Source organism: Georgenia sp. Marseille-Q6866 (assembly GCF_965111665.1).
The window spans coordinates 1-45353 of the sequence record NZ_CBCOOR010000027.1 but is presented as its reverse complement, the minus strand read 5'-3'; the positions used below and the strand labels follow the sequence as shown (position 1 = coordinate 45353).

39 protein-coding genes and 2 pseudogenes are annotated in these 45353 nt (G+C 72.0%); 13 read left to right on the top strand and 28 right to left on the bottom strand.

The genetic code is table 11. The features are described from left to right. Positions 1-480 precede the first annotated feature (480 nt). The 4 genes from glpK to ACWPXV_RS16375 form a co-directional block, all read right to left on the bottom strand. Entirely contained in the window at positions 481-1995 is a 1515-nt protein-coding gene (glpK, locus tag ACWPXV_RS16390; protein WP_454086220.1) for a glycerol kinase GlpK, read from the bottom strand. 45 nt (positions 1996-2040) lie between these two features. After that, positions 2041-2790 carry an MIP/aquaporin family protein gene (locus ACWPXV_RS16385; protein ID WP_454086219.1) on the bottom strand — a complete coding sequence of 250 codons (750 nt, stop codon included), beginning with the start codon at positions 2788-2790 and terminating at the stop codon, positions 2041-2043. Between the two features lie 62 nt (positions 2791-2852). Further along, entirely contained in the window at positions 2853-4583 is a 1731-nt protein-coding gene (locus tag ACWPXV_RS16380; protein WP_454086218.1) for an FAD-dependent oxidoreductase, read from the bottom strand. 143 nt (positions 4584-4726) lie between these two features. Continuing rightward, positions 4727-5806 (bottom strand): DUF418 domain-containing protein, encoded by a 1080-nt coding sequence (locus ACWPXV_RS16375; protein WP_454086217.1) that lies wholly within the window; start codon positions 5804-5806, stop codon positions 4727-4729. Between the two features lie 365 nt (positions 5807-6171). Between ACWPXV_RS16375 and ACWPXV_RS16370 the strand changes: the two genes are divergently transcribed. The 3 genes from ACWPXV_RS16370 to ACWPXV_RS16360 all read left to right on the top strand — a co-directional run bounded on the left by ACWPXV_RS16370 (position 6172) and on the right by ACWPXV_RS16360 (position 9868). After that, positions 6172-7530: a hypothetical protein gene (locus ACWPXV_RS16370; RefSeq protein ID WP_454086216.1), complete on the top strand. Its 1359-nt coding sequence runs from the start codon at positions 6172-6174 to the stop codon at positions 7528-7530. 172 nt (positions 7531-7702) lie between these two features. Beyond that, a complete protein-coding gene (aztD, locus tag ACWPXV_RS16365; RefSeq protein ID WP_454086215.1) occupies positions 7703-9031 on the top strand; it encodes a zinc metallochaperone AztD in 1329 nt (442 codons plus the stop codon). Positions 9032-9097: 66 nt separating this feature from the next. Then, entirely contained in the window at positions 9098-9868 is a 771-nt protein-coding gene (locus tag ACWPXV_RS16360; RefSeq protein ID WP_454086214.1) for a fumarylacetoacetate hydrolase family protein, read from the top strand. A gap of 33 nt (positions 9869-9901) precedes the next feature. Here the strand turns inward: ACWPXV_RS16360 and glsA are convergent, their stop codons facing one another. Then, on the bottom strand, positions 9902-10933 hold the full coding sequence (glsA, locus tag ACWPXV_RS16355; RefSeq protein ID WP_454086213.1) for a glutaminase A: 1032 nt from the start codon (positions 10931-10933) through the stop codon (positions 9902-9904). 75 nt (positions 10934-11008) lie between these two features. On the opposite strand from glsA, the gene ACWPXV_RS16350 reads away from it, so the two are divergent. After that, complete coding sequence (locus ACWPXV_RS16350; protein WP_454086212.1) at positions 11009-11434, top strand: HIT family protein; 426 nt, start codon at positions 11009-11011, stop codon at positions 11432-11434. Between the two features lie 4 nt (positions 11435-11438). Here the strand turns inward: ACWPXV_RS16350 and ACWPXV_RS16345 are convergent, their stop codons facing one another. The 9 genes from ACWPXV_RS16345 to ACWPXV_RS16305 all read right to left on the bottom strand — a co-directional run bounded on the left by ACWPXV_RS16345 (position 11439) and on the right by ACWPXV_RS16305 (position 21480). Beyond that, a complete protein-coding gene (locus ACWPXV_RS16345) occupies positions 11439-12170 on the bottom strand; it encodes a hypothetical protein (RefSeq protein WP_454086211.1) in 732 nt (243 codons plus the stop codon). A 91-nt stretch (positions 12171-12261) separates the two neighbouring features. Then, complete coding sequence (locus tag ACWPXV_RS16340; protein WP_454086210.1) at positions 12262-12843, bottom strand: DUF1349 domain-containing protein; 582 nt, start codon at positions 12841-12843, stop codon at positions 12262-12264. A gap of 43 nt (positions 12844-12886) precedes the next feature. Further along, entirely contained in the window at positions 12887-13354 is a 468-nt protein-coding gene (locus tag ACWPXV_RS16335) for a GNAT family N-acetyltransferase (RefSeq protein WP_454086209.1), read from the bottom strand. Positions 13355-13531: 177 nt separating this feature from the next. Beyond that, positions 13532-14584: a CNNM domain-containing protein gene (locus ACWPXV_RS16330; protein ID WP_454086208.1), complete on the bottom strand. Its 1053-nt coding sequence runs from the start codon at positions 14582-14584 to the stop codon at positions 13532-13534. Continuing rightward, a complete protein-coding gene (locus tag ACWPXV_RS16325; protein WP_454086207.1) occupies positions 14581-15960 on the bottom strand; it encodes a hemolysin family protein in 1380 nt (459 codons plus the stop codon). The genes ACWPXV_RS16330 and ACWPXV_RS16325 overlap by 4 nt, the downstream gene beginning before the upstream one ends. Positions 15961-16128: 168 nt before the next feature. After that, the gene (locus tag ACWPXV_RS16320; RefSeq protein WP_454086206.1) at positions 16129-16986 is read right to left on the bottom strand and encodes an ABC transporter permease; all 858 of its coding nucleotides are present in this window, start codon (positions 16984-16986) and stop codon (positions 16129-16131) included. Then, the gene (locus ACWPXV_RS16315; RefSeq protein ID WP_454086205.1) at positions 16976-17935 is read right to left on the bottom strand and encodes an ABC transporter ATP-binding protein; all 960 of its coding nucleotides are present in this window, start codon (positions 17933-17935) and stop codon (positions 16976-16978) included. The genes ACWPXV_RS16320 and ACWPXV_RS16315 overlap by 11 nt, the downstream gene beginning before the upstream one ends. Then, positions 17932-19041, bottom strand: a complete 1110-nt coding sequence (locus ACWPXV_RS16310; RefSeq protein WP_454086204.1) for a LolA family protein — start codon at positions 19039-19041, stop codon at positions 17932-17934. Before ACWPXV_RS16310 ends, ACWPXV_RS16315 begins: the two co-directional genes overlap by 4 nt. Positions 19042-19215: 174 nt before the next feature. Continuing rightward, positions 19216-21480: a hypothetical protein gene (locus ACWPXV_RS16305; protein WP_454086203.1), complete on the bottom strand. Its 2265-nt coding sequence runs from the start codon at positions 21478-21480 to the stop codon at positions 19216-19218. Between the two features lie 226 nt (positions 21481-21706). On the opposite strand from ACWPXV_RS16305, the gene arfA reads away from it, so the two are divergent. Next, positions 21707-23200, top strand: coding sequence for an arabinosylfuranosidase ArfA (gene arfA / locus ACWPXV_RS16300; protein WP_454086202.1), 1494 nt, complete (start codon positions 21707-21709; stop codon positions 23198-23200). Between the two features lie 40 nt (positions 23201-23240). Then, positions 23241-24242, top strand: a complete 1002-nt coding sequence (locus ACWPXV_RS16295) for a LacI family DNA-binding transcriptional regulator (protein ID WP_454086201.1) — start codon at positions 23241-23243, stop codon at positions 24240-24242. 473 nt (positions 24243-24715) lie between these two features. Here the strand turns inward: ACWPXV_RS16295 and ACWPXV_RS16290 are convergent. From ACWPXV_RS16290 to ACWPXV_RS16280, 3 genes and pseudogenes are all read right to left on the bottom strand, one after another. After that, positions 24716-26668: pseudogene (locus tag ACWPXV_RS16290) on the bottom strand (OmpL47-type beta-barrel domain-containing protein); the annotation flags it as partial. Positions 26669-26750: 82 nt separating this feature from the next. After that, positions 26751-30650 (bottom strand): ThuA domain-containing protein, encoded by a 3900-nt coding sequence (locus tag ACWPXV_RS16285; protein ID WP_454086200.1) that lies wholly within the window; start codon positions 30648-30650, stop codon positions 26751-26753. 144 nt (positions 30651-30794) lie between these two features. Continuing rightward, positions 30795-31850 carry a multicopper oxidase domain-containing protein gene (locus ACWPXV_RS16280; RefSeq protein WP_454086199.1) on the bottom strand — a complete coding sequence of 352 codons (1056 nt, stop codon included), beginning with the start codon at positions 31848-31850 and terminating at the stop codon, positions 30795-30797. A gap of 548 nt (positions 31851-32398) precedes the next feature. Here ACWPXV_RS16280 and ACWPXV_RS16275 point away from each other — a divergent pair. Next, positions 32399-33370, top strand: a complete 972-nt coding sequence (locus ACWPXV_RS16275; protein ID WP_454086198.1) for a hypothetical protein — start codon at positions 32399-32401, stop codon at positions 33368-33370. A 230-nt stretch (positions 33371-33600) separates the two neighbouring features. Here ACWPXV_RS16275 and ACWPXV_RS16270 read toward each other — a convergent pair whose 3' ends face one another. After that, complete coding sequence (locus ACWPXV_RS16270) at positions 33601-35130, bottom strand: DUF222 domain-containing protein (protein ID WP_454086197.1); 1530 nt, start codon at positions 35128-35130, stop codon at positions 33601-33603. A gap of 109 nt (positions 35131-35239) precedes the next feature. Between ACWPXV_RS16270 and ACWPXV_RS16265 the strand changes: the two genes are divergently transcribed. After that, a complete protein-coding gene (locus ACWPXV_RS16265; RefSeq protein WP_454086196.1) occupies positions 35240-35836 on the top strand; it encodes a class I SAM-dependent methyltransferase in 597 nt (198 codons plus the stop codon). A gap of 9 nt (positions 35837-35845) precedes the next feature. Here ACWPXV_RS16265 and ACWPXV_RS16260 read toward each other — a convergent pair whose 3' ends face one another. Together ACWPXV_RS16260 and ACWPXV_RS16255 are read right to left on the bottom strand one after the other, a co-directional pair. Beyond that, entirely contained in the window at positions 35846-36205 is a 360-nt protein-coding gene (locus tag ACWPXV_RS16260; RefSeq protein WP_454086195.1) for a nuclear transport factor 2 family protein, read from the bottom strand. Then, positions 36202-37221, bottom strand: coding sequence for an LLM class flavin-dependent oxidoreductase (locus ACWPXV_RS16255; RefSeq protein ID WP_454086194.1), 1020 nt, complete (start codon positions 37219-37221; stop codon positions 36202-36204). Before ACWPXV_RS16255 ends, ACWPXV_RS16260 begins: the two co-directional genes overlap by 4 nt. A 168-nt stretch (positions 37222-37389) precedes the next feature. Here ACWPXV_RS16255 and ACWPXV_RS16250 point away from each other — a divergent pair, with 168 nt between their 5' ends. The 3 genes from ACWPXV_RS16250 (at position 37390) to ACWPXV_RS16240 (ending at position 38721) form a co-directional block, all read left to right on the top strand. After that, positions 37390-37893: a hypothetical protein gene (locus tag ACWPXV_RS16250; RefSeq protein WP_454086193.1), complete on the top strand. Its 504-nt coding sequence runs from the start codon at positions 37390-37392 to the stop codon at positions 37891-37893. Then, positions 37890-38042, top strand: a complete 153-nt coding sequence (locus ACWPXV_RS16245; protein ID WP_454086192.1) for a hypothetical protein — start codon at positions 37890-37892, stop codon at positions 38040-38042. Before ACWPXV_RS16250 ends, ACWPXV_RS16245 begins: the two co-directional genes overlap by 4 nt. 103 nt (positions 38043-38145) lie before the next feature. Beyond that, positions 38146-38721: a hemerythrin domain-containing protein gene (locus tag ACWPXV_RS16240; RefSeq protein ID WP_454086191.1), complete on the top strand. Its 576-nt coding sequence runs from the start codon at positions 38146-38148 to the stop codon at positions 38719-38721. Between the two features lie 191 nt (positions 38722-38912). Here the strand turns inward: ACWPXV_RS16240 and ACWPXV_RS16235 are convergent, their stop codons facing one another. Continuing rightward, positions 38913-39461: a hypothetical protein gene (locus tag ACWPXV_RS16235; protein ID WP_454086190.1), complete on the bottom strand. Its 549-nt coding sequence runs from the start codon at positions 39459-39461 to the stop codon at positions 38913-38915. Positions 39462-39637: 176 nt separating this feature from the next. Here ACWPXV_RS16235 and ACWPXV_RS16230 point away from each other — a divergent pair, with 176 nt between their 5' ends. After that, positions 39638-40282 carry a dihydrofolate reductase family protein gene (locus ACWPXV_RS16230; protein ID WP_454086189.1) on the top strand — a complete coding sequence of 215 codons (645 nt, stop codon included), beginning with the start codon at positions 39638-39640 and terminating at the stop codon, positions 40280-40282. A 332-nt stretch (positions 40283-40614) separates the two neighbouring features. Here ACWPXV_RS16230 and ACWPXV_RS16225 read toward each other — a convergent pair whose 3' ends face one another. From ACWPXV_RS16225 to arsM, 4 genes are all read right to left on the bottom strand, one after another. Then, positions 40615-41376, bottom strand: coding sequence for a hypothetical protein (locus ACWPXV_RS16225; RefSeq protein WP_454086188.1), 762 nt, complete (start codon positions 41374-41376; stop codon positions 40615-40617). Between the two features lie 111 nt (positions 41377-41487). Then, positions 41488-41727: a hypothetical protein gene (locus ACWPXV_RS16220; protein ID WP_454086187.1), complete on the bottom strand. Its 240-nt coding sequence runs from the start codon at positions 41725-41727 to the stop codon at positions 41488-41490. 259 nt (positions 41728-41986) lie between these two features. Further along, positions 41987-42409, bottom strand: a complete 423-nt coding sequence (locus ACWPXV_RS16215; RefSeq protein WP_454086186.1) for an arsenate reductase ArsC — start codon at positions 42407-42409, stop codon at positions 41987-41989. 16 nt (positions 42410-42425) lie between these two features. Beyond that, complete coding sequence (gene arsM, locus ACWPXV_RS16210) at positions 42426-43205, bottom strand: arsenite methyltransferase (protein WP_454086185.1); 780 nt, start codon at positions 43203-43205, stop codon at positions 42426-42428. Positions 43206-43270: 65 nt separating this feature from the next. Here arsM and ACWPXV_RS16205 point away from each other — a divergent pair, with 65 nt between their 5' ends. Beyond that, positions 43271-43627, top strand: a complete 357-nt coding sequence (locus tag ACWPXV_RS16205; protein WP_454086184.1) for an ArsR/SmtB family transcription factor — start codon at positions 43271-43273, stop codon at positions 43625-43627. Positions 43628-43711: 84 nt separating this feature from the next. Here the strand turns inward: ACWPXV_RS16205 and ACWPXV_RS16200 are convergent, their stop codons facing one another. The 3 genes and pseudogenes from ACWPXV_RS16200 to ACWPXV_RS16190 form a co-directional block, all read right to left on the bottom strand. Continuing rightward, the gene (locus tag ACWPXV_RS16200; RefSeq protein WP_454086183.1) at positions 43712-44122 is read right to left on the bottom strand and encodes an STAS domain-containing protein; all 411 of its coding nucleotides are present in this window, start codon (positions 44120-44122) and stop codon (positions 43712-43714) included. A gap of 247 nt (positions 44123-44369) precedes the next feature. Further along, positions 44370-45047, bottom strand: coding sequence for a hypothetical protein (locus ACWPXV_RS16195; RefSeq protein WP_454086182.1), 678 nt, complete (start codon positions 45045-45047; stop codon positions 44370-44372). A gap of 71 nt (positions 45048-45118) precedes the next feature. Continuing rightward, positions 45119-45353: pseudogene (locus ACWPXV_RS16190) on the bottom strand (hypothetical protein); the annotation flags it as partial.

Below are 45353 nucleotides of genomic sequence, written 5' to 3'. Positions count from 1 at the left end.
CTCCAGGACTGGGGACGCGGCAGTGCCGCAGCGGTGGCGAGGGTGAGCTCCGGCGTGCTCCTCGGGGCCGGGCGTGCGACGGCACGGCCGGGGAGGAGAGGGAGGTCAGCGCCGCAGAGGGCGCGGGAAGGCGGAGGCGGGCTCAGCGGCCCGCGGGGTCAACGCCTCAGGCAGGACAACAACACATGCACGCCGCGGCGCGCTGACACATGCACAGGGCGGTGCTCGGCGCGAGATGCGGCCTGACACTCGTGTGCACGGTCATGGTGGTCCTCCCCAGCTCGCGGCGGACGCCGCGATCGTTCGGGCACGGCGTGCGTGCCCCCGACGTCTGCGACGCTACGTCATGACGCTTGAATGTCCAACCACTCTTCGGCGCCCGTCCCACCCGCTGGGACAGCGCCACCCTCCACCGCCGAGAGCCGGATTCCTCGGGGGAGAAATCCGGCTCTCGACGCGGTTGGGGGACCGGGGAGTGGGTCAGTCCACGTCCTCGTCGACCCAGTCGAAGGTCTTCGTCACGGCCTTCTTCCAGCTGCGGTAGAGGCGCTCGCGCTCGGCGTCGTCCATCGACGGCGTCCAGCGCTTGTCCTCGCCCCAGTTGTCGACGACGTCCTGCTCGCCCTCCCAGAAGCCGACGGCGATGCCGGCGGCGTAGGCGGCACCGAGGGCGGTGGTCTCGGTGACCTTCGGGCGGACGACGTCCACGCCGAGGATGTCGGCCTGGAACTGCATGAGCTGCTCGTTGGCGACCATGCCGCCGTCGACCTTGAGCTCCTTGAGGTCGACGCCGGAGTCGGCGTTCATCGCGTCGACGACCTCGCGAGACTGGTAGGCGGTGGCCTCCAGGACGGCCCGCGCGATGTGGCCCTTGTTGACGTACCGGGTCAGGCCCACGAGCGCACCGCGGGCGTCCGAGCGCCAGTACGGGGCGAAGAGCCCGGAGAACGCCGGGACGAAGTACGCCCCGCCGTTGTCGTCCACCGACGCGGCCAGCTTCTCGATCTCCGGCGCGCTCTTGATGATCCCGAGGTTGTCGCGCAGCCACTGGACGAGGGAGCCGGTGACGGCGATCGAGCCCTCGAGGCAGTACACCTGCGGCTGCTCACCGATCTTGTAGCCCACCGTCGTCAGCAGCCCGTTCTCGCTGTGGACGAGCTCGGTGCCGGTGTTGAGGAGGAGGAAGTTGCCGGTGCCGTAGGTGTTCTTCGCGCTGCCGACCTCGAAGGCCGCCTGCCCGAAGGTCGCGGCCTGCTGGTCACCGAGGATGCCGGAGATCGGCACGCCCGGCACGAAGCCGCCCTCGCGGCCCTTGCCGTAGACCTCGGAGGAGGAGCGGATCTCCGGGAGCATCGACATCGGGATGCCCATGTCGGCCGCGATGTCCTCGTTCCACGTGAGCGAGTCGATGTTCATGAGCATCGTGCGCGAGGCGTTGGTGACGTCGGTGACGTGGACACCGCCGTCGGGCCCGCCGGTCATGTTCCACAGCACCCAGGAGTCGGTGGTGCCGAAGAGCAGGTCGCCGGCCTCCGCCTTCTCGCGTGCGCCGTCGACGTTGTCGAGGATCCACTTGACCTTCGGGCCGGCGAAGTACGTGGCGAGGGGCAGGCCCACGGTCTTCTTGTACTTCTCCGGGCCCTCGTCCCCGGCGAGCTCGTCGACGATCTTCTGGGTGCGGGTGTCCTGCCAGACGATCGCGTTGTAGACGGGCTTGCCCGTGCTCTTCTCCCACACGACGGTGGTCTCACGCTGGTTGGTGATGCCGACGGCGGCGAGGTTGCGGTGGGTGAGGTCGCCTCGCGACAGCGCGATGCTCACGACCTCGCGGACGTTGCGCCAGATCTCGACGGCGTCGTGCTCCACCCAGCCGGCACGCGGGAAGATCTGCTCGTGCTCCAGCTGCCCGGTGGAGTGGATGGTGCCCGCGTGGTCGAAGACGATCGCGCGGGTGCTGGTCGTGCCCTGGTCGATGGCGAGGACGTAGTCAGCCATGTCGTTCCTTTCACGTCGCTGTGGACGGTTCGTTGGCCTTGAGGGTCAGAGGAGCTGGACGGCGGCGAAGCCACCGAGGGCGCCGCCGACGAGCGGGCCGAGGATCGGCACCCACGAGTAGCCCCAGTCGCTGCTGCCCTTGCCGCGGATCGGCAGGAGCGCGTGGGCGATGCGCGGGCCGAGGTCACGGGCGGGGTTGATGGCGTACCCGGTGGGGCCACCGAGGCTGTTACCGATACCGACGACGAGCAGCGCCACCGCGAGCGGCCCCAGTCCCGACGGGGTCTTGCCGAAGGCGACGATGACGAAGAGCAGGACGAAGGTGCCGACGACCTCGGTGACGAAGTTGGCGCCGTAGCTGCGGATCTCCGGGCCGGTGGCGAAGACCGCGAGCTTGGTGGCCCCCGGCGCCTCCTCGTCGAAGTGCCGCTTGTACGCGACGTACATGATGACGGCGCCCAGGATGGCTCCGATCATCTGGGCGAGGAAGTACACCAGCGCGTTGCCGAGCGTGTTGTCGATGGGCTCGAGGCCCAGGTCCTCGTTGCCGGCGAAGAAGGGCTGGTCACCGGCGAGCAGGCCGACCGTCACGGCCGGGTTGATGTGCGCGCCGGTGGAGTAGGCGACGTACACACCGGCGAAGACCGCGAGCCCCCAGCCGAAGTTGATGAGCAGCCAGCCGCCGCCGTTGCCCTTGGTCTTGGGCAGGATCGCGTTGGCGACGACGCCACAACCCAGCAGGGTCAGCATCGCCGTCCCCAGCACCTCGGGGAGGAAGATCAGGGAGAAGTCCACGTTGTCCTCTCTTTCACATGGAGTACCTGACGGCGCGGCGTTGCGACGCCAGGGGTCGGGGATCAGGCCAGGGGCACCATGGGCACGATGTCCTGGGCCTGCTGACGCGCACGCTCTCCGGCGTCGTCGTCGGGTGCCTCCGCCGCGGCCCGCTCGGCCTCGCAGCGCGCGGTGTAGGCGTCGATCTCCGCCTGCCGCCGCTCGTCGTTCCAGCCGAGGATCGGCGCGATGACGTCGACGATCTCCGGCACGGCGGCGAGGCCGCTGTCGCGCACCTCGTAGACGAGGCGGGTACGGCGGACCATGACGTCCTCGAGGTGGAGGACGGCCTCGCGCTCGGCCGCGTAGGCGACCTCGGCGCGCAGGTAGGCGGGGGCGTGCTCGAGGGGACGGCCCAGGTCGGGCTGCTCCTCGACCATCGTCACGAGCTCCTCGAGCATGGAACCGTAGCGGTGCAGGAGGTGGTCGACCATCGCGTGGGACCAGCCGAAGCGGGTGGCGTGCCGCTGGGCGCGTCGTCGCACGGCCTGCAGGCCGACGGCGCCGAGGAGGGGGATGCGCTCGGTGATCGAGGGCAGGCGCTTGGCCTCCTCGCCGAGGGCGAAGTCGACGGCGTCCTTGGCCATCACCCGGTAGGTGGTGAGCTTGCCGCCGGCGATGACGGTGAGGCCGGGGGCGGGGGAGGCGACGGTGTGCTCGCGGGAGACCTTCGCCGACGACGTGCCCTCCTTGGTTCCGGGCTGCAGCAGCGGCCGCAGGCCCGCGTAGGTGCCGATGACGTCCTCAGGGGTGAGGGGCGTCTTGAGGACGGCGTTGGCGTGCTCGATGACGTAGTCGATGTCCGCCTTGGTGGCGACGGGGTGGCGCAGGTCGTGCTCGTAGGGGGTGTCGGTCGTGCCGATGATCCAGTAGCGCGACCACGGGATGATGAACAGGACGCTCTTCTCGGTCTGGAGGATCAGGCCGACGTCCCCGCGGATCCGCTCGCGCGGCACGACGATGTGGATGCCCTTGGAGGCGAGCACGTGCAGGCCGCCGTCGGTGCCGGAGAGCGACTCGGTCTCCTCGGTCCACACACCGGTGGCGTTGACGACGTGGCGGGCCCTGACGTCGAGGACCTCACCGGTCTCCAGGTCCTTGACCTGGGCGCCGGCGACCCGGCCGGAGCCGTCCTTGTGGAGGCCCACGACCTGGGTGCGGTTGGCGGCCAGTGCGCCGTAGGCGGCGGCGGTCCGCACGAGGGTGGTGACGAGCCGGGAGTCGTCGACGCTCGCGTCCCAGTACTGGACGGCGCCCACGGCGGCGTCGTGGCGCAGGTCGGGGAAGAGCTGCTCCATCCGCGAGCGGCTGCGGTGGCGGTGGAGCGGCATCGCGCGCTTCCCGGGGGCGATGCCGGCGAGCGTGTCGTAGAGCGCGATGCCGGCGCCGACGTAGGCGCGCTCCCAGACGCGGTGCTCGAGCGGGTAGAGGAAGGGCACCCGCTTCACCAGGTGCGGGGCGAGGTGCTTGATGAGGAGGTCGCGCTCGGTGAGGGCCTCGTGGACGAGGCTGAAGTCGAGCATCTGGAGGTAGCGCAGCCCGCCGTGGACGAGCTTGCTCGACCAGCTCGAGGTGCCCGAGGACCAGTCCTGGGCCTCGACGATGCCGGTCCGCAGGCCGCGCGTGGCGGCGTCCAGGGCGATGCCCGCGCCGGTCACCCCGCCGCCGATGACGAGCACGTCCAGCGGTTCGTCCCCGCTCATCTCGGCCAGGGCCGAGAGCCGTGTGTCCGCGGTCAAGGTGCTCGATGCCACAGGGGGTCCCTTCGATCGTGCGTCGGCGTTCCCGTCATGCTCCACGGCCCGCGGGAGGCACGCAAGCGAGCCTTCGGCGGGTTGTGCCGTACGTCACTCTAGGCCCTTCGGGGCGGCGCCTCGATGAGATTCGTGCCGTTTCCTCAGGCGTGCGCCGTGGCCACGGGCGGCTCGTAGCGCCCCACGGTGAGGCGCCGCATGACCCACTCGAGGGGCCCGCGCCCCACGAACCGCATCCACAGGGTGCAGACGACCAGGGTGACGACGACGAACCACGCGAGGACGGCGTTGGACTCGGTGAACCAGACGACCTCGTTGCCGAGGATCGCGATCGCGACGATGTGGACGGAGTAGGCCGACAGCGCCATCGCCCCGGTCGCGGCCAGCGGCTGGAGGAGCAGGCGCGCCACCTTCGCGACGGACGGCAGGGCGGTGACGGCGAGGAGGACGGCGAGGACGGCGAGGGTGACGCCGGCGTTGCCGATGAGCTCGAGGGTGGCGTCGGAGTGCGGGTCGGAGCGGATGAGCTGGGCGGCGAGCTCGGAGTCCGGGACGACGGTCTGCTGCAGGTAGGAGCCCCCGCCGTAGCCGACGAGCGCGAGACCGACGCCGGTGACGCCGAGGAACCCCTGGACGGTGGGGGAGCGCAGGTCCAGCCGGCCCACGCACAGGCCGAGGAGCATGTAGGCGATCCACACGAGCGCCGGGTAGTAGCCGGTGAGGACGAGGCCGAGGAGGTAGCTCTCCTCGAGCGTCGTCTCGACCGGCGCGGGCCCGTCGGCGCGGGCGGACAGGAGCAGCGCGAGGAGCGTCGGGCCGACGACGGCCGCGACGGCGGCGAGCACCCCCACCAGCCAGGGCCGCAGCCCGATGAAGGGCGCGACGAGGAGGAAGGTCACCGCGTAGGACGGCAGGATCACCGCCACCGGCGTGCCGAGCAGCTCGAGGAGCAGGCCGATGACGAGGACGACGCCGGCGCGCGTGGCGATGCGCAGCCACCCGTGGGGGAGGGCCGGACCGCGCGGCACCGGGCGCCCGCCGGGGAACAGGGCGATCGACACCCCGGCGAGGACCGCGAACATCGCCGACGGCCGTCCGTCCGCGACGACGAACCACGACGGCGAGTGCAGGCCGTCGGGTCCCGAGTGGCCCAGGTGGGCGACGAACATCCCGATGACGGCCAGCCCGCGGGCGATGTCGACCCCGACGATCCGTTGATTCACGCGCCCAGCGTAGGGCGCCCACCCCGCCCTTGTCGCCGACAGCGCAGTTGCTGCCGACAGCCGGCCCACCTCCCGCCGCCAACTGGATCCCGCCCACCCCTGTCGCCGACAGCTGGATCCCGCCCGCCCCCTTGTCGCCGACAGTGCAGTTGTTACCGACAGCCGGACCTTCACCCCTCTTGTCGACGGCAGCTGGTCGGCGACAAGGGTGTGTGCGGGATCCGTCCGTAACAACTGCACTGTCGGCGACAGCGTGGATCCCGCCCACCACCCTTGGGCCGGCCTAGCTCCCGATCACCCGAGGCGTCCGACGGGCCTGCGCCGTTCCACCGCCGGCGTGGTCCGCTCGCTGCTACCGTCCGCGCATGAGGTCACCGGCGCCGTCGCCGGGGACGATCGGCCTCGGTGTGCTCGTCGTGGGCGTCGTCCTCGCACTGCTCCCTGGCTGGCTCCTGCCGGGGCGGTGGTTCGGGCCCGACGCCGACACCGGCCCGGCGACCCTCCCCACGCGCTTCGCGGACTACTCCTACCTCACCGGCAGCGTCTCAGCCTCGCCGCCCGGCCGCGCGATCGCCGTCTACCAGCACGGTTTCGGCGTCGAGTTCATGGACTTCCCCCAGGCCGTCGTCGCGGGGGCCGACGGCGGTGCCTACCGCCGTCTCGACGTCGCCGAAGGTCGCGGCGCCTCCCAGGACGACCCGGGCCCGATGCTCCTGTCCCCGGACGGCACCCGGGTGGCCGTGGGCCGGTGGCACGCGTCCCGGCCGGACGTCGCCGTCGTCGACCTCTCCACCGGGGACACGGACACGCTCGTCGTGCCCGGTGACGGCAGCGCGCTCCCGCTCGCCTGGTCGACCGACTCCACGCTGCTTGCCTACGTCGTGACCGACGGGCCGGCGGACCCCTACACCGGGTCGGCCCTCTCCGGTGAGCTCGGCCTGCTCGACGTCACGACGGGCGAGGCGCAGCCGCTGCCCGCCGACCTCGACGCGCGGCAGGTCGCCTTCTCCCCGGACGGCACCGAGCTGGCCGTCCACCGGATCGAGCCCGACGACGGCACGCTCAGCGGGCAGGACGGCATCCCGCGGATGGGAGGCGGGACCGTCGACATCGTCGGGCTCGACGGCACGCTGCGGCGGACCGTCCCGATGCCGGAGAACCACTACCTCGACGGCCCGAACTCCTGGTCCCCGAACGGTGCGCTCCTCGCGACCGCCCCGCAGTGGGTGCCGGACTGTGACCACCTCGAGGCGGGCGGGGAGGCGTGGGCGGACTGCTTCAACGCCTACGAGGGGCCCAGCGACGGCGTGGTCTTCCTCGACGCCTCCGGCCAGGACGGCGGCGTCCCGGCGCCGATCCCGGTGGACGACGTGGGCTGGGACGGCGTGCTCGGGTGGACGGCCGAGGGGGAGCCGCTCTTCCTCGACCGGCCCGAGGACCCGGAGTCGGCGGACACCGACCTGTACTGGCTCATCGCGGTCCCGCTCGACGGCGGCGAGCCGCGCCCGCTCAGTGCCGTCCCGGGCGGCGGGAACTACGGGGTTGGTGCCTTCCAGCTGGCCACCGGCCTGCTCCCCGGGGCGGAGGTCCGCGACGCCGACGCCACCGCGCGCGGGCTGTGGCCCACCGGCGCGCGCCTGGGGGCCGCGGTGGCCGGCTCCGCCGTCGCCGCGCTGGCCACCGGAGCGGTCGGCCGCTGGCGGCGGAGGGCGGCGTCCGTGTAGGGCACCCCGCTCTTGCGTCGCACGTCTCCGTCATCCGGCGCCCGTTCCCGCGCGCTCGGAGGAGTGGAAAGGGTGACGCATCCGTCGGCGGCTTGACGAGAACGATTCTCATTCTCTAGCGTGTGAGCCGCGCCTCCCACCTGTGCGCGCCCCGATCGAAGGAGACCTGCCCATGCCCCTCAGCTCGCGCCGCGCACTTCCCGCGCTCGGCCTGCTCGCGACCCTCGCCCTGGCGGCGTGCGGGTCCGGCGACGCCGCCCCCGCCGGCGACCCGACGACCACGCCAGCACCCGACGCGACGACGCCGGGCGGCGAGCCGGTCGAGGTGGCCACGCTCGACCCGCGCGTCGTCCTCACCTACGACGGTGGTGTCATGACGCTGGACACCGGCTCGGGGGAGATCCTCGACGATGCCGAGATGGAGGGCTTCCTGCGCCTCAACCCCGCCGGGGACGGCCGGCACGTCCTCGTCTCGACCACCGAGGGCTTCCACGCCTACGACACGGGCCTGGAGCTCCAGGGCCACGGCGACCACCATCACTACTACGCCTCGGCGCCGTCGCTCACCGACACCGTCCTCGACGCCGACACCCCGGGTCACGTCGTCACCCACGCCGGTCGCACTGCGCTCTTCGCCGACGGGACGGGCGAGGTGCAGATCGTCGACCCGCTCGCGCTCGTCGAGGGCGCGCCGCAGGCGGAGACGTGGACGGCACCGGACGCGCACCACGGCGTCGCCGTCCCGCTGGCCGACGGGGCGATGCTCGTCAGCGTGGGCACCGCGGACGGGCGGACGGCAGCCGCGCTGCTCGACGCCGACGGCGCGGAGCTCGCGACGGGTCCGTGCCCCGGCCTCCACGGCGAGGCGGTCGCCGCCGGCAGTGCCGTCGTCGTCGGCTGTGAGGACGGGCCGCTCGTCCTGCGCGACGGCGAGTTCCACAAGGTTCCGGTCGAGGACGAGTACGCCCGGTCCGGCAACCTCGCCGGCTCGAGCGAGTCCGCCGTCGTCCTCGGTGACTACAAGGTGGACGCCGACGCCGAGCTCGAGCGGCCCGAGCGGGTCGCGCTCATCGACACGCGCGCCGACAGCGTGCGCCTCGTCGACCTCGGCGCGAGCTACACCTTCCGCTCCCTCGCCCGCGGCCCGCACGGTGAGGCCCTCGTCCTCACCACCGACGGCACGCTGCGAGCCATCGACCCCGACAGCGGTGAGCAGATGGGCCAGGTGGCCGTCGTCGAGCCGTGGGAGGAGCCGACGGAGTGGCAGGAGCCGCGCCCCGCGATCGCGTCGGTCGACGGCGTCGCCTACGTCACCGAGCCGGCGGCGAGTGCGCTCCACGCCGTCGACCTCTCGACGGGGAAGGTCGTGCGCACCTACGACCTCCCGCACGTCCCCAACGAGCTCTCCGTCACCACCGGCTTCCCGCCGGCCGAGCCGGCGGCGCCCGCCGAGGCGGACGAGCACGAGCACCACGACGACGAGGACGGTCACGGCCACTGACCCACCTCGGGCGGGCCGCCGGTCGGTGACCCGGCGGCCCGCCGCGGCCCGGGTACCGTTGCCCCCATGCGCATCGCACGGTTCACCACGGGGGACAGCCCCCGCTACGGCATCCTCGAGGACGGCTCCACCGACCTGGTGGTGCTCAAGGGGGACCCGCTGTTCATGCCGGTCGCCACGACCGGTGAGCGCGTCGCGCTCGACGACGTCCGCCTCCTCTCGCCTGTCATCCCGCGCTCCAAGGTCGTCGGCGTGGGCCGCAACTACGCCGAGCACGCCGCGGAGATGGGCAACGAGGTCCCCGAGGAGCCGATCCTCTTCCTCAAGCCCAACACCTCCGTCACCGGACCGGACGACCCGATCGTCGTCCCCGGCTACGCGCAGGAGGTGGACCACGAGGCCGAGCTCGCCGTCGTCATCTCCCGGATGGCCAAGAACGTGAGCGCGGAGCAGGCGCTGGACTACGTCTTCGGGTACACCGTCGCCAACGACGTCACGGCCCGCGCCGCCCAGCGCGCGGACACGACGTGGACACGCGGCAAGGCCTTCGACACCTCCTGCCCCACCGGCCCGTTCCTCGCGATGGACCTCGACGTCTCCGACGTCGCGGTGCGCGCGTGGGTGGACGGGGAGCTGCGGCAGGACGGACGCACCTCCCAGATGGTCCGCGGCGTCCCCGAGCTCATCGCCTACGTCTCGACGATCTTCACCCTGCTCCCCGGCGACATCATCCTCACCGGCACGCCGGCCGGCGTCGGCCCGGTGCGCCCCGGACAGCGCGTGGAGGTCGAGGTCGAGGGCATCGGCCGCTTCGGCAACAACGTCGTCAAGCGGTAGGACGACGACGGCGGCCCCTCCCGGCCCGTCGGCTCACCCGGGGTGGACGCCCGAGGCGAAGAGGTTCAGGCCCAGGGTGCGCGACAGATGCGCCGCGGCGAGCTGGCCGCGCACGCTGGCGCCCGCCCGGTCCAGCCGCGGGGAGTAGGTACCCAGCGCCCCCTTGCCGGGGGCGACCGCGACGATCCCGCCGCCGATGCCCGACTTCGCGGGGATACCGATCTCGAAGAGCCACTCGCCCGACCGCTCGTACATGCCGGTCGCGGCGAGCACGGCGAGGGTGTCCCGGCAGACCTCGGCCGAGACGACCCGCTCCCGGGTCAGCGGGTTGACGCCGCCGTCGGCGAGGGTCGCGCCCATGACGGCGAGGTCGCGGGCGGTCACGCGCAGGGAGCACTGGCGCGTGTAGACGTCGAGGACCGCGAGGGAGTCGCCCTCGATGCGGCCGTAGCCCTCGAGCAGCTGCGCGATGCCGCGGTTGCGGTGGTTCGTCGCCGCCTCGGAGCGGTAGGCGACGTCGTCGAGCTCGAGGGGGCGGCCGGCGAACCGGGAGAGGCCGGCGTGGAGGAGACGCCACTTCTCCTCGGGGTTGTCGCCGGGCAGCAGCGCCGTCGTGGCCAGGGCCCCCGCGTTGACCATGGGGTTCATCGGGTGGCCGCCGTTGAGCTCGAGCGCCATCACCGAGTTGAACGGCAGGCCGGTGTTGTTCACGCCGACGCGCTCGCGGACGGTCTCGTGCCCGTAGGCCTCGCTGACGAGGGCGTAGACGAAGGCCTTGGAGATCGACTGCATGGTGAACTCGATGTCGGCGTCGCCGGCGGTGTGGACGGTGCCGTCGGTGACGGCGACGCAGATGCCGAAGTGCGCGGGGTCGGCCTCGGCGAGAACGGGCACGTAGTCGGCGACGACGCCGTCGTCGCGGGTGCGGTAGCGCTCGTGGACGTCGTCGACCAGCGACCGGATCCGTGCCCGGCCGGGCAGCGAGCCGGTCGAGACCTCCTGGGCCACGCCGGCGACGTCGGTCTCCACGGGCTCGCCGGTCGCGGGGGTGCGGTGTGCGCTCATCGACGACAGATACCAGATCCCGGCCGCGACCGCGCGTGCCGGGTGCACCCGTGTCGCCGGTGCCATCATCGGGGGATGGGCGAGGACCAGGGGTGCGTGTTCTGCCGGATCGTCGCGGGGACTGAGCCGGGGCAGACCGTCCTCGAGACCGAGGACGTCCTCGCCTTCCTTGACGTGCGCCCCGTCTTCAAGGGGCACGTCCTCGTCGTCCCGCGCACGCACGTCGTCACGCTGCCGGACCTGCCCGACGAGCTCGTGGGGCCGTTCTTCGCGCAGGTGCGCCGGGTGACCGCGGTGGTGCCCGGGGCGCTCGGCGCCCAGGGCACCTTCGTCGCGATGAACAACGTCGTCAGCCAGAGCGTCGCGCACCTGCACGCCCACGTCGTCCCGCGGACGAAGGGCGACGGGCTGCGCGGCTTCTTCTGGCCGCGGGCCCGCTACGCCGAGGGCGAGGCGGCCGAGTACGCCGCCCGGCTGCGGGACGCGCTGGGGCCTGGGTAGCTGCTCACGCGGGCTGAAGGAGGATCCAGCCCTCCTGCTCGCACCTGTCGCCCAGTGCGAGGCGGGCCGCCTCGTCGTCCGCGCTCTCCGGGGGGCGCTCCCCGTCCCACACGGTTTCCACCCGGTCGCTGAACGCTCGCACGCCCGGCTCGATCTCCGCCGGGGTATACGTCCGTGCGCGGCGGAGGGAGACGTCAATGATCAGCTCCAGGCCCTGGAGGTCCTGGTACTGGGAGATCCGGTGCAGCTCGACGCAGATTTCCGGCACCGTGGCGACGGGGTAGGGCACATCGGCGAGATCGATGTCCGCGCCGGCGCAGGCCGCGACCAGTTCAGACGGAACTTCCAGCTCAAGGGGGTCGACGAGACCCTCCATCGCCGCGACATCGTCGAGGTGCGCTCGGACGCTCTCCGCGACCATATCGACGTTGGGGATCAGCTCCTCCGGCACACCTTCCCGCGCCCCGTCGAGCGCCGGAAGCACCACCTCGGGGTCGGGGTTGAGCGCCTTGGCGCCCTGCACCGCCGCGTTGAGCTGCGTGCAGGACGAAGCAGAGAGGACCGCTCGGGTGGGCGTGGGCGTGGGCGACGGCTCCGGCGTGGGTGTCGACGTCGGCGTTCCCGGCGCGGCACGGGGTGTCTGTGCGGTGTCCGCAGGAGCATCGTCGGCCGTGTCGGCGCAGCCCGCGACGGCCAGAGCTGCGACCGCGAGCAGAGCCCCGAGGCGTCGTAGCATTCTCACCGAGCTCCTTCGTCGGTCCTGCGCGGCTGTGCCGAGAGTACCGCCGAGCGGCATCCTCCGGTGGCCACCGTCACCGGCGCGGGGCTCAGTGCAGCGCGGCATCCGCGTCGGTGCGGCGGTAGCCGGTGAACCGCACCGTGAGGCCTGCGTGCGTCGGGGCGGCGCAGTACAGGCCGGCCGTGACGTCGGCGCCCGGGTCGAGGTGCGCGACGCGCACGAGCCGGAACGGCTCCTCGTCGGCCCGGGCGCGGATCGTCACCGCGTCCCCGGACCGGCTGGCGCGGATCGTCACGCGGCGGCCGACCCACTCCGGCACCGGGGCGACCGACCAGTCGGAGCGGCCGTGGGTGACGACGGCACCGACCTGGGCGAGGCCGTCGGACTGCTCGACGCCCGTCTTGACCCACTCCTCGTCGCTGACGCGCAGGAACAGGCCCGCCTGGTCGAACTCGCCGTCGAAGTCGAGGAGGAAGTCCACCTCCACCGCCCCGGTGGCGCGCAGCGGCTCGAGCAGCGCATGCTCGGTGTCGTGGACGAAGCCGTAGGCGGTGTGCCGCCACGCGTCGCTGCCCTCGGCGGCGGTCACGTGCAGCGCATCGTCGACGACGACGGCGGAGACGGGCGGCGTCGTCCACGTCCCCTGGCTCAGGAGGTCGGCAAGGCTCATGACGGCACCGTAGCGCCCGGCCGGGGCGCGGTCGGGCGCGGTCTCAGGCGCCGATCTGGGGACGCAGCTCGCGCTCGTAGTAGAAGGCGCGCTGGCGCTGGCCGTCACCGGTGGCGAAGCCGTGGTGCTCGTAGAAGCGCTGGGTGTCGACGTCCTCCTCGTCGACGTTGATCTCGATGAGCGACACGCCCTGGGCGGTCGCATCGGCGATGAGACGCTCGATGATCGCCGTCCCGATGCCCTGGCCGCGCCGCTCGGGCACGACGTAGAGCTCGTCGAGGAGCAGCACCGGCCCGTCGTACCAGACGTTCGGCCGCGAGGTAAGGAGCGCGACGCCCACCGCGGGCTCACCGGCGAGCAGCGCCGTCGTCCGCCCCGCGGGGAGCAGCTCCTCGAGGCGCGCGGTGAGGACCGCGGCGCCGGGGGAGTGGCTGTCGTACTCGACGTTGAAGTCGTGCAGGAGCCGCGCCGCCACCGGCGCGTCGGAGACCTGAGCCCAACGGACGTCCATGGGAGAACGCTACGGAGGTGCCGGGGCTCCCGGCGACGGAATAACTCAGCTCTCGGCGAAGGGGGCGGGGGCGGCGAGGGAGGGCCGGGGCTCCCGGCGACGGAATAACTCAGCTCTCGGCGAGGAGGGGGAGGGGGCGGCGAGGGGGCACGATCCCTCCCGCCGAGAGCTGAGCTGTTACCGGCCGGCCGCGGACGGCGCCGCGGCGCCCTGGGCGGCGGAGGTGGTGCGCGGGAAGAGGTGAGCGAGGACGTCGGCGAGCGTCGCGACGGCGCTGCCCTGCTCGGCGGTCCGGACGACCGCGAGGTGGTTGGACGTCTCGCGCATCCGGGTGAGCGCCGTGTGCAGCGGCATGCTCGCCTCGAGCTCGAAGACGCGCTTGACGAGCGGCGCGACGGCCGCGTCGTCGTCGAGCAGGAGCGTGTCGCGCACGTGGACGACGCCGGTGGGCGCGAGCTCACCACGGGGGCGCACGAGGATCCGCAGGTGCCCGCTCTCCTGCGCCACGCGCTGCACGTCCCCGGCCGTCGCCGTCTCCGGCACGGTCACCGGCGCGGGGTGGCCGGCCACGAGGTCGGCCACGGTGAGGCGGCGCAGGTCCAGCGCGCCGGACAGCTGCGCGGAGTAGGCCACCTCCAGCGCCCCCACGCTCGCGGAGTGCTCGACGAGGTGGCGCAGATCGTCCGGGTTCTGGCCGGCGCCGACGGTCTCGACCGGCTCGACGCCGACCTTGCGCAGGCACCAGTTCGCCGCGCTGTTGAGCGCGACGAGGATGGGCCGGATCGGCACCATGAACGCCCGCATGGGCAGCGCAAGCATCGTCGCGGACTTCTCCGGGTGGGCGATGGCCCAGGACTTCGGCGCCATCTCCCCGACGACGAGGTGGAGGAAGGTGACGATGACGAGAGCGAGCACGAAGCCCGCGACGTCGGCCACCCAGTAGGGCGCCCCGAGGTCGCTGACGACCGGGGTGATCCAGTGGTGGACGGCCGGCTTGGTGATGGCGCCGAGCGCGAGCGTGCACACGGTGATGCCGAGCTGGGAGCCCGCGAGCAGGAGGGTGAGCTCGGTGGAGCTGCGCAGCGCCGCGCGGGCGGCGCGGCTGCTGGCCGCGGCGTCCTCGAGGCGGTGGCGCTTGGCGGCGAGGAGCGCGAACTCCACGGCGACGAAGAAGGCGCTGAGCGCGATGATGACGACGGTCGCGATCGCGACGACCCAGGGGTTGCTCATCGGTCGGTCTCCTCGTCGTCGTTCGCGGGCCGGTCGGCGAGGGTGACCCGCACGAGCGAGGGCACGTGCCGCTCGACGTCCAGGACCTCCACGTGCAGCTGCTTGTCCGGTGGGGGCTCGGGCAGGGCGAGGTGCGCCGGGTCCGGCGGGAGGTCGACGACGACGGCGGTGCCGACGTCGGGCAGCGAGCCGTGGACCTCGATGGCGAGGCCGGCGACGGTCTCGTAGTCCCCGCGGGGCAGGTCGTGGTCGATCGCGCGCTCCACCTCGTCGATGTGGACGTCACCGGCCATGGTCCAGGTGCCGTCCTCCTGCGGGGTGAGCACCGACGTCTCGGGGGAGTCGTGCTCGTCGGTGATCTCGCCGACGATCTCCTCGGCGAGGTCCTCGAGGGTGAGGACGCCGGTGAAGCTGCCGTACTCGTCGACGACGCAGGCCATGTTGTTGCGGCTGGCCGACAGCTCGCGCAGCGCGTCGGGCAGCGCCATCGCGGTCGGCAGGACCAGTGCGGGGCGCTGCAGCTCGGCGGCCGTCGCGTCGTCGGGAACCGTGCCGGTGAGCAGATCGACGAGGTGGACGACGCCGACGACGTCGTCCTCGTCGTCCAGCACCGGGTAGCGGGAGTGGCCGGTCGCCATGAGCGCGCGGACCTCAGCGACGGTCTGGTCGGCGCGGACGGCACCGACGCGGGCGCGGGGGATCATCGCGTGCTCGACGTCCTGGCGGGGGAAGTCGAGGATGCGGTCCAGGAGCACCGAGAGGTCGGCCGGGAGGTCACCGCTGGCGCGGGAGTCGGCGACGATGTGCTCGAGATCGCGGGCCGTCGCGGAGTGCTCGACGTCGTGGACCGGCTCGATGCGCAGCACGCGCAGCAGGGCGTTGGACGCGGCGTCGAAGACCTTGATGAGCCAGCCGAAGGCGGCGAGGTAGAGGTTCGTCGAGCGGGCCAGCCACAGGGCGACGGGCTCGGGCTTGGCGATGGCGAGGTTCTTGGGGAAGAGCTCGCCGAAGAGCATCTGGATGATGGTCGAGAGCAGCAGCGCGAGGACGGTGCCGACGGCGATGCCCACGCCGGTGGGGACGCCGACCCCGCCGAGCGCTTCACCCAGGGCCTGGCCGACGAGCGGCTCCGCGACGTAGCCGACGAGCAGCCCGGTCACGGTGATGCCGAGTTGCGCACCGGAGAGCATGAACGAGGTGCGGCGGGTGACCTTGAGGGCACGCTGCGCGCCCTCGTCACCGGACTCCGCGCGGGCGGCGAGCCGCGAGCGGTCGACCGCCATGTAGGCGAACTCCTGGGCCACGAAGTAACCGGTCACCGCGGTGATGGCGAGGATGACGACGATCCCCAGCAGGAGGGAGAGCACCCAGATCATCGGATGCACCTCCTGATGGCGGTGCGGATGGTCTGGGTGCTGGTACTACAGGATTCGTCCATGGTCCTTCGGAGGCTGGGGTCAGGTAGCCGCCATGCTAGGTGAGCACGGTGCACCAGGCTCAACGCGAGCGCAGGCTCACAGGTTCCCGGGCGCCGGCCCCGTCGCTCAGGACAGGACGTCCTTGGTGGTGAAGCGGCCGTAGGCGAGGGCGCCGAAGACGGCGACGTAGCCGAGCTGGAGCAGCGCGTTGTCGGCGAAGGAGCCCCAGTCGATCGGCTGGCGCAGGAGGTCGGCGAAGCCGAGCCAGTGCTCGCTGAGCAGCCACGGGTGCAGCCAGGCGAGCTGCTCGAGGGAGCCGAGCACCTGGACGACGATCGCGAGCACCGCCGTCGCGGCCATCGCCCCGACCGGCACGACGGTGAGCGTGGAGAGGAACAGGCCCACGGCCGCGAGCCCCAGGAGGGAGACCGTGACGTACAGGGCGACGAGCAGGGCGCGCACGAGCGCCTCCCACGCGCCGATCGTGTCCCCGGACAGGAGGGTCACCGGGCCGACCGGGAAGAGCAGGGCGCCGATGACCGAGCCGGCGACGACGATGCTCAGCGTCGCCGCGAGGCAGAAGGCCGCCGCCCCGGCGAACTTCACGAGGAGCAGCCGTCCGCGCTGGACGGGCGCGAGGAGGAGGTAGCGCAGGGTGCCGAGGCTCGCCTCCCCGGCCACGGTGTCCCCGGCGACGACGCCGACGGTGAGCGGCAAGAACAGCGGGATCGTCACGACGAGCCCGGTGATGGAGACGAACAGGCCGTTCTGGGTGACGCGGTCGAGGAAGGGCGGGCCCTGACCCGGGGCGGGCGGGTCGGAGGCGATGCGCACGACGACGGCGATGAGCACCGGGATCGCGGCGAGCGCGATGAGCATCGCCCACGTGCGGCGCCGCCCGAGCACGAGCCGGAGCTCGGAGGCGAGCAGGGAGCGGCCGTTGCCGCGGGTCTGCGGCTCGGCGGGTGCGGTGTCACTGGGCAACGTCGAAGCCCTCCCCGGTCAGCGCGACGAAGCGGTCCTCGAGGGTGTCCTGCTCGACCTCGAAGCCCCGCAGGCGGACGTCGGCCGCTACGAGCGCGGCGGCGAGGGCCTCGAGGAGCGGCGCCTCGTCGGGCAGCGCGGCGCGGACGGTGGCGGTGCCGTCGGCGCGCGCGACGCCGTCGTCGTCCTCGACGACGAGGCCCAGCCGCGCCAGCTCCGCGCGGGCGCGGGCGGGGTCAGGGGTGAGGACGCGTAGGCGGCTGCGGCCCAGGCCGCGCAGCTCGTCGAGGCTGCCCTGGGCGACGAGGCGCCCGGTGCGCATGACCGCGGCGTGCGTGCAGATCTGCTCGATCTCGGCGAGGAGGTGGCTGGAGACGACGACGGTCGTGCCGCCCTCGGCGAGCGAGCGGACGAGGCTGCGGACCTCGCGGGTGCCCTGCGGGTCCAGGCCGTTGGTCGGCTCGTCGAGGACGAGGAGGTCGCGCGGGCGCAGTAGCGCGGCGGCGATCCCGAGGCGCTGCTTCATGCCCAGCGAGTAGGCGCGCACCCGCTTGTCCCCGGCGTGGCTGAGCCCGACCCGCTCGAGGGCGCGGGCCACCCGCTCGGACCGGGTGGCGGGGGAGGCGTGGCGGTCCGCGGCGTCCAGGCGGCGCAGGTTCGCCTCCCCGGAGAGGAAGGGGTAGGCGGCCGGGCCCTCGACGAGCGCGCCGACGCGGGGGAGCACCGTTCCCAGGCTCCCGGGCATGTCGTGGCCGAGAACCTGGACGGTGCCGGCGCTCGCGGCGGCGAGGCCGAGGACGATGCGGATGGTCGTCGTCTTGCCGGAGCCGTTGGGCCCGAGGAAGCCGAAGACGCTGCCGCGGGGCACGGCGAGGTCGAGGTCGTCGACGGCGAGCTGGCGCCCGAAGCGCTTGGTGAGGCCGTGCGTCTCGACGGCGAGCTCGGTCACCGGCCCGCGAGGTCCAGCAGGTGCGCGGGCTCGACGGCGCCGGCGAGGACCCGGCCGTCGTCGGTGAGAAGGACCGAGAGGAGTGCGGTGGACAGGAGCCGGCCGCCGTCGACCTGCTCGGTGAGCTGGTCGAGCATCGGGTCGTCGGGCACCTCGACGTCCGGCACGACGACGACGGCTCCCCAGCCCTCGCCGAGCACCTCACCCGGCGGGGTGGCGCCGGTGGCGTGCTCCGGGGCGGCGTGGGTGCCGGCGTCGGCGGGCAGCTCGAGGACCTCCTCCTCGACGGTCGCGCCGGCGGGCGCGGCGAAGTCGAAGAGGTCGGCGTCCGGCTCGGAGAAGTCGATGTCGGTGTACTTCGCCTGGAGGGCGGGCTCGGCCTGGCCGCGGGCGGTGACGGTGACGCCGAGCGGGAAGCCGGTTTCGCCGTCGACGGCGATCGTCACCCCGCCCACGAGCGTCTCCTCCGCGCGGGGCGTGAGGGTGAGGGTGTAGGCGTCGCGGCCGGCGACGCGCTCGTGCTGGTCGACGCTGAGCTCGGTGCTCGGCTCGAGCGCCTCGACGGCGCTCGCGGCGAGCTCCTCGGGCGTGGGGAGCGTGCCGGTGGGCTGCGGGCGCTCGCCCTCGTGGCCCTCGGGCAGGACGAGGTGGGTGGCCGCGTTGGCCTCGGAGTCGTAGAACCACGCGTCGTCCTCGGTGACGACGACGTTGCGCTCGGCCAGCGTGTCGGTGTGCTGGAACCGGGCGCCCTGCTCGCCGACGAAGACCCGGCCGGAGTTGTCCCCGGTGAGGAGCTCGAGGGCGGACAGGACCTCCTGCGCGTCCTCGCCGCCCTCGGGCGGGACGGCGCCGGCGGCGTCGTCGAGCTCGGGACCGCCGGGGCCGAGGTCGATGTCGGAGGGGACCGGCAGGCCGAGGTCCGCGCTCGTCTCGAAGGCGCCCGAGTAGGCCCGGACGTCCTGCTCGAGGAGCAGGGTGAGGACGTCCTGCGGCGACTTGTCCGGCAGGTCGACCGCGCCGGCCTGCGAGGTGACCGTCACCGTGCCGGCGACGAGGGCGACGACGGCGCCGGCCGGGAGCCAGCGTTGCCAGGTGCTGCGGGCCATGGGGGTCTCCTCGGGAGTTGCTGCCTGTCTCGACGGTACGCCTGCCCACCGACACGGGCCAGGTCTGCATGTGGAGGTCCGGTGAACACGCCCGGCCGCGCCCAGACCGCCAGCCGCACCCCCGCCCGCCCCCTCCCGCGCCGACAGCCGGATTCCTCCGCCTCCACCCACCGCTCAGCCCGCCGGCGCGAACAGGGCCGCGACGTCGGGCACCCGCCACGCGCGCAGGAGCGCCGGGTGCAGCACGAGCAGGTCCTCACCGGACTCCGCCACGACGGGAGCGGCGTCGCTCGACGTCGAGACGGGAAGCGGGACCCACGACCACTGCCGGGCGTCCGCCGACAGCCACAGCACCGGCCCGACGTACCCTTCCGCCCGCACGGTCCCACCGGCGGCGTACCCGTCGGCCAGCGGGACCACCGCCGTCCGGTGCAGACCCTCGCCGAGCGCGTCGACGCCGCTGAAGGTCGTCAGGTCCGTCGACCTCCACGAGCGCGAGGCCGCGCCGTCGGTGCCGAAGAGAGTGACGCCGTCGTCGTCGCCCAGGCAGCTGAGGAGCCAGGACTCCGTCGTGTCCGCGAGCACCGAGGGGGCCCACGCGCCGTCGACCCGCCGCCAGGCGGTGGCACGCGCCTGCCCTTCGGCGTCATCCATCGACCCCACCGCGACGGGACCGAGCCCGGAGTCGCAGATGCCGTGGACGTCGGAGCCCTGGCCGTCGGGGAAGGAGAACTCGCCGGCCTCCCTCGTCCACTCCACGCCGTCCGGCGAAGCCCAGATCTCCGCCCGCCGCGGGACCTCGCCGGCGCTCTCGCGCTCGGTCTCCAGGGCCATGAGCCAGCCGCAGGCGGTGGCGGCGAGCGCGGCGGGCAGCTGGTCGGAGGCCGCGGTGACCGGCGGGCCCTGCGCCCACGCGCCGCCGTCGTCCCGGCTCCACGTCCTCGTGACGAACCGGCCGCCCGACCAGTGGGCGGTGACGAGGACCGAGCGACCGGTGCGAGGGGCGGTGACGACGATCGGCTCGGACTCCTCGGGCAGGTCGTCGGGTGCCCACTCGCCCGCGACGAGGCCCTCGGTGGGGGAGTAGGAGAACAGGGCACTGGTCGAGGTGACTCGCCACCGCTCCGGCTCCTGGACGAACACGGTCGTGCCGGCCGTCAGCGCGAGCTCGTCGCCCAGGTCCGCGACGGTGAGCTCGTCCGGCTCGGTCTCGTAGGACACGAGCGTGGTCTCGACGGTGTCGATCCCCGTCTCGACGTCCACGACGAACTCCGTCGCGGAGCCACCGCCGAAGCGGCTCACCACCGCTGTCCGGTCCCCCAGCTGCAGGGCGCGGGCACCCGGGCCGAAGCCGAGGGCGGGGGAGTACAGGGCGCTGCCCCAGCTGCCGGCGTCGTTGCGGAGGGCGACGGCGATGTGGAGGGAGGCGTTGTTGAGCATCGCGGCCGCGACGGTATCGCTGCCCGGGTCGTAGGTCGGCTCGGTGAACCACACGTCGGCGCGCTCGCTCGCCCACCGGTCGGGGTCCCATTCCCAGAGCGAGACGATGTCGTCGACGGCCCAGCTGCGGCCGTCCGCGGAGGACCACGCCGCAGGCTTCGTGTACCCGGCGGTGCGCACGGAACCGGTGGCCACGAAGGTGTCACCCGCGGCGACGACGCCGTTGATCTCGAAGGTGTCGGGGCCGATCTCGACCGTCTCGAAGGACGCTCCGCCGTCCTCGGACACGTGGGCCCGTGGCGCGGTGAAGTCCCCCTTGGGGCCGACCGCCGTGATCGCGAGGACGCGGTCGCCGACGGCGGACAGGCCGGACACCGCGAGTCCCTCACCCTCCGCGGGGGCCGGGAGGGCGGCGACGGCGGTGTCCCCGCTGGCGGGGTCGACGACGACGCGCGGCTCCCGCCCCGTCGGCCCCGCGCCGAGAAGGACGACGCGTCCGTCGCTCACGGCGACGTGCGAGGCCGCGACGGCGGCGGCCTCGTCGTCGAGCGCGACCTCCTCCCACGTCGTGCGGTCGGTGGAGGTGAGGAGGAAGGTCCGCGGCACGCCGTCGACGGCGGAGCTCCCGGCGATCGCGGTGAGGGTGCCGTCCGAGGCGACCCGGGCGGTCCCGACGTCGCCCGGGACCGCGATCTCGGCCTGCTCGGACAGCGCGTCGACGCCGGTGCCCTGCCAGACGCCGACGTCCGCCTCGTCGGCCCGGCCGTGGGCAACCGTCGTGACCGCCAGCCGTGGCAGGTCACCGGACTGCGGCAGCACCGACCACTGGCCGACCCGCCTCGAGGTGCTCACCAGCGACTCCGGCAGCGCGAGCTCCTCGAGGACGACGCGTTCCTCGAGCGTGGGCTCGGGCTCCTCCCCGTCACCGCTGCAGCCCGCGACCAGCAGGGCGACCGCCGCCGTCGCCGCAGCCGCCCGGACACGCGTCGTCGCTGTCATGCGTCCCCCCGATCTCTCTCCCGCGGAGCATCCCACCGCGCGCCCGAGCCGTGTTGCGGGGCGAGCCGAACCTGTGGACAACCCCAGGGGGCCGCGAAGAATGCGGCTGTCGGCGAAAGGGGCGGTGCCGGCGGAGGGGGCGAGAATCGGTGTTGACGGCCCGAGCCGGGGCCGGTAGAACGTTCTTCTACATCGATGTAGACAGCGCCCCTCCGAGAGGACACCCGTGCCCCAGTCGTCCGTCGTGCTCCATCCCGAGGTCCGCGTCGCCCCGGTCAACCCCCGCACCTTCGGCTCCTTCGTCGAGCACATGGGCCGCTGCGTCTACACCGGGATCTACGAGCCCGGCCACCCGCGCGCCGACGCCCACGGCTTCCGCCAGGACGTCCTCGAGCTCGTCCGCGAGCTGGGCGTGACGATAGTGCGCTACCCGGGCGGCAACTTCGTCTCCGGGTACCGCTGGGAGGACGGGGTGGGGCCGGCCGAGGAGCGTCCCACCCGCCTGGACTATGCGTGGCGGTCGGTGGAGTCCAACGAGTTCGGCCTCAACGAGTTCATGGCCTGGACGAGGGCGGCCGGCGTCGAGCCGATGATGGCGGTCAACCTCGGGACCCGCGGCATCGCGGAGGCCCTCGACCTGCTCGAGTACGCCAACCACCCCTCGGGCACGCACCTGTCGGACCTGCGCGTCTCCCACGGCGCGGACCAGCCGCACGACATCCGCCTGTGGTGCCTGGGCAACGAGATGGACGGCCCGTGGCAGCTGGGCCACAAGACGGCGGAGGAGTACGGCCGCCTCGCCGCCGAGACCGCGCGAGCGATGCGGCAGTTCGACCCCGGCCTCGAGCTCGTCGCCTGCGGCAGCTCCGCCCGGGACATGCCGACCTTCGGCACCTGGGAGGCGACCGTCCTCGAGCACACCTACGAGCTCGTCGACTACATCTCCGCCCACGCCTACTACGAGCTGCGCGCGGACGACTACGCGAGCTTCCTCGCCTCGGCGGCCAACATGGACACCTTCATCACCGACGTCGTCGCCACCGCCGACCACGTGGGCGCCGCTCGCGGCTCGGCCAAGCGGATCAACATCTCCTTCGACGAGTGGAATGTCTGGTACCAGCGGGACGTCGCCGTCCCGCAGGACTGGACGGTGGCTCCCCGCCTGAGTGAGGACGCCTACACGGTGGCCGACGCCGTCGTCGTCGGCTCCCTGCTCATCACCCTGCTGCGGCACAGCGACCGCGTGACGGCCGCGTGCCAGGCCCAGCTCGTCAACACGATCGCCCCCGTCCGCGCCGAGCCGGGCGGGCCGGCGTGGCGGCAGACGATCTTCCACCCCTTCGCGCAGATGGCCCGGCACGCGCGCGGGCAGGTGCTGCGCGCGCACGTCACCTCCCCGACCATGACGACGGCGCAGCACGGGCAGGTCCCGACGCTCGACGCCGTCGCCACCCACGACCCCGACGGCGGCCGGCTGGCCGTCTTCGTCGTCAACCGGGACCCCGGGGAGGCGCTCGAGCTGCGGGTCCCGCTGGGCGAGTTCGGGCCGGTGGGGGCGGTGGAGGCGCGCACCCTCCACGACCCCGACCTCACCGCGGCCAACACGATGGAGGACCCGGAGCGGGTGACCCTGCGTCCGCACGCGGCGAGCGTGGAGGACGGCGTCCTGGTCTCCCAGCTGCCGCCCGCCTCCTGGACCATGGTCCTCGTCGACCTGTGAGCGCGTGGACCACCGCGGCGGCGGGCAGTCGAGGAGCCGCATGGCGGTGACGATGCGCGACGTCGCCGACCTCGCCGGGGTGTCGGTCAAGACCGTGTCCAACGTGCTCAACGACTACCCCTACATCCGGCCGGCCACGCGGGACCGCGTGCTGGAGGCGGTCGACCGGCTCGGGTACCGCCTCAACACGTCCGCGCGGAACCTGCGCCGTGGTCGGACCGGTCTCATCAGCCTGGCGCTGCCGCAGCTCGCGCTGCCCTACTTCGCCGAGCTGGCCGACGAGATCATCGACGCCGCGGAGGACCACGGGCTGCGGGTGCTCATCGAGCGCACCGGCGCGGTCCTCGAGCGCGAGCGGGAGGTGCTGCGCGACAGCGCCCGGATGGGCGACGGGCTCATCCTCAACCCGCTGGGACTGGGGCAGGAGCACGAACCCGAGCTGCCCGACGACGTCCCGCTCGTGCTCCTCGGCGAGCGCCTCTTCTCCGAGCGCTTTGACCACGTGACGATGCAGAACGTCGCGGCCGCACGCGCCGCCACCACCTTCCTCCTCGAACGCGGCCGGCGGCGGGTCGCGGTGCTCGGCGTGCACCCCGGGGAGGCCGTGGGCTCCGCGGCACTCCGCCTGCGCGGCTACCTCGCCGCGCTCGAGGACGCCGGGATCACGCCGGACTCCCGCCTCCAGGGAGAGGCGACGTTCTGGCACCGGGACACCGGCGCCCGGGCGATGGCGCAGGTGCTCGACGCCGGTGTCCGCCCCGACGCCGTCCTCGCCCTCAACGACGCGCTCGCCCTCGGTGCGCTGCACGAGCTCCGGGCTCGGGGCGTCACGGTGCCCGACGACGTCGCCGTCGTCGGCTGGGACGACATCGAGGAGGCGCAGTACGCGACGCCGTCGCTCACGACGGTCGACGCCGGGCGTCGCTCCATCGCCGAGGCCGCCGTGGAGCGGCTCGTCGCCCGCATCGCCGACCCCGGCCGCCCCACCGAGCTCCTCGAGATGCCCTACCGCATCGTCGAGCGCGGCTCGACAGCGAGCTAGCCCCCGCCGCCCCGCGCGCCGAGAGCCGGATTCCTCCGGACCGAGAAACCCTGCTGTCGGCGAGGGGGAGGGGCCCACACACGGGAGGGGCCCACACGGGGGGCCCACACGGCGAGAGCCGGAATTCTCCGGGCGGAGGAATCCTGCTGTCGGCAACGGGAGGGGCCCACACACGGGAGGGGCCCACACACGGCGAGCCGGATTCCTCCTGGAGGAATCCGGCTCTCGGCGTTACTGGGGGTGGGGCTGGGCTACGCGCCGATCGTGCTGCGGGCGGCGGCGCGGAGGATCGTGCTCAGCTCGCGGGCGGTGAGCACGCCGTCGGCGACGTGCGGGCGCAGGACGTCACCGACGTGGCGGACGAAGGCGCCACGGGTGGCGTAGTCGCCGTCCTCGTCGATGAGGTCGCTGAGGCAGCCGCCCTCGGTCTCGGCGTTGGCCACGCCGGTGTCGACGCCGTCGACGACGACGGTCGCGCGGGTGTCGGTGCACTCGCCCGGCTCCGGCTCCTCCGCCTCGACGACGGTGAAGGTCACCGAGCCCTCGCCGGTGTTGCCGGCGACGTCGGTGGCCCGGTAGTCCACGGTGTGCGCACCGGGCTCGGTCACCTCGACCGGCGCGGTGTACGCGGTCCAGTCGCCGCCGTCGAGGGCGTACTCGACGGTGTCGACGCCGGAGTCGGCGTCGGTGGCGGCGATCGTCACGGTGGCGGAGCCGACGAATGCGCCGTCCTCGTCCTCCTCGCCGGTCACCGTCGCGGAGACCTCGGGGGCGGTGGTGTCGGGGCCGGGCTCGACGTCCTCCTCGGCGACCGTGAAGCTCACGGACCCCTCGGCGGTGTTGCCGGCGACGTCGGTGGCCCGGTAGTCCACGGTGTGCGCCCCGGGCACGCTCACCTCGAGCGGCGCGGTGTACGCGGCGAACGCCGCCCCGTCGAGGGAGTACTCGACGCTCGCGACGCCGGACCCACCCTCCTCGTCGGTCGCGGTGAGGGTGACGGTCGCGGTGCCGACGTAGGTACCGTCCTCGTCCTGCTCACCGGTGACGGCGGCAGTCACCTCGGGAGCCGTCGTGTCCGGCTCCGGCTCGACGTCGCCCTCGACGACCGTGAAGGTCACCGAGCCCTCGCCGACGTTCCCGGCGACGTCGCTCGCCCGGAAGGCGACCGTGTGCTCGCCGGGCTCGGAGACGGTGAGCGCCTCGTGGTAGTGCGTGAGCTCCCCGCCGTCCAGGGAGTACTCGACCATCCCGAGGCCGGAGCCGCCCTCCTCGTCGGTGGCGGTGATCGTCACGGTGGCGGAGCCGAGGTAGGCGCCGTCCTCGTCCTGCTCACCGGTGACGGCGGCAGTGACCTCGGGGGCGGTGGTGTCGGGCTCGGGCTCGACGTCGGGCTCGACGACCGTGAAGGTCACCGATCCCTCGGCGGTGTTGCCGGCGACGTCGGTGGCCCGGTAGTCCACGGTGTGCTCGCCCGGCGCGGAGACGGTGAGCGCCTCGGTGTAGGCGGCGTACTCCCCGCCGTCGAGGCTGTACTCGATCGTGTCGACGCCGGAGCCGCCCTCCTCGTCGGTGGCCGCGACGGTCACGGTGGCGGACCCGACGTACGCGCCGTCGTCGTCCTGCTCACCGGTCACCTCGGCGGTGACGGTGGGGGCGGTGGTGTCGGGCTCGGGCTCGACGTCGGGCTCGACGACGGTGAAGCTCACGGAGCCTTCGCCGGTGTTGCCGGCGACGTCGGTGGCCCGGTAGTCCACCGTGTGCGCACCCGGCTCGCTCACCTGGAGCGGTGCGGAGTACGCGGCGTAGGCGCCGCCGTCGAGGCTGTACTCGACGGTGTCGACGCCGGAGCCGCCGTCCTCGTCGGTGGCGTCGAGGGTGACCGTCGCGGACCCGACGTACGCGCCGTCGTCGTCCTGCTCACCGGTGACGTCGGCCGTGACCGTCGGTGCGGTCGTGTCCGGGTCCGGCTCGCCACCGTCGCCGGTGACGACGAGCTCGCCCCACATGGGGCCGTGGCCGGGGATCGAGCAGAAGTAGCGGTAGGTGCCGGGCGTGAGGGTGACCTCGGCCTCGTAGTAGCCGCCGTTCGCGTCGAAGGGGTTGGCCACGATGTTGAGGTCGACGTCGTGGTTGTAGCCCGGGGTCGAGGTGTCGAAGGTGAGGGTGTGGGGCATGCCGGTCGTGTTCCCGGTGGCCCGGCTGTTCTCGAAGATGATCGTCGCCGTCCCGGCGACGGCGGTCTCGGGTGCCGTGAGGTACTCGGTGACGCTGTTGCCGGCGGTCCAGGTGAGTGTCTGGTCGGCGGCACCGGCGGTCGTGGGGACAAGGGAGAGCCCGGTCAGTGCCGCGAGGAGCGCGACGACGACCCGGCGGAGGACGTCGCGGCGCCGGGTCCGCGGACGGGGTGGGGAGGCGAGCTGGGACATGGGGTGGTTGAACCTTCCGGGTGTGCTGCGAGGGGTGGACCGGTGCGGCGGGACGTGCCCGCCGCACCGGTCCGGGGACGACCTAGGACAGGTCCCGCACGCGGACGTTGCGGTACTCCATCAGGTCGTTGTTGCCGTGGTTCTGCAGGCCGATGAACCCACTGGCGAACTGGCGCAGGTCGGTGGGCGGGTCACCCGCGCGCGAGGACTGCTGCCCCGGCGCGTTCTCCCACTCGTTGATGACCTCGCCGTTGCGCAGGATCGTGTACTGCTGGCCGACGACGCGGATCTCGTAGTCGTTCCACACGCCCTTGTCGGTCGCGCCGGCCTCCTCGAGGGTGTTCGGCGCGAAGTTGTACACCGACCCCGTCTTCTGGGGCTCACCGGAGGGACCGTCGTACATCTGGATCTCGTGACCGCACATGATCGCGACCCAGGCCTCGGACTGGTTCTGGCCGCACTCCGGCTGCTCGGCGGCAGTCGGGTCGGGGAAGCGGACGAACACGCCACCGTTGGCGTACGTGGTGCCCTCGGACACGTCACGGAACTGCAGCTTGAGGGAGAAGTCGGAGAACTCCTCGGCCTCGTACCACAGCATCCCCAGGCCGCCGCGGGACAGGATCGACCCGCTCGGCAGGAGCTCGAAGCTCCCGCCCGGTGCCTGACGCCAGTCCTCGAGGGACGCGGACGTCCCGTCGAAGAGCCAGCGGTAGCCGGTCTGACCCGGCTTGCCGACCTCGGAGCGGGTGGCCCCGCTGCTCAGCTGGGCGCCCTCGCGGCCGGTGATGACCTTGTCGTTCTTGAGCTGGCGGACCAGCTCGTTGACGTGGCGGATGAACGCGCCGTGGGTGTCCCACTCGCCCTCGTCGTTGATGAGGTCGGCGATGGTGCAGCCACCGAGGTCGTCGTTCGCGACGCCCGTGTCGACGTCACCGATCCACACCGTGTCCCGTGCGTCCGGGACGGCGCACTCGATGACGACGGCGGTCTCCACCGTCTCCGTCGTGCCGTCCGCGTAGGTGACGGTGAGGGTGGCGGTGTAGTCGTCGATGCGGTCGTAGGTGTGCTGCGGGTCGGCCTCGGTGGACGTCGAGCCGTCCCCGAAGTCCCAGTGCCACGACACGCCGCCGGAGCGGGAGCCGGTGAACTGGACCGTCAGCGGGCTGCTCTGGACGCTCGCCGCCAGCGCGGTGGGCGCCGGGGTCGCCGGGCCACCGGTGTAGGCGATACGGATGAGCTTCTGGTTCTCGTGCAGGGTGAAGAAGCCGCTGCCGTAGTCGAGCAGGTAGAGCGCGCCGTCCGGGCCGAACTCGGCGTCCATCCAGCTCTGCAGCTGGTTGCCGCCGCCACCGGCGCGGATGATGTGGCGCAGGTCCTCGGCGAAGGCCGGGGGAGCCGCCTCGTCCACACCCTCCGGGTCGGCCGTGATGGCCACCCGGTTGTTGGAGTTGGACTGGTCACCGATGAGCCACTTGCCCTCCCAGTACTCCGGCCAGGCGACGTCGCTGCCCTCGTCCACCTGGGACAGGCGGTAGGTCGGGCCGGACATGACGGCCTGGCCGCCACCGCGCAGGTACGGCTGGGTGTAGGTGACCTCGTCCTCCTCGTAGCTGGGGACGCCGTTCTCGTCACGCGGGAAGACCGGGCCACCGCCACCGGGGGAGTACCAGATCATGTTGTCCCGGGCGTCGGGGATGTCGACGAGACCGGTGTTGCGCGGCGAGGTGTTCTGCAGGTTGTCGCAGTCGTACCAGTCGGTGAGGACGCTGGCGTCCTCGTTGCTCCGGTCACGGTACGGCTGACGGTCACCCATGCAGTACGGCCAGCCCTGGTTGCCCGCCGAGGTGATGATCGAGGCGGTCTCGTACTTGGCCGGGCCGAGCTCGGGGCTCGGCGAGAACGCGTCCGGGCCCACCCACGCGGCGGTCAGCCAGTCGGTGTCGGCGTCGATCTGGATGCGCGAGGGGTTGCGCACGCCCATGACGTAGATCTCCGGGCGTGCCTGGTCCCCGTTGCCCTCGTCCCCCGTGAAGAGGTTGCCCTCGGGGATCGTGTACGTGCCGTCGTCCTCGGGGTGGATCCGCAGGATCTTGCCGTTGAGGTCGTTGGTGTTGCCCGACGTGCGGCGGGCGTCCTGGAAGGAGAGGCCCTTGTAGTCCTGGGTCCAGTTGTTCCCGGAGTAGCCGTCCGAGCCCTGCGAGGAGTTCGAGTCACCCGTGGAGACGTAGAGGTTCCCCGCGTCGTCGAAGGCCAGGCCACCACCGGCGTGGCAGCAGCTGTGGATCTGGGTCTCCCACTCGAGGAGGTCCACCCGCGAGTCGAGGTCGATGCTCGGGCCCTCGGGGTCGTAGGTGAAGCGCGAGACGGTGCGCATGCCCACGCGGTCCTCGGTGTCGATGGACTCGTAGGGCATCCAGTAGACGTAGAGCCAGTTGTTCTCCGCGAAGTTCGGGTCCGGCTCGACGCCGAACAGGCCCTCCTCGGTCTTGACCAGCTCGCCGCCGCTCCCGCGGTTGCCGAAGACGTCGAGCACGGTGAGCAGCGTGACCTCACCGGACTCCGGGTCGTACTGGTGGATGCTGCCGCAGCCCAGGCCCACGTTCTCCTGGTCCCACGAGGGGATCGGGCCGGTGGGGCAGGCGCCGCGGCCGACGTAGAAGACGGTGCCGTCGTCGGTGATCGTCAGGCCGTGCGGCTCGCCGATCTGGTCGAGCGTGCCGGGCGTGTTCGTCGTCGTCAGGCGCTCGATCTCGTAGTTGTCGCCGATCGTGGCCTGGCAGTCCCCGCGCACGAGGCCGGCGGACCACTGGATGGCGCCGAGCACGTGGCTGCGGAACCCGTCCTCGTCCCAGCTGCCGGCGGTGCCGCCCATGCCGGTGTAGAACGAGCGGCCGCCCTCGTAGTCACGGCACCAGGAGATGGGGTGGAACGGGCCGTTGGCGGTGTCGCCGGCGTCGTAGTCCCACTCCTGGACCTGGGCGACGGTGTGGACCTCACCGATCGGGTTGGTGTCCCAGTTGAGCCACTTGTCCGATCGGGTCCAGTTGAGCGGCAGGCCCTCGTTGGCCGGGTGCTGACGGTCGACGACGTTGACGGTCGCCTCGTTCACCGGGATCTCGACCACGGGCGGGTCGATCGACTCGTCGGTGAACAGCAGCAGGTCGGCGAGCTGGGTCGCGGACTCACCCTTGTTCGCCGTGATGTCCAGCTGGAAGTACGTGTACGCCACGTCGTTGTCGAAGGCGTAGGTCTTGCGCTGGAAGCGCTGGGGGAAGTCGTCGCTGCGGGTGTCGAGGTCGACCCACGTCTCGCCGTCGACAGAGCCGCGCAGCGTCCACGTGGCCGGGTCGCGGCCGGCGAAGTCGTTGGCCGAGGTCATGACGTAGTTCGTCACGACGGCGGCCTCGGTGAGCTCGAGGCTGATGGTCGAGGTCCTCGCGAACGAGAGCCACTTGGTGCTCGAGTCGTCGTCGATGAGGTTGACGGCACGCTCGTTGTTGGGCTGGTCGCCGGTCGCCGAGATGGTGGCGACCTCCTCCGGCGTGGGGCGGGCGCCCGCGGGCCGGGCGCCGAGGAGCCCGGTGAACCACTGCGACTCGGGCTGAGCCTTGACGGCATCACGGACCCCGAGGAAGCCTCCGCCGTCGTTGACGAAGTCCTGCAGGGCGCTCTCCTGGGCGCCGTCGAGCTCGGTGCCCTCGGCGGAGAGGAAGACGACCCCGCGGTAGGAGTCGAGGTTCTCGTCGGTGAAGTCGGCCGGGTCGCTGGAGACGGTGACGTCGAAGTCGTTCTCCGCGCCGAGCTCGGCGATCGTGGCGGCGGCCTCGAGGACGGGGTCGTCCTGGGCCTCGGGGTCCCCGTGGAACACGAGGACGTTGACGTCCGCGGCTGTCTGGGCAGCGCGGTTCTTGGCGACGGCGGAAGCTGCTGTGCTCCCACCACCTGGTGCGGCGAGCGCGGGCCCCGCAGACATCGTGAGCATGAGCGCTGCGCTCGCGCTGAGGACTCCGGCCTTCCGGAGCCGCTGTGCCCGTCCGGCTGTGGACGGGCGTGGGTGTGTCGTGGTCAATTCTCCCCCTGGGTGACGAACGGGTGCGGCCGGGCAACGGTGCCGTGGCCGCCGATGTCAGTGGTGGCCGCTCCCTTCGTGGTCGTGGAACCAGTCGATGGACTCCTGCGCGCCGTCGGGCATGCTTCCGTCCGCGTTGCGGACGAGGAAGATGCCGGACATGCCGGCGTCGGAGTGGAACTGGACGTGGCAGTGGTACATCCACGCGCCGGGGCCGACGTCCTCACCGGCGATCACCTGGAAGCCGAAGGAGTCACCGCCGTTGAGGTCGCGGTTGTCGATGATCTGGCTCGAGTCCCGCGGGCCCTCGAGGTAGCCCGTGCGGGTGTTGGCCCAGCGGTGGGCGTGCAGGTGGAAGGTGTGGAACATGTCGCCGTGGCCGATGCAGATGAACTCGACCGTCTCGCCGTGGTTCGCCTCGAACATCGGGGTGTCCGGCGCGAGCTTGTTGTTGATGAGCATCCCGTTGAAGACCACCGTGAACTGACGGTCGGGCAGGATGTCGCCCTGCCGGCGGACGATGAGGCCCCCGTAGAGGCCGGCGGCGACGCCGGCAGTGCCGTGCGGGGTGCCCATCGCGTGGTCGTGGTAGTGCCAGTAGCCGGCGGTGCCCGGGCGCGCCCAGCGGCCCAGCGACCTCTCCCCGGTGGTGCGCCAGACGTACGTGCGCGTCTCGCCCGGGCCGTTGTAGGACCTGTTGAACGGGGACCCGTCGGAGTTGACGTCGTAGAGCACGCCGTGTGGGTGGATGGAGACGTCGCGGTCGGTCGTGTTGACGAGCGTGATCTCCATCGTGTCGCCCTCGTACATCTCGAGGAGCGGCCCGGGGATCGTCGCCTTGCCGGGCTCCAGGCCGTAGCCGGTCTGCCCGTTGCCCAGGTCCTCGACGTACATGGTGATCTGGTGGACGGTGCCCGCCGTGGCGCGTGCGGTGGCGGCCGAACCGGCGGCAGCGGCTGTCGTGCCACGGCCCGTCGCGACCGCCGGAGCGGCGCCCGCGGTGGACCCGAGGGCGGCCACGGAGGCCGGGACGAACATTGCGGCAGCGGCCCCGGCGAGGACGCTGCGGCGTGAGAGCGCACCGTCGGTGCGCGGAGTGGACGTGTCTGTCATGTGGAGGCTCCCGTCGTCTCGACAGACACCTCGGCCGTACGCACCTCGCCGGCAGGACCCCCCGACGACGACGCGTGCGCAGCTGGAGCGAGCGCGTCGTTGCGACTACCGAGGCGTGAGGCATATCACCAAACGCCATGACCCTAGGCCGACTTATGGCGTAGGTCAAGCAAAAGATGAAATGTCAATTGCGAACCATCGATCCGTGCCCGGTTGTCCCGTCAACTTCTGTTCGCGAATCTCCCAAAGGGGCTTGCCAGTTCGGCACAGAGACGATTGACTCCCTCCTGGGGGTTGCCCCGACAGTGATGTCGTCCAGAGGGCAGGAGTGACAGATGGAGTCACGAAAGTCGCGCTCGTCGCACGTCCCGGTGCCCGCACCGGTCGTGCGCCGCCCGTTCCCGGGCACGAGCGTGGAGGTGCCGGCGCATCGACGCGCGGAGCTCTGACGAGCTCACGGTGCCACCCTCGCCATCCACCGCCTCCGTGCGCAGGCCGCCGACGTCGTCGTCGCTGTGCCGGGGAATGTCACCTCACAAGGAGAAACCATGCGAAAGAGAATGACCACGGTCCTCATCGGGGGACTGGCGCTCGCCGGGTTCGGCGCGATCGCTCCGGCCCAGGCAGCGCTGACCACCTTCTGCGACGGTGAGGCGGGCGGCGTCACGGTCCCCGGCGACCTCGTCGTCGGCGCCGGCGACGCCTGCTCGCTGGAGGACACGGTCATCAACGGCAACGTGCGGGTGGCCGCCGGTGCCGACCTCGTCGCCGACGGCCTCACGGTCAACGGCAACGTCACCGTCCAGGGCGAGGGCTACCTCGACCTCGTCAACTCCACCGTCACCGGCAACGTCGTCAACCGCGGCGCCTTCGGCGTGTACCTCGACTACACGACCGCCAACGCCTACACGGCCAACGCCAACGTCAACCCCGACTCCTTCCTGTGGACTTACGAGGCCGACTTCTCCGGCCGCGTCCTCGCCACTGGCGGCTCGGTCCTCCTCGAGAGCACCGTCGCGAACCGCGCGGTCGAGACGAGCGACACCCAGTACACCGACATCCTCGACACGGTCGTCGGGGGCTCCCTCACGGTCACCGGCGCGGACTTCGGTGCGCTCGTCTGTGGCAGCGAGGTCGACGGCCACGCGACCTTCGCCAGCAACGGCGAGGGCGTCCAGCTCGGCGCCGGCGGCGCGCTCGGCGACTGCGAGCTCGGCACGAGCGTGTGGGGCGGCAACGTGACGATCGCCGGCACCACCGGCCACGCCCAGGTCACCGACAACATCATCCGCGGCAACCTCGACGGCACGGGCAACGAGTCCGTGGCCCAGAGCGACAACCGCATCCGCGGTGAGCTCCGTGGCCAGTTCGCCGAGGAGGCGCAGCAGCGCATGCGGATGCAGCTCGAGGCGCCCGCCGCCGAGTCCGGCGCCGAGCGCGAGGTGCTCGAGCAGCTGCGTAGCGAGCGTCTGTCCAAGGCCGAGTCCGTCGCCGAGAAGGCCGGTCCCGCCAACCTCTGAGTGACCCTGGTGCCGGGAGTCGGCCGTGCGCACGCGCGGTCGGCTCCCGGCACTGGCATGTCCGGGCGCGGGAGCGCCGTGAACCGCGGTTCCCGCACATCCAGTACGCGGCGAGCACCGCGGCGTACACCCATGCCCGGAGAGGTCGCGCGGTGCGAGGCTAGCGAGCCAGGGGGACGGGCCCGCGCCGCCGTGCCCGGGGATGTGGGCAGACCTGTCCCCTGGGGTCTCTAGGTCTGTTCGTGCTTGGCGGTGATGAGCTGGCCGTGGCGGGTGTAGAAGTACCAGCGGCCTGCGGCTCGGACGATGGTGATGCCGTAGGCGTGGACCCAGTCGTGGTGGTGCCAGCACAGCAGGATGCCGTGCTCCACGCAGGTGGCCCCGCCGTCGCGGTACCACTGGATGGAGTGGTGGATCTCCCCGACGCCGGGTGGTTCGTCGCAGTCGGGGTACTGGCACCTCTTGTCGCGGGCGGTGATGGCCCGGACCATGTGGGCGGGGAAGATCCGCTGCTCCCGCCCCACGTCCAGCACCGTCGACTCGGGCCCGAACACCACCCGGGACAGCGCCGACTCGCACACCAGGCGGGCGAGCATCGCGGGTGGGATGGGGGTGCCGTCCTCCAGGGTGGCCGGCTGCACCCCGATCATCGCCTTCGGGTCGATGGCCGCGGAGATGACGTGGGTGTCGCCCGGCTGCCAGGTCTCCATCCAGGCCTTGGCCTCGGGCGAGAGAGTGAACAGGTCGCCCTGTGAGCGTCCTGGGTCGCGGGGGCCGGCGGGTGCGGTGAAGGTGGCGTCCTCCCAGAAGCCGGGCTCACCGCCCGGCTCGTGCTCCCGCCCACCCGAGGTGGTCGGCGGCTGAGGCGAGCCGGTGGCCGCGGCCAGCGCGCGCAGGGTCTCGATGTCGGCGGTGACGGTGACGTGGGGGCGGATGCGGGCGCCCTTGCCCTGCTCCCCGGCATCCAGCGCCTGCCGCGCCAACGAGGTGAGCGCCGCCGCCCGCCGCTGGGCCGGGGTGCGCTCATCGTCCTTGGCCTTGCGACCCATGTGCGCGCGTAGCGCGGTGTCCACGCTCTGCCCGGACAGCTCGTCGAGCCACCCGTTGAGGTGGTAGCCGTCCAACGTGCGCGAGAGCGTCAGCTGCTCCTTGGCCCCGTCCTCCCGCCACGCCCGGTCGGCGGCCTCGGGGTCGGCGGCGATCGCCCAGGTCTCCACGAGCTTGGCGAAGGACCCGGCATCCATCCGCTGGGCCTGCTCCACGAGGAACGCCTCCCCGAGCGTCTCGTCGGACAGCTGGGCCCGCAGCCGGTTGGTCGCGGTCGCCCGGCGCACCAGCACCCCCACGTGCTCCTCGCTGACCCGGCCCGCCTCCAGGGCCGCCCGCGTCAGCGGCAGCAGGTCACGCAGCGCCCGCGCCTGACGCACCTGCCGCGAAGCACTCGAGGCGGTGGCGTCGGTCTGGGTCCGCAGCCACGCGGCGAAGGTCCGCTGACCGTCCAGCGCCCACAAGCCGTTGGCCTCGATCGTGGCCAGCTGCGCCGAGCGGACCCCGGCCAGCCGCCGCTCGATCTGCTCTCCCCGCTCGAAAGCCTTGTGGAGGCGGTGACCGTCCATCTCGTGCCAGCTCATCGCCTCCAGCCGCGTCAGGCACTCCAGGATCGTGTCCAGCTCGCCCATCGCATCGGTTGCCACCAGCCCCCTGGCCGGCCCGTGGCCGGAGGCGGGACCACCCGCGCCGTCGACCATCTCACCGGTCACCGTCCCCACCCCCTCACACCCTCGATGTGCTGCTGGTCACATCGTCTCAGGAGGGTCTGACATCCGGCACCGAGGCCGGTGGACAGTGCGCGTGCGTAAGGTGCACCGCGTGAGGTTCGACGAGGTCCGCGAGGCGTACTCCGCCCGTGCGGCCGACTACACGAACGCCGTCGGGACGATCGAGCACGCGAGCCAGCGTGACCGGGACGCCCTGCTCGCCTGGGCGCGCGGCGTCGACGGCCCGATCCTCGACGTCGGCTGCGGCCCCGGCCAGTGGACGAGCTTCCTCCACCACGAGGGCGTCGACATCGAGGGCGTCGAGCCGGTCGAGGCCTTCCTCGCCGACGCCCGCACCCGCTACCCCGATGCGCGCTACCGGGCCGGACGGGCAGAGGACCTCGGCGTCCCGGAGGGCAGCCTCGGCGGGATCCTCGTCTGGTTCTCCCTCATCCACACCGACCCGCGCGCGGTCGACGCCCCGCTCACCGAGTCCTCCCGCTGCCTACGCCGCGGCGGCAGCCTCGCGCTCGGCTTCTTCGTCGGGCCGGACCACGAGCCCTTCGACCACGCGATCACGACGGCGTACTTCTGGTCCGTCGACGGGCTCAGTCGCCGCGTGGAACAGGCGGGCCTTACGGTCGTGGACGCACAGGTGCGTACCGACCCCGGCACGCGCCCCTACGGTTTGCTCGTCGCCGAGCGGTGACCGCCGGCGTCAGGAAGGAACAGGCGTGCCCTGGTGGAACATGCACCGCACGCCGTCGTCGTCCCGCCGCCACAGCGAGGAGCGGCGGCTCACCGCGCCGTCGAGCTCGAGGCGGTAGGTGAGCAGCACCGTGTCCCGACCGACGAGCTGCGCCGCCCGCTCGGTGAGCACCGCCGGCGGCAAGGGAGCGGAGTCGCCGACGAGCTCGGTGACGATCTCCCCGCGGGTCCACAGGCGCCCCGACTGCCCGATCTCGGTGAAGTCGGGGCCGAGCAGCGACTCGAGACGCGCCCGGTCGCCGCGCACGGCAGGGGTCAGCAGCGCCCCCTCCGCCTCCCAGGCCGCAGCGACCAAGCCGTCCGTGCTCACCGCCACCCCAGCGCAGGCGCGAGGTGGGTGAGGACGCTCTCGATGACGTGGGCGTTGTACTCCACCCCGAGCTGGTTCGGCACGGTGAGGAGCAGCGTGTCCGCCGCGGCGATGGCCTCGTCCGCGGCGAGCTCCTCGACCAGCGCGTCCGGCTCCCCGGCGTAGGACTTCCCGAAGCGCGCGAGCCCGCCCTCCAGGCGCCCCACCTGGTCGGTGGAGTGGGTGTCGCGCCAGAAGAGCTGGCGGTCGAGGTCGCTGACGAGCGGGAAGATCGAGCGGCTCACGGACACGCGCGGCTCCCAGTCGTGCCCGGCGGCCGCCCACGCGTCGCGGTAGCGCTGGATCTGCTCGGCCTGGAGCTGGTGGAAGGGCACGCCGGTGTCCTCGGTGAGCAGGGTCGAGCTCATGAGGTTCATCCCGTGCTGCGCGGTCCACTCGGCGGTGGCGCGCGAGCCGGCACCCCACCAGACCCGACGGCGCAGGCCGGGGGAGTGCGGCTCGATGCCCAGGAGCCCGGGCGGGTTGGGGAACATCGGGCGGGGGTTCGGCTCGGCGAAGCCCTCACCCTCGAGCACCTCGAGGAACCGGAGCGTGTGCGAACGGGCCATGTCGGCGTCGGAGGTGCCGTCGTCGGGCACGTGACCGAAGTGCTCGTAGCCGCGGACGACCTGCTCGGGTGAGCCGCGGCTGATGCCGAGCTGCAGTCGGCCGCCGGAGATGAGGTCGGCGGCGCCGGCGTCCTCGGCCATGTAGAGCGGGTTCTCGTAGCGCATGTCGATGACGCCGGTGCCGATCTCGATGCGGCTCGTGCGGGCGCCGACGGCGGCGAGGAGCGGGAACGGCGAGGCCAGCTGGCGGGCAAAGTGGTGGACGCGGAAGTACGCGCCGTCGGCCCCGAGCTCCTCGGCGGCGACCGCCAGGTCGATCGACTGCAAGAGCGCGTCGGAGGCGGAACGGACCGCGGACTGCGGCGAGGGCGTCCAGTGGCCGAAGGACAGGAAGCCGATGTTCTTCATGGCCGGGTCAACGCCGCGGGCGGGCCGGTATTCCGGGCAGGGCGGTGTTCGCCGCCCATGCTGCGGTCGTCCACAGTGATACCGGATCCTGCGGTTCGGGCAGGCGAGCCTAAGTACCGTGACCAGAGGCTGGACAGGACCGATCGGTCACGGCAGGGAGGCTCAGCGGTGAGAGCGTGGTGGTGGCGTCACTGGAGACTCGGGGTCGTAGCTATCGGGGCGCTCGCGATCGGAGCGCTACTGCGCGGCTTCTTTCCGCCGTTCGTCCTCGATGACCCCTTCTGGCGTGCCTTCTGGACCAGCCCGGCTGCTGCTGGCGTGTTCGCTCTTGGTGGTGCCCTCGTGGCATTCGCTGCGGCCAAGACGGCGGCGGGTGTCGCCCGGCGCGCAGCTGAGAGGCAGCAGTGGTGGCACCGGGTGGAGTGGGCACTCAACCTGGCAATCTCCGACCGGGGCGCGGATAGGGACGTGGGGCTCCGCGTGCTCGCAAACTTCGTCGGCGAGGCGACGACGGCGGAAGCGAGGATGATCAGCACGGTGACGTCGCTTGTCCTTGGCGCCGAGTCCCGGGGGATGGACGACGGTCCAGAGGCCAGCGAGAATGGACGCGACAGGAAGAGGTGGAGGCCATGGCGCAGACCAGTGACAAGCGGGCAAAGGGGCGCGCTATGAACGGGCTGGACCTTCGGGTTGCGAGTGGCAAGGCAGACCCCGTCACCGACTCCCAGCGTGCGGTGGCGGCGCGTATTCGCGTCGCTTACAACAAGAAGGCCGGCATCGAGACTGAGCCGTGGATCAGGGAGCTCGCCGAGCGCGAGTAAGCCTGGCGCGGCCCTGCAGACGGTCGCGCCCCGACATGCCCGCCCGCCGCCCCCGACCTACGCTGCGGAGGCAAGGACGCACACCGAGAAGGGGGCCACTCCCATGTCCGAGACCACCGGTACCGCCGAGCAGGACGTCGTCGACTTCCTCACCAACGACCACGCGCTGATGATCGCGCTGCTCGAGGAGATCCAGGACACCGCCGACCCGAAGGAGCGCCGCGACCTCGCGGACACGCTCATCGCGGAGGTGATGCGGCACGCCGTCGCCGAGGAGATGCACGTCTACCCGGCGGTCGAGAAGCACGTGCCGAACGGCAAGGAGGAGGTCGAGCACGACAAGAAGGAGCACGACGAGCTCGTCGACGTCATGAAGCGCATGGAGGACCTCGACTCCGCCGACCCCCGGTTCCTCCAAGAGGTCCGCGAGATGCACGGGATGCTCAAGCACCACGCGAACGACGAGGAGACCGACCAGTTCCCCAAGCTCCGCCAGCACATCCCCAGGGAGGAGCTCGTCGAGCTGCGGGGCAAGGTCGAGGCCGCGATGAAGGCCGCGCCCACCCGGCCGCACCCCAGCGCCCCGCACTCCGAGCTCTTCCACAAGACGCTCGGCCCCGGCGTCGGCTTCATCGACCGGCTGCGCGACAAGCTCACCGACCGCAACACCAACGCCTGACGCACCCCAGACCGACGGCGCGGACCACCCCTGCCGGTCCGCGCCGTCGCGGCGTGTCTCTGATCTGATCGGAAGTCGGCGGCGTCAAGGCACCAGCCTTGGCATCGTCGGCGTGTCACGCGGCGTGTCGCCCACTTCGGTGCAGACAAGCGGCACAGGCGACGACGACGTCGCATCGCCCGCCCCAGGCCTCAGCCGTCGAGGTCAGCAAGCTCCCGGAAGAACTGGCCGATGCCGGTCGCCCCGTTCCACGGCAGGTCACCGTCACCGGCGACCTCCACCATGCGGCGCGGCAGCTCCAGGGCCTGCGTGTCGGACAGCGCGAGGAGGGTCGCGGCGCTCTGCTCCGCGGTCGGGCGGGCGCCGTCGAGGGCCGTGCCCGCCGAGACCAGCCGCAGCAGCCGGAGGGTGACCGGCTCGCCGAGGATCCAGTAGCGGGGGTCGTAGGGCGTACGCACCTCGTGGTGGGCCAGGTGGTCGGCGAAGCCCTCCAGGTAGAGCGCGAGCCCGCTGACCTTGTCGCCGGCGCGGTGCCGACGAGTGCTCTGCGGGAGGATGCGGAGGCACAGCGGGAAGTCGGCGAGCGCACGCAGCGTGCTCGCGACCTGGCGCGGCGTGGGGGCGGCCTGCTCGCCGAGGAGGTGGCGTGCGACGTCGTCGCGGTGCAGGGCCGAGAGCAGGCGCTCGGCGTGGTTCTGGGTGGCGAGGTGGGGCTGGTGGAGGACGGGTGCTGCGGTCACGGTGGGCTCCGGGGAGAGTGGGGGGTTACCCCATATATACGCGCGGTCGGCACTCCAAATGACGGGTCGAACGGCCCGCGCCGTGCGAGTTCGGACACACTGCGCGCGCGGCCGATGAGTCTTGCCGTCGTGCCAGGTCGGTAGCCATGACATCGCGGCACGAAAGGACTTCAGGCATGAGGCTCACCGTTCACACCTTCGTCTCCATGGACGGCGTCATGCAGGGCCCCGGCGGCCCGAAGGAGGACATCAGCGGCGGCTTCGACCGCGGCGGCTGGGTGGTCCCACTGGCCGGCGAGGGCTTCGGCCGCGTCGTCGACGCCTGGTTCGAGCGGACCAGCGAACTGCTCTTCGGACGCCGCACCTACGAGATCATGGCCGGCTACTGGCCACGGGTGACCGACCCTGCCGACGCCGTCGTCGGCAAGCTCAACGGCTGCGCCAAGCACGTCGTGTCCAGCACGCTCACCACGCCGGTGTGGGACAACACGGCCAGCATCATTGCCGACGACGTCGCCGCCTCGGTCCGCGCCCTCAAGGAGCGTCCGGGGGAGGAGCTGCAGATTCACGGGTCGTGGCAGCTGATCCAGATGCTGCACAACGAGGGGCTCGTCGACGAGTTTCGGGTCATCGAGTTCCCGGTGGTGCTCGGCACCGGCAAGCGGCTCTTCCACGACGGTGCGGCCGCGAGCGGCTTCGACGTCGTCGAGACCGAGGTGCTCGACGGCGGCGCGGTCTACCGCGCCCTGCGACCGGTGCCCTTCGCGTCCGGGGCGTACGCGGTGGAGGACGGCAAGGAGACGGTCACCGTCGATTCATGAGAGTGGCTTTGACCTATTCACGGAGTGCACCCACGGGCGTCCACGCGCCCCACGGTTGTCCGGGGCTGGAATGACACGCTCGTCCGGGCCCGGTGAGGGGGAGCGTGCTGGCATACCGGACTCCACTGCGCTCCCCTTTGCGGGCTCTTCGGACATTCGGACACCGCAGTGGCTGCTTACCCGCGCCGTTGTTCATATACCCAGCAGGACAGCGGCGATCTTTCCGGCCAGATCGGGCGGCGGGGCGGGCGGCCGAGACAACGCAGAGGGAGTACGTCCGATACCGAGAGTCGGTGCGTCGGGTGCGTCGGTTACGCTAGCGACCGCAGCGGTCACACGAGGAACCGATCCGTCTCGTCGATCAACTCGGCGAGCATGACCTCTTCTTGCGCGGTCCCCAGATGTCCGCGGTGGGATCGCCAGACGGGCAGTGCATCGGCGAGATAGACCACCTGCCACTCCTCATTAGGCCGGCAGACGGTGTCGAGGAAGAACTCTTCGACTGACCTCTCGTTGGGGGCGACGAAGACGTAGTCGAGATCGGCGATTGAGTCACGGCGGAGCCGCTCCGGGGCGGGAAGGTAGCCCCGGGTAGAGCGGTAGACATCAGCCTGCGGGACGGCGGGGTAGTGCCAGCCCTGGGGGTGAAGTCGGGCGCGCATTCGGTCTGGGCATAGCCCGGTGAGCGTGATGCAGTCTGACTCGTGGTGAATCTCGTCGAGCGCCGGGTCGGTGTCGTCCAGGTAGTGGCTAATGATCTTTGCGGCGATGGGATCGAGGTCGGGGCTGCCTTCGTCAGCCTGGACAAGGGTGCGGTAAGAAGAGCGGCCGAGCATGTTCGCGTACGCAGTGGTCGACTTCAGCTCAAAAAGCGCTTTGATGTTGTCCGTTGCATCGCCGGTGAGAATGTCGGAGTGCACACGCCCATTCATCCGCCACTCGTCCAACGGGTAGGCCAGTCGGCTGCGCAAGGTCGGCAAGGTCGCCACCAACCCGTCCGGGACGGCGGCGGAGAGATCCGGATAGAGTTCAGTGCGCAGAGTCTGGCCGAGCAGCCTCGTGTAAGCCGGTTCACTAAGCTTGCTTCGTTCCATCGCCATCACCACCGCTCCTGAGGTTCCTCACTCGTACGCGGGAGGTTCCGCGAGTCCCGACGATTCGCGGTGCTGGGGAAGTCGGACAGGCGTATCCCAGTCGCCCGTTGCCTACCAGTAGAGCGTCGCGCCGGCGGAAAGCGCCATGGCAAGCGCGGCACAGACGGCGAGGACTTCAGCGAGGCCGCGGAATCCGCGAGCTCGGCCACCGGCCACATCGCTGGAACCGCGGGCGTAGACGCCGCTGATGACGTAGCACCCAACCGTGGCGAGGAGGAAGAATGCGCCGGCTTCGAAGGCGCCTTCGGCGATGGTGATTCCAGCGTCGGCGGCTTCAGTAGAGGTGATCATGGGGCCAAGCATCCCAGCCGTACCGGCCACCGGTGGGTGCGACGCTCACTGCACTTCTCCTGGATCTAAAGCCCGGTCCGCAGACTTGCCGTCTGATCGGCGCGAGCCGTCCGGCTGTCATTAAGGAGCGCGAGTAGCGTCGAACCGCCGACGAGGGCGGAGTAGTTCCCGGAGACGGCGGCACAGACAGCGATCCCAGCGTGGGCACGAGCACCGCCTCCGGCATCGAGTGACCCGGTGCCGGGAGCGTCGCGGTAGATCAGAGTGCGGACCCGTCAGAGGCGTCGGGCACGAGCTCCGCGGCGAGCGCCTCCACGCGGGCGCGGATCTCGTCGCGGATGGGCCGCACGGCGTCGAGGCCCTGCCCCGCGGGGTCGTCCAGCACCCAGTCTTCGTAGCGCTTGCCGGGGTAGTACGGGCAGGCGTCGCCGCAGCCCATGGTGATGACGACGTCGGCCTCGCGGACGGCGGTGTCGCTGAGCCGGGTGGGCTGGTTCGCCGTGATGTCGATGCCCTCCTCGGCCATCGCCTCGACGGCCACCGGGTTGATCCGGTCGGCGGGCATCGAGCCGGCGGAGGTGACGGTGACGCGGTCCCCGGCGAGGGCGGTGAGGTAGCCCGCCGCCATCTGGGAGCGGCCGGCGTTGTGGACGCAGACGAACAGGACGGTGGGGGCGGTCATCGTGTCTCCGTGTGGTTCAGGCGCGGGGCTTGGTCGCGCGGACGATCGCGCCGTGCATCTCGGGCGCCACCTCGTGGGTGTACTCGACGACGATGTCGGTGAACCCGGCGGCCGTCATCCCCTCGAGGTACTCCGCGCGGCTCAGGGCACCGGCGATGCAGCCGGCGTGGGAACCGCGCTCGGCGCGCTCCGCGGCCGTGAGGTGATCCTCCGCGACGACGTCGGAGACCCCTACCCGGCCGCCGGGAGTCAGAACGCGGAACATCTCCGTCAGCACCGCCGCCTTGTCGGTGGAGAGGTTGATGACGCAGTTGGAGATGACGACGTCGACGGCCGCGTCAGGCAGCGGCACATCCTCGATGGTGCCCAGGAGGAACTCGACGTTGCTCACGCCGGCCGCAGCCGCGTTCGCGCGGGCAAGCTCGAGCATCTCCTCGGTCATGTCGACGCCGTAGGCGAACCCGGTGGGTCCCACGCGCCGGGCGGAGAGGAGGACGTCGATCCCGCCGCCGGACCCGAGGTCGAGCACGCGCTCGCCGGGGGAGAGGGCGGCGACGGCGGTGGGGTTGCCGCAGCCGAGGCTGGCCGCCACGGCCGAGACCGGGAGGTCGACGGCGTCGCGCGAGTCGTACAGCCCCGCGCCGAAGGTGACGTCCACGGGGGTGTCCGAAGCGCCGCAGCAGCTGGAGTCGGTTGTCCCGTCGAGCACCTGCTCGTTGCTGGCCCCTGCCCGTGCCTGGGTGGCGGCCGCGGCGTAGCGCCGGCGCACCTGCTCACGCAGCTCGTTCTCGACCATGGCCTGCTCCCATCGACGGTATTCGATGGGATGACGATGGCGGAGGTATCGACCGATGTCAATACATGTGCGAAGATCGGTCCATGCCGACACCGCCGACGCCCGTGGCCTGCTGCAGTCCGATGCTGACCGCTGCGCTCGGCGAGCGGGAGGCGCAGGACCTGGCCGACGTGTTCAAGGCGCTCGCCGACCCCACGCGGGTGCGGCTGCTCTCGCTCATCGCGGCGGCTCCGGACGGTGAGGCGTGCATCTGTGACCTCACCGAGCCGGTCGGGCTGAGCCAGCCGACCGTGTCCCACCACATGAAGAGGCTGGCCGACGCCGGCCTCGTCGTGCGCGAGCAGCGGGGGCGGTGGGCCTACTACCGCGTGCTTCCGGACGCCATGGGGGCTCTCGCGCGCGCCATCACGCCGGCCCGGTAGGGCGGGCGTCTGCAGGAACGCAAGTGGCGAACGGCATGTCTGCCGTTCGCCTCAGTGTGGTGGGGCCATCTGGCCCCGGTGTCGTCAGTCGCCGAGCGCGCGGTCGCGCAGGGGCGGGGCCGGCGAGCTCTGCTCGGCCATGGTGGGCTTGAGGGGCTCCCCGTCCGTGCCCACGATGTCGATGAGCTCGCCGATGCGGGTGACGTCGAGGAGGAAGCGCACCACGGGGGGCGGGCTGATGAAGGTCGGTCGCTGGCTGGAGCCCTGGATGAGCCGGCTCAGGGCGGCGAGAACCGAGGAGTCCATGAACGTGACGTCACGGACGTCGACCTCGACCGGGACGTCGTGCAGCACGGCCTCGTGGACGGCGTCGAGCAGCTCGGGCTTCATGAGCATGTCGAGCTCGCCGCTGAGGATGAGTCGGACGCGGTCCGGTGACGCGATGAGCGTGACGCTGCCTGTTGCAGGTTGAGAGTCGTGGGGGTGGCTTGCCATGGTGGCCTCTTCTCTCCCAGTGGGACAGACGTCGCTGCCCTCGTCGGTGATCTGGATATGGACACCCGCATGTGGGAGGAGGACGCAGGCTGAGCCGCAGAGATCGAGGGTACCGCGAAGTGCCGCGCCGGGACAGGTCGCCACTGATGGGCTGACCGGCGGCGACGGCTTCCGACAGCAATGATCCGGGGACTGCTCCCGCTGAGGCCCCGGTACCCCGGGTCTGTCACGGGAGCAGTCCACGCGATCAGCGGGCTGAGCGGGCGACTATCCGCTCGACGGTGTCCGCCGAGATCGCGGTGAGGCCGATCGTCATCGGGTCGAGGCGGCTGGCGTGTTGTCCCTGTGCCGTCTCGTAGGTGACTGTCGGGGAGACGATGTAGAACTCCGCGGACGCGTCGCACGCGAGCTCGAGGTCGAGCGTGAACTCGTCGCCCGGAGCGACGGCTGCGGGGATCGGTGCCGTGGAGACGGACGCGCCGGGCGCGTCGACCGTGGCCGTGGCGGCCGTGATCGTCTCAGCGGTGTCGTTGCGGAAGGTCGCCGAGAACGGTCCGCAGATGTCGGCTGTCAGGGGGAAGTCGCCGGTGGCGGTGACACCGGCGCCGTCGGCGTCGTTCGGCTCGATGCTCCACGCCCCCACGTCGACGACGATCGGCTCCTCCAGGTCCGACACGAAGAGCTCGATCTCCTCGAAGGCCACGCCCGTGCTTCCGGCGTCGAGGGAGAACGTGAGGTTGCCGATGACGCCACCGTCGACGACGGACCCCTTCTCGACTATGAAGTCACCCGACCCGAACTGCGGTCCGTCCACGACTGCGACACCGGCGAGACGGTCCCAGATCGGGTCGTCCTCGCCCGCGACGAAGACGAGGTTGACCGGGAACTCGTCGGCGGGCGCGATGGCGACGTCGACGGAGCTCACAGCGAACGCAGCGCCGGTACCGGGCGGGGCCGGACCGTCGACCCCGCCGTCGCCCGCGCTGCTGCACCCCATCACCGTGGCCAGGACGAGCGCCGCCACGGCGGGGCCGGCCCCGGGGGCGGGGTGGGTGTGGGGGACGAAGGCGATGGCGAGCTCCCAGCCGCCCCCGGGGCCAGGGCGCGCGCGGCGCGGACGGTGTAGTTGCGCACCGAGCCGCGGATCTCCGGGTCGATCCCGGTCCAGCGGCTGTACCAGCCCTCGGGTCCGCCGTCGGGCAGGACGGGAAGCTCGTGACCGGGGGCGGCG

Coding starts and splice junctions, on each gene's coding strand:
- ACWPXV_RS16370 (WP_454086216.1), top strand. CDS start 6,172: ATGAGGTCACCGGCGCCGTCGCCGGGGACGATCGGCCTCGGTGTGCTC.
- ACWPXV_RS16345 (WP_454086211.1), bottom strand. CDS start 12,170: ATGCTACGACGCCTCGGGGCTCTGCTCGCGGTCGCAGCTCTGGCCGTC.
- ACWPXV_RS16255 (WP_454086194.1), bottom strand. CDS start 37,221: ATGAAGAACATCGGCTTCCTGTCCTTCGGCCACTGGACGCCCTCGCCG.
- ACWPXV_RS16360 (WP_454086214.1), top strand. CDS start 9,098: ATGCGCATCGCACGGTTCACCACGGGGGACAGCCCCCGCTACGGCATC.
- ACWPXV_RS16305 (WP_454086203.1), bottom strand. CDS start 21,480: ATGACAGCGACGACGCGTGTCCGGGCGGCTGCGGCGACGGCGGCGGTC.
- ACWPXV_RS16340 (WP_454086210.1), bottom strand. CDS start 12,843: ATGAGCCTTGCCGACCTCCTGAGCCAGGGGACGTGGACGACGCCGCCC.
- ACWPXV_RS16350 (WP_454086212.1), top strand. CDS start 11,009: ATGGGCGAGGACCAGGGGTGCGTGTTCTGCCGGATCGTCGCGGGGACT.
- ACWPXV_RS16280 (WP_454086199.1), bottom strand. CDS start 31,850: ATGACAGACACGTCCACTCCGCGCACCGACGGTGCGCTCTCACGCCGC.
- ACWPXV_RS16310 (WP_454086204.1), bottom strand. CDS start 19,041: ATGGCCCGCAGCACCTGGCAACGCTGGCTCCCGGCCGGCGCCGTCGTC.
- ACWPXV_RS16245 (WP_454086192.1), top strand. CDS start 37,890: ATGAACGGGCTGGACCTTCGGGTTGCGAGTGGCAAGGCAGACCCCGTC.
- ACWPXV_RS16325 (WP_454086207.1), bottom strand. CDS start 15,960: ATGATCTGGGTGCTCTCCCTCCTGCTGGGGATCGTCGTCATCCTCGCC.
- glsA (WP_454086213.1), bottom strand. CDS start 10,933: ATGAGCGCACACCGCACCCCCGCGACCGGCGAGCCCGTGGAGACCGAC.
- ACWPXV_RS16335 (WP_454086209.1), bottom strand. CDS start 13,354: ATGGACGTCCGTTGGGCTCAGGTCTCCGACGCGCCGGTGGCGGCGCGG.
- ACWPXV_RS16285 (WP_454086200.1), bottom strand. CDS start 30,650: ATGCTCACGATGTCTGCGGGGCCCGCGCTCGCCGCACCAGGTGGTGGG.
- ACWPXV_RS16230 (WP_454086189.1), top strand. CDS start 39,638: ATGAGGCTCACCGTTCACACCTTCGTCTCCATGGACGGCGTCATGCAG.
- ACWPXV_RS16205 (WP_454086184.1), top strand. CDS start 43,271: ATGTGCGAAGATCGGTCCATGCCGACACCGCCGACGCCCGTGGCCTGC.
- arsM (WP_454086185.1), bottom strand. CDS start 43,205: ATGGTCGAGAACGAGCTGCGTGAGCAGGTGCGCCGGCGCTACGCCGCG.
- ACWPXV_RS16220 (WP_454086187.1), bottom strand. CDS start 41,727: ATGATCACCTCTACTGAAGCCGCCGACGCTGGAATCACCATCGCCGAA.
- ACWPXV_RS16200 (WP_454086183.1), bottom strand. CDS start 44,122: ATGGCAAGCCACCCCCACGACTCTCAACCTGCAACAGGCAGCGTCACG.
- ACWPXV_RS16275 (WP_454086198.1), top strand. CDS start 32,399: ATGCGAAAGAGAATGACCACGGTCCTCATCGGGGGACTGGCGCTCGCC.
- ACWPXV_RS16215 (WP_454086186.1), bottom strand. CDS start 42,409: ATGACCGCCCCCACCGTCCTGTTCGTCTGCGTCCACAACGCCGGCCGC.
- ACWPXV_RS16295 (WP_454086201.1), top strand. CDS start 23,241: ATGGCGGTGACGATGCGCGACGTCGCCGACCTCGCCGGGGTGTCGGTC.
- aztD (WP_454086215.1), top strand. CDS start 7,703: ATGCCCCTCAGCTCGCGCCGCGCACTTCCCGCGCTCGGCCTGCTCGCG.
- ACWPXV_RS16225 (WP_454086188.1), bottom strand. CDS start 41,376: ATGGAACGAAGCAAGCTTAGTGAACCGGCTTACACGAGGCTGCTCGGC.
- glpK (WP_454086220.1), bottom strand. CDS start 1,995: ATGGCTGACTACGTCCTCGCCATCGACCAGGGCACGACCAGCACCCGC.
- ACWPXV_RS16330 (WP_454086208.1), bottom strand. CDS start 14,584: ATGAGCAACCCCTGGGTCGTCGCGATCGCGACCGTCGTCATCATCGCG.
- ACWPXV_RS16240 (WP_454086191.1), top strand. CDS start 38,146: ATGTCCGAGACCACCGGTACCGCCGAGCAGGACGTCGTCGACTTCCTC.